The organism is Streptomyces sp. NPDC018026 (assembly GCF_044327745.1).
GTDB classification, from domain to species: Bacteria; Actinomycetota; Actinomycetes; order Streptomycetales; family Streptomycetaceae; genus Streptomyces; species Streptomyces rubrogriseus.
Map to the genome: position 1 here is coordinate 280,049 of NZ_JBIRFY010000002.1, position 55,910 is coordinate 335,958.

Here is a 55,910-nt window from a genome sequence, read left to right on the forward strand (position 1 = left end):
CGGTACCGCAACTCGCCGTCGGCTGGCGCTCGGCACGGCCGTGCTGAGCGCCGCCGCGCTGCTCGCCGTCGCGATGCCGCAGGACGCACAGGCCGCCACGGGGTGCCCGGGCCGCAAGGTGCGCACCCTGTCCTTCGCCACCGGGTCCGTCCTCGTGTACAAACGCGGCGGCTACGTCTGTGCCGTCACGGTCCCCAAGAAGCCGGGCACCAAGCGGCAGATGGCCGTGAGCGTGCAGGCACGGGGCGGCCGGGCGGTCGTGGACTCGGGCCGCTTCGCCTACCGGGCCGGGCCGGTGACCGCGCACGCCGGGAAGCGCTGCGTGCGGGTGACCGGCAAGGTGTCCAAGAGCTCGGTCGGCTCCGGCTGGATCCTCTGCTGACCCTGGTGCCGCGGGAGTTGCTCCGATAGCTTCCGGCGGACATCAGTTTCACAGGGAGGGTGCATGCGCAAGGCGCTCAGATGGCTGCTGGCGTTCGTGGTGCTCATAGGCACCGTCAGCACGGCGGGCGCGGCCACCGCCGCCGAGCCGAAGGCCGTCGACATCAAGGACCGGCTGCTGTCCATACCGGGCATGAGCCTGATCGAGGAGAAGCCGTACACCGGCTACCGCTTCTTCGTCCTCAACTACACCCAGCCGGTGGACCACCGGCGCCCGTCCAAGGGCACGTTCCAGCAGCGGATCACCGTGCTGCACAAGGACGTGAACCGCCCGACGGTCTTCTACACCGGCGGCTACAACGTCTCCACGAACCCCAGCCGGCGCGAGCCGACCCAGATCGTGGACGGCAACCAGATCTCCATGGAGTACCGCTACTTCACGCCGTCCCGGCCCGCCCCGGCCGACTGGTCCAAGCTGGACATCTGGCAGGCCGCCAGCGACCAGCACCGCATCTTCGAGGCCCTGAAGCCGCTCTACTCCAAGAACTGGATCTCCACCGGCGGCTCCAAGGGCGGCATGACCGCCACCTACTACGAGCGCTTCTACCCGCGCGACATGGACGGCGTCGTCGCCTACGTCGCCCCCAACGACGTGGTGAACCGCGAGGACTCGGCCTACGACCGCTTCTTCGCCCGCGTCGGCACCGAGGAGTGCCGCGACAAGCTCAACGGCGTGCAGCGCGAGGCGCTGGTGCGCCGGGCGCCGCTGGAGAAGAAGTACGCGGCGTACGCGGCCGAGAGCGGCTACACCTTCGACACCATCGGCAGCCTCGACCGCGCCTACGAGGCCGTCGTCCTCGACTACGTGTGGGGCTTCTGGCAGTACAGCACCCTCGCCGACTGCGCGGGCATCCCGGCCGACGCCAAGAACGCCACCGACGAGGCGATCTGGGACTCCGTCGACACGATCTCCGGCTTCTCCGCCTACACGGACCAGGGCCTTGAGACGTACACGCCGTACTACTACCAGGCGGGCACCCAGCTGGGCGCGCCGACGATCCACTTCCCGCACATCGAGAAGAAGTACATCCGCTACGGCTACCAGCCGCCGCGCAACTTCGTGCCCCGCTCGATCCCGATGAAGTTCGAGCCGTGGGCGATGCGGGACGTCGACACCTGGGTGCGGCACAACGCCCGGCACATGCTGTTCGTGTACGGCGAGAACGACCCGTGGGGCGCCGAGCGCTTCCGCCTCGGCCACGGCGCGCGTGACTCCTACGTCCTCACCGCGCCCGGCATGAACCACGGTGCGAACGTGGCCGGTCTGGTGCCCGACGAGAAGGCGCGGGCCACCGCCCGCATCCTGGACTGGGCGGGCGTCGCCCCGGCCAAGGTCCAGGAGAACCCGTCGGCGGCCAGGCCGCTGGCGGCGTTCGACGCCAGGCTGGACCAGCGGGACGTCGAGCGCGAGCCGGCGCTGCGCCCGTAGTACCCGCTCCTCCGGCACGGTGACCGTGCCCGGCCGCTCACAGCGGCCGGGCACAGCCCACCGGGTGCTCGCCGCCGCCGAGCCGGACGTACAGACCGGTCGAGGCCGGGCACTCGGCCCGGGTGTCGACCGCCTCGACCACCTTGAACTGCGGGGCGTACTCGCCTCCCCCGTCGCAGGCCGCCTCGCGGACCTTGCCGCCGCCGATGTCGTGGACGCAGTCGCCGACGACGGTGCGCGGGCCGCCCCCGCCGCCCGGATCGCCGGGATGCGGCGGCCGCAGCTTGCGCATGCAGGCGTACCCACGGGGCACGGCCCCGTCGCCGTCCTCGTCGGCGGACGGCCGCCGCTCGCTGATGTGCAGGACGAAGTCGGTGGTGGCGGGGCACGGCGGGCCGTTGCTCGCGCGGCCGTCCTCCCGGGCCACCACCCGGGCCGCCGCCCGCTCGCCGGCGCAGGGCACCTCGGTGGGTGCGACCGCGCCGAACGAACTGCACTCGCCCACCGCCAGGAACACCGCCCCGTACCCGGACGCCCGCACCCCGGCCGCCGCGCCGTCCGCCGCCGTGCCCCGCTCCGCCGGGCCCCGGCAGCCCGTCAGCAGCAGGACGCACAGCACGGCACACACCACGGCACACAGCAAGGCATGCACCCCCGCGGCCCGTCGCTCACGCATCGCCGTCCCCCCGGATCCCCCGATCCCCCGGTCCCCGGTCCCCGGTCCAGCGTGGCCCGCCGGAGCGGGCGCACGCCAGACGCGCGGGAGGCTTTGGGTACGGGTGAGGGGGGCGCCCCCCGGCGCGTGCCGCAGGCCGCGCTACGACGGACCGGGACCGGCCACGGCCGGGCTGCGACCGGGCTACGACCGGTAGGTCAACCCGTGCCCGAGCGGGAGGAGCACCGTGTCCGGGTCGTCCGCGCGCACCACCGGCACCGGCAGCTTCCCGCGCGGCCGTACCCGCCCGGCGATCACGCGAGCCGCCGCGCGCACCTCCACGTCGGTCCAGGAGTACGCGGCGAGGAAGGCGGGGACGCCGGGGAGCTGGGCGACGTCGTACGGGTTGCGGACGGCGACCGCGACGACCGGCCTCCCGGTCTCCAGCAGCCGCGTGACCAGGGTGCGCTGGCTGCTGCCCGCGGCCACGTTGTACGTGGCCACGACCACCGCGTCGGCGTCCCCGGCCGCCGCGACGGCGCGGTCGATGACGGCGGCGGAGGGCGCGGTGCCGGTGGACAGGGCGGTGGCCGTGAAGCCCTGCTCGGTCAGCGCGCCCGCGAGTACGCCGGTGGGCGGCCCGGTCGTGCCCGACGGCGAGGCCGGATCGGCGCCCACCACCAGCAGCCTGCGGTGTTCGCGGCGCGAAAGCGGCAGCAGCGCCCCTTCGTTGACCAGCAGCGTGGTGCTGCGCTCCGCGATCCGGTCGGCCGCGGCCAGGTGCGCCCGGGTGCCGACGGTCCGGTCGACGTCCCGGCGGCTGGTGTACGCGTCCCGGAACAGCCCCAGCTTGGCCTTCAGCCGCAGCACGCGCAGGATCGATTCGTCGAGCCGCGCCTCGGTCAGTTCACCGTCTTTCACGGCCGTCAGGACGGCGTTCCAGGCGAGCGGCAGGTCCGGCGGGTTGAGCAGCTGGTCGACACCGGCCTTCAGCGCCAGCACCGGCACCCGCGCGTCGCCGTACTTGGTGCGTACGCCCTGCATGCCGAGGGAGTCGGTGACCACGACCCCGTCGTAGCCCAGCTCCTCGCGCAGGATGCCGGTGAGGATGGGGCGGGAGAGGGTGGCCGGGTCGCCGGAGTCGTCGAGCGCGGGGACCATCAGGTGGGCGGTCATGATGGCGTCGATGCCGGCCTCGACCGCCGCGCGGAAGGGCGGCGCGTCCAGCTCCTCCCACTGCTCGCGGCTGTGCGTGATGACCGGGAAGCCGGTGTGGCTGTCGGTGGCGGTGTCGCCGTGCCCGGGGAAGTGCTTGGCGCACGCGGCGACGCCCGACCGCTGGTACCCCGTCACTTCCGCGGCCACCAGCTCCGCCACCGCCTCCGGATCGGCGCCGAAGGACCGTACGCCGATCACCGGGTTGGCCGGGTTGACGTTCACGTCGGCGACGGGGGAGTAGTCCTGGCGGATGCCCAGGGCGTGCAGCTCGGCACCCGCGATCCGGCCGAGCGTACGGGCGTCGGACCGCGACCCGCCCGCCCCGACGGCCATCGCCCCGGGGAAGAGGGTGGCGGGCTCGCCCACGCGGGCCACTATGCCGTGCTCCTGGTCGGTCGAGATGAGCACGGGCAGGCCGCGCGGCTGCTCCAGGGAGGCCTTCTGGATGCCGTTGGACAGGTCGGCGATCTGGTGCGGGTCGCGGGTGTTGTGCGCCCAGGCGAAGTAGATGATGCCGCCGACCCGGTACCTGGCGACCAGCTCGGCGGCGGTGCGGACGCCGATCTCCTCCAGGTTGGCGTCGATGTCGGCCTGGTCGGGGTCGGTGGCGGAGTGGCCGTAGACCCGCATGACGAAGAGCTGCCCGACCTTCTCCTCCAGCGTCATGCGGGAGATCAGGCCGCGGAGCTTGTCGTCGTCGGGCCCGCGGGCGTCGGCGTGGGCCGTACCGCCCCCGGCCGCGAGGGCCGCGGTGACGACCGCGGTGGCGGTGAGGACGGTACGTCTGGAGGGCTGTGCGGTGCTTCCCGTGCCGGCCGTGCTGCTGTGGTGCACGTGCGCTCCTTCCGGAGAGCTGGTGAAGGAAACTGCCAAGGAGTCACCAATATCCGGGAAGTTTCTGCCAGTCAAGGGACCGCACACGAGTCGCCCGAGCGGCGGAGGGCGCCGAGAAGAGGCCTGCCGGGTCCGGCCCGCTCGGGCGGGCGGGACGTCGGTCAGGCGGAGCCCACGGACACGGGCACGGGCGTCGGGCTGCCGTGGGCCGACGCGCCCGGCCAGTGGGACCGGAGTGTGCGGACCGTTTCCGCGATGGCCGGGCGGCGGGCCGCGCCCGTGCGCCACAGGGCGTACAGGCGCCGTACCGGCATCGGGTCGAGCGGGACCTCCACCACTCCCGCCGGGAGCGGGCCGCGGCCCAGCCGGGGGATGAGGGCGACGCCGAGCCCGGCCGCGACCAGCGCGACGAGGGTCGGGTTCTCGTCCGCCTGGTGGACGATGTCCGGCTCGTGCCCGGCGCCCCGCAGCGTGCGCATCAGCCAGTCGTGGCAGACCCGCCCGGGCGGCTGGCAGATCCACCGCTCCCCGCCCAGCTCGTCCCGCCGCACGGCCGTCCGGCCCGCGAACCGGTGCCCCTCGGGCACCAGCAGGTCGCACAGGTCCTCGCCGACCGGCGCCTGCTCCACCCCGGCCGGGGCCGGCAGCGGGGCGATGTCCCAGTCGTGGGCCACCACCAGGTCCACGGCGCCCTTGGCCACCAGGTCCACGGACAGGTGCGGGTCCACCTCGGTGAGCCGCGCGTCCAGCCCGGGATGCCGTACCGCCAGGTCGGCGAGGACGGACGGCAGCAGTCCGCGCGCCGCCGACGCGAACGCGGCGATGGTCAGCCGTCCCGACGGCACCCCGCGCCGCTCCTCCAGCCGGGTCTCGGCCCGCTCCACGATGGCCAGCAACTGCGCCGCCGCCTCCACCAGTTGCCAGGCCTCGTCGGTGAGCCTGACCCCGCGCCCCTCCCGTTCGAGGAGCACCGTCCTGGTCTCGCGCTCCAGCTTGGCGATCTGCTGCGACACGGCGGACGGCGTGAACCCGAGCGCGGCGGCGGCCGCACCGACCGTCCCGTGCACGGACACGGCGTGCAGGGCGCGCAGGCGCTGGAGGTCGAGCATGAACGGCTCCCGGATCGAGACGGGCGGGGGACACAGGGGCGGCAGGGGCGGCACATTCAGGAAGCATTAGCAGTGCTTCATCCAACCATGCATCAATCATCGCTGGTGCTGCACGGTCATCTCACCCGATCCTCGACGCATGCGACCTTCCCACCTCCTCCTCGCCGTGCTCGTCGCCGCCGTCTGGGGCGTGAACTTCACGGTCATCGAGATCGGCCTCGACCACTTCCCACCGCTCCTCTTCTCCGCCCTGCGCTTCCTGGCGGCCGCGCTGCCCGCCGTCTTCCTGGTGGGCCGCCCCAAGGTCGCCTGGAAGTGGATCGTGGCGGTGGGACTGGTGCTGGGCGTGGCCAAGTTCGGCCTGGTCTTCGTGGGCATGGACGCGGGCATGCCCGCCGGACTGTCGTCCCTCGTCCTTCAGATCCAGGCGGTGTTCACCGCGGTGATCGCCGCGGCGGTCCTCGGCGAACGCCCCTCCCGCGTCCAGGCCCTGGGCATGCTGGTCGCCCTGGGCGGCATCGGCGTGGCCGCGGTCGACGAAGGCACCTCGGGCCCGCTGGGCGCGTTCCTGATGGTGATCGGCGCCGCGGCGGCATGGGGCGTGTCCAACGTCCTGACCCGCAAGGCGTCCCCGCCCGACGCGCTGAACTTCATGGTGTGGGTCTCCACCGTCCCCGTGCTGCCCCTGCTGGCCCTCTCCCTGCTCACCGAGGGCCCCGCCGAGGACCTCGCGGCCCTGCGCGCCCTGGACTGGCAGGGGACGGGCACCATCCTCTTCGTCGCCTGGGTCTCGACCGTCTTCGGCTTCGGCGCCTGGGGCTGGCTGCTGCGCCGTCACCCCGCCTCGACGGTCGCGCCGTTCTCCCTCCTGGTGCCGGTCTTCGGCATGTCCTCGGCGGCCCTCTTCCTCGGCGAGTCGGTGACGCCCCTGCGCTGGTGCGCGGCGGCCCTGCTGGTGGGCGGGGTGGCGCTGACGACGCTGACTCCCGCCCGCAGGCGCGTGCCGGGGCGACCGTCCGCACCTCCCCCGGAATTCGCTGGACGGGCCCCCGCCCCGGCTGAAGAATCCGTAGCGTGACATTCACGCTGAAGGCCCCGGTCCTCGAAGGCACGCTGGTACGACTGGAGCCGCTGGGTCATCGGCACGCGGCCGACCTGGCGAGGGCGGCGGAGGAGGACCGGGCCACCTACGCGTTCACGTGGGTCCCCGGGCCCGACGAGGTCGGCGCCTACATCGACTTCCAGCTGGCCAGGGCGGCCACCGGACGGCTGGCGCCCTACGCGCAGGTCTCCCGTGCCACCGGCCGCGCGGTCGGCACCACCGCATACTGGGAACCCCGCTCCTGGCTCACCGACGACGTGCTCGACGCCGTCGAGGTCGGCTTCACCTGGCTGGCCCGTTCCGCCCAGGGCACGGGCGTCAACGCCGAGGCCAAGCTGCTGCTGTTCCGCCACGCCTTCGAGGTCTGGGCCGTGTCCCGCGTCGACCTCAAGACCGACGCCCGCAACCGGCGCTCCCGCGCCGCCATCGAGAGGACCGGCGCCCGCTTCGAGGGCGTCCTGCGCAACTGGTCCCGCTCCTCGGTGCCGGGCGAGGAGGGCCGGCTGCGCGACTCCGCGATCTACTCGATCACGGCGGCGGAGTGGCCGGAGTGCCGGGAGCGGCTGGAGCACCGGGTCCGGTCGGCGGCGCCGGCCCTCACGCCGCGTCCGTGAGCAGCCGGGCGAGGTGCTCGCGGCCCGGGCCCAGCAGCTCGGGCAAGGGGGCGGCCGACTCGTACCACCGCTTCTCGTACTCCCAGCACAGCCAGCCGTCCCAGCCGTGCCGGGACAGCACGTCCACCACCTCGGTGAGCGGCAGCACCCCGGCGCCCAGCGCCAGCGGCGTGGTGTCCTCGGCGGAGGCGATGTCCTTGACCTGGACGTAGCCGAGGTGCGGGGAGAGCGCCGCGTAGGTCTCGGAGGGCTGCTCGCCGCCCAGCCAGGTGTGCATCACGTCCCACAGGGCGCCGACCTGCCGGTGTCCGACCAGCCCGAGGACGCGCATCGCGTCGGCGCCGGTGCGGTGCGAGTCGTGGGTCTCCAGCAGGATGCGCACGCCCAGCTCGGCGGCGTACTCGGCGGCCGTCCCCAGCCGCCGCGCCGCCACCGCGTCGGCCTCCTCGGCGCTCTGCTCGGTGCCGCCGCCGGGGAAGACCCGGACGTACGGTGCGCCCAGGTCGCGGGCCAGGTCGAGCAGGCCGCGGATCTCGGCGATCACCGCCTCGTCGTCGCCGGGCGCGGCGACCCGCGCGTACCCCGCGAGCCCCAGCGGCTCGACACCGGCCGCCCCGAACTCCGCTGCCACCGCGGCCCGTTCGTCCGGACCCAGGCCCGGATGGACCGGTTCCTCGGGGTGGGCGCGCAGCTCGACACCGTGGTAGCCGTGCGCAGTCGCGAGCCCCAGCACATCGGCCAGGGGCAGTCCGGGAACACCGAGAGTGGAGAACGCCAGCTTCATGCCCACGGAGCGTACCCGCGATCACCGGCCCACATGTCGACGCAGGCCGGGACGCTTAGCCCGTCCGGCGATTGAGGACGAGGCCGTCCAGGCCGAAGCGGGGGTCTGGGGGCGGCAGCCCCCAGCAGCGCCCACACCAACGCGGGCCACCGCGAAACCAACGGTCCGTTCAAGACCGCGGCCCCCCGGAGGACCCCCGTACCATCAACTCCCCCCGCACCGTCGCGATCCCGCCCACCGGCGCGTCCTCCCGCCCCATCGCGACCCGCCCCGCCCGCGCCCCCGCCTCCGCCAGCGGCAGCCGGACCGTCGTCAGCGCGGGCACCGCGTCGATGCTGAACGGCAGGTCGTCGAAGCCGGCCACGGACACGTCGTCCGGGATCCGCAGCCCCGAGTCGCGCAGCGCCGCGCAGGCGCCCAGCGCGACGGTGTCGTTCGCGGCGACGACCGCGGTCAGCGTCGGGTCCCGGCGCAGCAGTTCCAGCGTCGCCTCGTAACCGGCCTGCCGGTCGTAGCGGCCGTGGACGGTCCAGCGGGGGTCCTCCTCGATGCCGTGCGCGGCGAGCGCGGTGCGGTGGCCCTCCAGCCGGTGCCGGGTCGTGGTGCGTTCCTCCGGACCGGCGATGTAGCCGAGCCGCCGGTGCCCGAGCCCGATCAGGTGCTCGGTCAGCTCCCGGCCGCCCCCGCGGTTGTCGAAGGTGAGCGCGATCGCCCCGGTGTCCGGCGCCGGCGGCCGCCCGCACAGCACCACCCGCGTCCCCGCCTCCGTGAGCTTGCGCAGCTTCGCCGCGACGGCCGCCTGATGGACCCCGTCCTCCATCGCGCCGCCGGTCAGCACGACCGCCGCCGCGCGCTGGCGCTGGAGCAGCGTGAGGTAGGTCAGCTCGCGCTCAGGGGTGCCGCCGGTGTTGCAGACCACGGCGAGCCGCTCGCCGCCCGCTCTGCCGCCGGGCCCGCCGATCTCGGACTGGACGGCGCCGGCCATGATGCCGAAGAAGGGGTCGGCGATGTCGTTGACGAGGATGCCGACCAGGTCGGACGTGGCCGCCGCCAGTGCGCTCGCGGGGCCGTTGAGCACGTAGTCCAGCTCGTCGACGGCCTTGAGCACCCGCTCCCGGGTGGAGGCGGCCACCGGGTAGTTGCCGTTCAGTACGCGCGAGACCGTCGCGGGGGAGACCTGGGCGCGGGCCGCCACGTCCGCCAGTGTCACCGTCATGTCCTCGTCCTCCGCATCGCGCGTGTGAGCCGAACGCCGTACCGGCTGACCTTACGGCCCCCGCCCGCCGCCGTTCGCCCCCTCGAACAACTCGCCCCGGTCGCGGTCTTGTCCAGACCACCGTTCACAGGCTAGCTTCGTCCTACATAGAAAGCGCTTGCTGTACGGCTCGAAACTGATCCGGGGCTCGCGGCACGGCTCGTACGAAGGGAATGACGTGACACGCAAGACGGTGCGTATCGCCATGAACGGTGTGACCGGGCGCATGGGCTACCGCCAGCACCTCGTCCGCTCCATCCTGGCCCTGCGCGAACAGGGCGGGCTCGACCTCGGCGACGGCACCGTGCTGTGGCCGGAGCCGGTCCTGGTCGGCCGCCGCGAGGAAGCGCTCAGGGCGCTGGCCGAACGCCACGGACTCGACCACGTCTCCACGGACCTCGACGCGGTCCTGGCCGACGACGGCATCGACATCTACTTCGACGCCCAGGTGACCTCGGCCCGCGAGGAGGCGATCAGGAAGGCGATCGCCGCGGGCAAGCACATCTACACCGAGAAGCCCACCGCCACCGGCCTGGACGGCGCCCTGGAACTCGCCCGCCTCGCCCGGGCCAGGGGCATCAAGCACGGCGTAGTCCAGGACAAGCTCTTCCTCCCCGGCCTGCTCAAGCTCAAGCGCCTCATCGACGGCGGCTTCTTCGGCCGGATCCTGTCCGTGCGCGGCGAGTTCGGCTACTGGGTCTTCGAGGGCGACTGGCAGGAGGCCCAGCGCCCGTCCTGGAACTACCGCGCCGAGGACGGCGGCGGCATCGTCGTCGACATGTTCCCGCACTGGGAGTACGTGCTGCACGAGCTGTTCGGCCGGGTGAGGTCCGTCCAGGCCCTCACCGCCACCCACATCCCCGAGCGCCGGGACGAGCGGGGCAAGCCCTACGACGCCACCGCCGACGACGCCGCCTACGGCGTCTTCGAGCTGGACGGCGGCGTGATCGCGCAGATCAACTCCTCCTGGGCGGTCCGCGTCAACCGCGACGAACTGGTCGAGTTCCAGGTCGACGGCACCGAGGGCTCCGCCGTCGCGGGGCTGCGGGGCTGCCGCGTCCAGCACCGCTCCGCCACCCCCAAGCCGGTGTGGAACCCGGACATCCCCGCCACCGAGGCCTTCCGCGACCAGTGGCAGACGGTCCCCGACAACCAGGACTTCGACAACGGCTTCAAGGCCCAGTGGGAGCTGTTCCTCAAGCACGTCTACGCCGACGCCCCCTACCAGTGGGACCTGCTGGCCGGCGCCCGCGGCGTGCAGCTCGCCGAGCTGGGCCTGAGGTCCTCCGCCGAGGGCCGCCGCCTCGACGTACCGGAGATCGCGCTGTGACCCTCCACCTGCCGAGCGCCGACGGCACCCTGCGCGCCTACGAGCCCCGCCCGGAGCCGGCGCACCGCATCCCGCCGAGTGGGGGAAGCGCTTTCACCTCCCGTACGGTCTTCTCGGCCGCGCACGTCGTCGCCGACCCGTACGCGGACACCACCCCCGACGGGCCCGCCGCCGTCGACTGGGACGCGACCCTCGCCTTCCGCCGCCACCTGTGGTCCCACGGGCTCGGCGTCGCCGAGGCGATGGACACCGCCCAGCGCGGCATGGGCCTGGACTGGCCCACTGCGGCGGAGCTGATCCGCCGCTCCGCCGCCGAGGCGAGGGCGACCGGCGGCCGCATCGCCTGCGGCGTGGGCACGGACCAGCTGACCGCCACGGCCACCACCACCCTCGCCGAGGTCCGGTCGGCCTACGAGGAACAGCTCGCCGTCGTCGAGGAGTCGGGCGCCCGGGCCATCCTCATGGCCTCCCGCGCCCTCGCCGCGACCGCGCAGGGCCCGGACGACTACCTGGAGGTCTACGGCCACCTCCTGCGCCAGGCCGCCGAACCCGTGATCCTGCACTGGCTGGGCCCGATGTTCGACCCGGCGCTGGAGGGCTACTGGGGCTCGTCCGACCTGGACGCGGCGACCGACACCTTCCTGGAGGTCATCGCCGCCCACCCCGACAAGGTCGACGGCATCAAGGTCTCCCTGCTGGACGCCCAGCGCGAGATCGACCTGCGCCGCCGTCTGCCGCGGGGCGTGCGCTGCTACACCGGCGACGACTTCAACTACCCGGAGCTGATCGCGGGCGACGAGCAGGGCTTCAGCCACGCCCTGCTCGGCATCTTCGACCCGCTGGGCCCGCTGGCGGCACAGGCGGTCCGCGTGCTGGACACCGGGGACACGGAGGGCTTCCGCGCCGTCCTCGACCCCACCGTCGAACTCTCCCGCCACCTCTTCCGGGCGCCCACCCGCTACTACAAGACGGGCGTGGTCTTCCTGGCCTGGCTGGCGGGCCACCAGAGCCACTTCACGATGGTCGGCGGCCTCCAGTCGGCCCGTTCCCTGCCGCACCTCGCCCACGCCTACGAACTCGCCGACGGTCTCGGCCTGTTCCCGGACCCGAAGCTCGCGCAGGAGCGCATGCGCAACCTGCTGGGCCTGTACGGAGTGAACCAGTGAGCGATCCCGACCTGACCCGCTTCAGCATCAACCAGATGACGGTCAAGCAGCTCTCGCTGCCCGAACTGACCACCGCCTGCCGCGACCTGGGCATCGGCAACGTAGGCCTGTGGCGCGAGCCGGTCCAGGCCTACGGCGTCGAGGCGGCCGCCAAGCTGGTCCGTGACGCGGGCCTGCGAGTCACCACCCTGTGCCGCGGCGGCTTCCTCACCGCGATCGACCCGGAGGAGCGTGCGACGGCCCTGGCCGACAACCGCCGCGCCGTCGACGAGGCCGCCACCCTCGGCACCGACACCCTGGTCCTGGTCTCGGGCGGCCTCCCCACCGGCGACAAGGACCTGCGCGCCGCCCGCGAGCGCATCGCGGAGGCCCTGTCCGACCTGGGTCCGTACGCCGAACGGCACGGCGTACGCCTCGCCATCGAGCCGCTCCACCCCATGTACGCCGCCGACCGCTGCGTGGTCTCCACCCTCACCCAGGCTCTGGACCTCGCCGAACGCTTCCCGGCCCAGCAGGTCGGCGTCACCGTCGACACGTACCACATCTGGTGGGACGACCAGGCTCCGGCGCAGATCGCCCGGGCCGGTGCGGGCAACCGCATCCACACCTTCCAGCTCGCCGACTGGACCACCCCTCTCCCCGAGGGCGTCCTCAACGGCCGCGGCCAGATCGGCGACGGCGCGATCGACATGCGGGAGTGGAAGGGGTACGTCGAGGCGGCCGGATACACCGGCGCCATCGAGGTCGAGCTGTTCAACGAGGGGCTGTGGGCACGGGACGGACGGGAAGTGCTCGCCGAGACGGCGGCCCGGTTCGCCGCGCACGCGGGAGACGCCGCGGACACACCGCCCGGAAAATAATCCCGGCGGCCCGTGCAACCCTTCCGCCCTCCGGCGGGTCGTACCTGGCATCGGAACTCCCGTGGGGGTACCCGGGGGGGAAAATCCACGGAGTTCTGATGGGGAGGGGAAACCCGAGGGGGCCCGGTCGACGACCGGGCCCCCTCAAACTTCTCCCGCACTCACGAGCGGGGTCTCAGAAGAAGACCCCGCACCGCAGCAGCACATTGGCGTACGGCCGTGCCTCCCCGGTGCGCACGATCAGCCGCGCGCCCGCCGACAGCTCCTTGAGCCGCTCGTGCGGGACCAGGCCGAGCGCGGGGAAGAGCCCGTCGAGCAGTGCGGCGCACCCGGCGTTCGCCTCCCGGACCTCCGTCGCCGCCGTCGCGCCCTCGACGACCAGCTCGGCGAGCAGGCCGTCCAGCACCTCCGCGAAGGACGGCACCCCGGCCCGGAAGGCCAGGTCGACGACGCGCGGCCCGTCGGGAATGGGCATGCCCGCGTCGCACACCAGGACGCCGTCCCCGTGGCCGAGTTCGGCGAGGGCACCCGCGAGGTGCCGGTTGAGTATCCCCGCCCTCTTCACAGTGCCTCGGCCTCCGCCGCCGTCGGGTACGACTCCTGCGCCCCCGCCTTCGTGACCGCCGCCGCGCCGACCCGGGCCGCGTACGCCGCCGCGTCGGCGAGCGACTCGCCGACGCCCAGCCGCCAGGCCAGCGCCGCGGTGAACGCGTCGCCCGCGCCCGTCGTGTCCACGGCGTCGACCTTCACGGACGGCACCCGGACCACGCCCTGGGCCGCCGACGCGACCAGCGCGCCCTCGGCGCCCAGCGTCACGACCACCGAGCGCGGACCCTTGGCCAGCAGGACGCGGGCCCAGTCCTCGGGGCGCTCGCCGGCCAGGGAGTCGCCGAGGATCACCTTCGCCTCGTGCTCGTTGACGATCAGCGGGTCGCAGGCGGCCAGCACCTCCGGCGGAAGCGGCCGCGGCGGCGACGGGTTCAGCACCAGACGGCTGTCCGGCGCGAGCGAGCGGACCACCTCCACGACCGTCTCCAGCGGGATCTCCAACTGCGTGGAGACCACCCGGGAGGCGTGGAAGAGGCTGGCCGCGGCCCGGACGTCGCCCGGCGCCAGCCGGCCGTTGGCGCCCGGCGAGACCACGATGCTGTTGTCCCCGGACGGGTCGACGGTGATCAGCGCGACGCCGGTCGGGGCGCCGCCCACCAGCACGCCGACCGTGTCGACACCGGCCGCCCGCTGCGAGTCCAGCAGCAGCCGTCCGTAGTCGTCGTCGCCCACCCGGGCCAGCAGCGCCGTACGGGCGCCGAGCCGGGCGGCGGCGACGGCCTGGTTGCCGCCCTTGCCGCCCGGGTGGACGGCCAGGTCGGAGCCGAGCACCGTCTCGCCCGCCGCCGGCCGCCGCTCGACACCGATCACCAGGTCGGCGTTGGCCGACCCGACGACCAGCAGGTCGTAGTCGTACATCAGTCGTTCTCCGATTCGCGTGATTCCCGCCGGCTGCCGGGCCGGTCTCAGCCCTCGAAGCCCGCCACGTTCTCCTTGGTGACGACCTTCACGGGCACCTTCACCGTCTGCTCCACCTTCTTGTCCTCGGCCGCCCGCAGCGCGTTCTGTACGGCGATCCTGCCCAGTTCCCTCGGCTGCTGCGCCACCGACGCGTACAACGTGCCGTCCTGGACCGCCTTCAGCCCGTCCGGGGTGCCGTCGAAGCCGACGACCTGGACCGACTTGCCGGCCTTGGAACCCAGCGCCTTGATCGCGCCCAGCGCCATCTCGTCGTTCTCCGCGAAGACGCCGTCGACGTCCGGGTGCGCCTGGAGCAGGTTGGTCATCACGTCCAGGCCCTTGGTGCGGTCGAAGTCCGCGGGCTGCTTGGCGACGACCTTGATGCCCGGGTACGCCTTGAGCCCGGCCGCGAAGCCCGCCCCGCGCTCCCGGCTGGCCGAGGTGCCGGCCTGGCCCTGGAGGATGACGATGGTGCCCTTGCCGCCGAGCTTCTCGGCGAGCGCCTTGGCGCCCAGCTCACCGCCCTCGACGTTGTCGGAGGCGACCAGCGCGGACGTCTCCGCCTTGTTGACGCCGCGGTCCACGGCGACGACGGGGATGTCGTCCTTGTTGGCCGAGCGCACCGAGGGACCGGCCGCGTCGGAGTCCACCGGGTTGACGATGACCGCGGACAGGCTGCCGCTGACGAAGTTCTGCAGCTGGTTGGCCTGCTGCGAGGCGTCGTTCTGGGCGTCCGTGACCGTCAGGTCCACGCCCAGCTTCTTCGCCTCCTCCTCCGCGCCGTTCCTGATCTGCACGAAGAACGGGTTGTTCAGCGTGGACAGCGACAGCCCTATCCGCTGGTCCTTGCCGCCGGAGGAGCCGTTGTGCAGCAGCGAGGTCGCGCCGACCACGGCCACCGCGACGACGGCCGCGATCACGTACGTGAGTGCCTGCTTGCCCCGGTTGCCGCCGCCCGACGCCCCGGCCGCCGGAGTGACCGCGCCCGCCTTGCGGCGCAGCGTGTCGAAGAGCACCGCGAGCGCGATGACGACACCGATGACGACCTGCTGCCAGAACGCGGAGACGGACAGCAGGTTGAGGCCGTTGCGCAGCACCGCGAGGATCAGCGCGCCGATCAGCGTGCCCGAGGCCTTGCCGGTGCCGCCCGCCAGCGACGCACCGCCGATGACGACGGCGGCGATGGCGTCCAGCTCGTAGCCCTGCGCGGCCTGCGGCTGCGCGGAGGAGAGCCGGGAGGCGAGCACGATGCCCGCGGCGGCGGCGAACAGGCCGGAGAAGGCGTAGATGGCGAGCTTCTGCCGCTTCACCCGCAGCCCGGACAGCCGCGCCGCCTCCTCGTTGCCGCCGATGGCGTACATGGACCGGCCGATGTAGGTCCGGCCGAGCACGAAGGCGGTGATCAGGCCCATCACGATCATCACGAGCACCGGCACCGGCAGCCACCCGCCGAGCGTGTCGCCGAGGTGCGAGACCGAGTCCGGGAAGGCGATCGGCGAACCCTGGGAGATGACCAGCGACAGACCGCGGCCCACCGACAGCATGGCCAGCGTCGCGATGAACGGCGGCAGCTTCCCGTACGAGATGAGGAAACCGTTCACCAGACCGCAGGCGATGCCGGTCAGGACGGACAGCAGCACCGCGAGCGCGACCGGCATCCCGGCCTCGGTGGCGCTCCAGGCCAGCACGGTGGCCGACAGCGCGGCGACCGAACCGACCGACAGGTCGATGCCCGCCGAGACGATGACGAAGGTGACGCCGAAGGCGAGGATCGCGGTGACGGCGGCCTGGACGCCGACGTTGAGGAGGTTGTCGGCGGTCAGGAAGTCCCCGGACAGCGCCGACATCACGATGACGAGGACGATCAGCGCGGTCAGCGCGCCGTTTTCGAGCAGCAGGCGGCGCAGGCCGCTCGTGGCGCCCTGCGCGCCCGGCTTGCTCTTGAGCGTGTCAGTGGCCACGGGAGGCCTCCGTTCCATCCGTTCCGTCGCTGTGCGGGGAGTTGCCGGTGTGCGGGGAGTCGCCGGTGTGGGTGCTGACGGCGAGTGCCATCACGGCGTCCTGGGTGGCCTGTTCGGCGGTGAGTTCACCCGCGACGCGCCCCTGCGCCATGACGACCACGCGGTCGCTCATCCCGAGCACCTCCGGCAGATCGCTGGAGATCATGAGCACGGCGGCACCGGCGGCCGTCAGTTCGTTGATGAGCTGGTAGATCTCGACCTTGGCGCCGACGTCGATGCCGCGCGTCGGCTCGTCGAGGATCAGCACCTTGGTGTTGGCCAGCAGCCACTTGCCGATGACGACCTTCTGCTGGTTGCCGCCGGACAGCGTGCGCACGTGCTGGCCGAGCCCGGCCATCCGCACGCCGAGCTGCCCGGCGATCCGCTCGGCCGCCGTGTGCTGCCCCTTGAGGTCGACGAGCCCGGCGCGGGCACTGGACCGGAGCGTGACGAGCCCGAGGTTCTCCTCCACGGAGGCGTCGAGGACCAGCCCCTGCCCCTTGCGGTCCTCGGGCACGAGCCCGATCCCGGCGGCCATGGCGGCGTTCACGTCGTGCCGCCGCAGCGGCGCACCCGCGACCCGCACGCTCCCGGCGTCGTACGGATCGGCGCCGAACACCGCCCGCACCACCTCCGTACGCCCGGCCCCGACCAGCCCCGCGATGCCGACGACCTCACCGGCCCGCACCTCGAAGCCGACGTCGTGGAAGACGCCGTCCCGCGTCAGCCCCTCCACCTTGAGCAGCGCCTCACCGGTGTCGGTGCGCTCGCGCGGGTACTGCTGCTCGATCGACCGCCCCACCATGAGCCGGACCAGCTCGTCCTCCGGGGTGGAGGCGGGCACCTGCCCGACGCTCCTGCCGTCCCGTATGACGGTGACGCGGTCCCCGAGGGCGGCGATCTCCTCCAGGTGGTGGGTGATGAAGACGATGCCGACGCCGTCCTCGCGCAGCCGCCGCACGATGGCGAACAGCTTCTCGACCTCCTCGGAGGTCAGTACGGCGGTCGGCTCGTCCATGATGAGCACGCGCGCGTCGAGGCTGAGCGCCTTGGCGATCTCGACCATCTGGAGCCGCGCGATGCCGAGTTCACGCACCCGCGCGCGGGGAGAGACGTTGACCCCCACCCGCTTCAGCAGCACCTCGGCGTCGGCGTCCATCCGCTTGCGGTCGATCATGCCGAACCGGCGGGGCTGGCGCCCCAGGAAGATGTTCTCGGCCACCGTCAGGTCGGGGACCAGGTTGAACTCCTGGTAGATGGTGGCGATCCCGAGGCGCTCGGAGTCCTGCGCACCGTGGATGCGCACCTCCTCACCACCGGCCAGGATCCGCCCGGTGTCGGGCGTGTAGGCGCCGGAGAGCATCTTGATCAGCGTGCTCTTGCCCGCGCCGTTCTCACCGAGGAGCACGTGCACCTCGCCCCGGCGCAGGTCGAAGTCGACGCTGTCGAGCGCGACCACGCCGGGGAAGGTCTTGCGGATGCCCTCGATGCGCAGCAACTCGTCCGGACTGCGGCTGCTCACGGCGTACTCCTTCGTACGGGGGAGGGGGACGGGGGATGTTCACTGGGTTGTTCGGAGCCGACGGGGGGCGGCTCGCCGCACGAGCGGCGCACGACGAGCCGGGCCGGAAGGGTGACGGACTCGCCGGTCCGTCCCGCGATCCGCTCGACGAGGGCGCGTACGGCCGCCCGCCCCAGCTCGCGGGTGGGCTGGGCGATCGCGGTGACCGGGGGATCGGTGTGCACGAACCACGGGATGTCGTCGAACGCGGCGAGCCCGACGTCCTCGGGGACCCGCAGCCCGCGTGCCCGTACGGCGTCCAGCGCGCCGAGCGCCATCAGGTTGTCGGCGGCGAAGACGACCTCGGGCGGCTCGGGCAGGTCGAGGAATCCTTCGGTGACCCGGCGCCCGCTGCCGGCCTGGAAGTCGCCCTGGCCGATGTAGGCCTCGGGCAGCGCGAGCCCGTACGCGCCGAGCGCCTCGCGGAAGGCGTCGACGCGCTCGCGTCCGGTGGTGGTGGCGGCGGGCCCCGCGATGATCGCGAGCCGCCGGTGCCCGAGCCCGTGCAGATGCGCGACGAGGTCCCTTACGGCCGTCCGCCCGTCCGACCTGACGACGGGCACGTCCACGCCGGGGATCCACCGGTCGACGAAGACCATCGGCGTCCCGGCCAGCGCGGCGTCCAGCATGCGCGGGGAGCCCCCGTCGGTGGGGGAGACGAGGAGCCCGTCGATCCGCCGGTCCAGGAGGGTGGTGACGTGGTGGTCCTGGAGGTCGGGCCGCTCGTCGGCGTTGCCGATGATGACGCTGTAGCCGAGCGCGCGGGCCTCCTCCTCGACGGAGCGGGCCAGCTCGGTGAAGTACGGGTTCATCACGTCGCTGATGACCAGGCCGAGGGTGCGGGTCTGGTCCGTGCGCAGCGACCTGGCGAGGGCGTTCGGGCGGTAGCTCAGCGTCTCGACGGCGGCCAGCACGCGGGCGCGTGCGGCGACGCTGACCGACGGGTGGCCGTTGAGCGCCCGCGAGACCGTCGCGACGGACACGCCCGCCTCGGCGGCGACGTCCTTGATGCTCGCCATCGTCGTTCCACCTCCTCGTGGAATCGATTACACAGAGGATTGGAAACGATTACACGGGCGAGAATCAAGACCTGGGGCCGGGCCGAGACCCAATCGTGACCGGAAAGGGGGCGGCACCCGCGGCGATGTCGCCCGGGTGCCGCCCCGACCACTTCCGGAAACCGGAAATCAGCCCACTCCGCTTCCGGGAGTCAGCCCACCGCCGCCTTGAACATGCCCGCCTCGTACGAGCCGCCCTTCTGGTGCGTGATCACGGCGAGCCGGTTGGCCGCGTTGATCATCGCGACCAGGCAGATCAGCGCGGCGACCTGGTCGTCGTCGTAGTGCTTGCGCACCAGCGCCCACGTCTCGTCGGACACGCCCTCGTGCGCGTCGGCGAGCCGGGTGCCCTCCTCGGCCAGGGCCAGCGCCGCCTGCTCGGCCTCGGTGAACACCGTGGACTCGCGCCAGGCGGCGACCAGGTGCAGCCGGACCGCGCTCTCCCCGGCGGCCGCGGCCTCCTTGACGTGCATGTCGATGCAGTGGCCGCAGCCGTTGATCTGGCTGGCCCGCAGGGACACCAGTTCCTGCGTGGCCTTCGGCAGCGGCGACTCGTGCATCAGCATGCCTATGCCGGCGAACCGCTTGGTGAACCGACCGGCGAACTCGTTCTCGAACAGATTGAATCGGGTGTCCATGATCTCGTCCTCGTCCTCGTTCTCGGTGCCTCGGTGACGAACACAAGACGCCGCCGCCCCGCACCCTGTGACAGGACGCCGACGTGACCCAGGACACCGCCGACGGGTGTCACAGAACCCCGGCGGCCGGTGTCCCGTGCACGAGACACCGCCGGAACCGAACGAACGGGAGAAGCTGGTGACCAGCGAGAACAGTGGCCGCGAACAGGACGGCGCGACCGGCGGGGGCGCGGCCGCGGACGCGGCCACCGAGGCCTTCGTGGCCCACCGCAACCTGCTCTTCACCGTCGCCTACGAGATGCTCGGCTCCGCCGCCGACGCGGAGGACGTCCTCCAGGAGACCTGGCTGAAGTGGGCGGGAGTCGACCTCGGCACGGTGCGCGACCGGCGCGCGTACCTGGTCCGCATCACCACCCGCCAGGCCCTGAACCGGCTGCGTACGCTCGGCCGCCGCAAGGAGTCCTACGTCGGCTCCTGGCTGCCCGAGCCGCTGCTCACCACTCCCGACGTGGCCGAGGACGTCGAGCTGGCCGACAGCGTGTCGATGGCGATGATGCTGGTCATGGAGACACTCGCGCCGACCGAGCGGGCGGTGTTCGTGCTGCGCGAGGTGTTCGACCTGGGCTACGACGAGATCGCCGAGGCCGTCGAGAAGAGCCCGGCGGCCGTCCGGCAGATCGCGCACCGGGCCCGCGCGCACGTCGCGGCCCGCCGCCCGCGCGGGGAGGTCTCGGCGACCGAGTCCCGGGAAGCGCTCTCGGCCTTCCAGCGGGCGGTCGAGACGGGCGACCTCCAGGGCCTGCTCGACGTCCTCTCCCCGGACGTCGTCCTGCTCGGCGACGGCGGCGGCATCAAGCAGGCCGTCCTGCGGCCCGTCATCGGCGCCGACAAGGTGGCCCGCCTCATGCTCGGCGGCCTGAGCAAGCTGCCGGTCGTGATGACGATGGACCCGGCCCAGGTCAACGGACACCCGGCCCTGGTCGTCCGGCTCGACGGCGAACTCGACACCGTGGTCGCGGTGCGCTTCGACGAGGGCCGCATCACGGGCCTCTACGCCGTGCGCAACCCGGAGAAGCTTTCCTACATGGGCGGGGAGACCACCCTGCACCGCTGAGTCACTCGTGACCCGGACATCCGCCGCTGACCGGAACCTTCCCCGACCGAAGGGCGGTTCAGCCGGGCTGCCGCGGCGCTGCGACCGCCTGCCGCCCGCCGCGGCTCGTCACGCCGGCTCGGACAGCCGCCCCGCGAGCAGTTCCTCGGAGCGCTCCCACAGGCCCCGGGCGAGATCCGGGTCGGCCGCCTGCGGATTGCGCGGCGGCACGTCCTTGCGCTTGAAGTAGTAGGCCCCCGACCGCCAGTCCGTGCCGGGGGTGCCGTCGGCGAGCCATACGAGCTGGTCCGCGCCCTGCTCGGGCGTGTTGAGCAGGGCGCGGCCGATCAGCGGTTTCGTGCCCACGAAGCGGACGAGGCGCATGACCGGACTGGTGGTGTCGGACGCGAAGTTCGTGGAGATGTTGCCCGGATAGAAGGAGGCCGCCGAAAGGCCCTCCGCGTGGTGGCGCCGGTGGAGCTCCGTCGTGAACAGGATGTTCTCCAGCTTGGACGCGCCGTAGGCGTGCACCGGATCGTAGTGACGGTCGTGGTCGAGGTCGTCCAGGTGGATCTCCTTGGCGAACCGCACCGTGCTGGAGGTCTGCAGCACCGACGCGCGCGAGGCGATGAGCGTGTCCAGCAGCCGCCGCGTGAGCAGGAACGGTGCGAGGTGGTTGACCTGGAAGGTCTTCTCGAAGCCGTCCACGGTCTTGCGGCGCGTGCCGAAGACCCCGCCGGCGTTGTTGGCGAGTACGTCGATGCGGGGGTACGTGTCCCGCAGCCGGCCGGCGAGCCGCTCGACGTCGTCGAGGCGGGTGAAGTCCGCGACGTAGCCGTCGACCGAGAGCTCCTCGGCGACCGCGCGGGTCTTCTCGGCCGAGCGGCCCACGACGACGACGGTGTGCCCAGCCGCGTGCAGCCCTCGCGCCGCCGCCGCCCCGATGCCGTCGCTCGCGCCCGTGATGACGACCACCTTCTTGCCGCTCATCGCTCACCAGCTCCTTCTCATAGGATGCAATCCCGTACATGAGACACAGTACCAGCTTTGGAATGTAGTACCGTGTGCTCATGAGTCCTCACCAGACCACGCGCGGCGCACGGGAGCGGGCGCGCCGGGCCATGCGTGCCGAAGTGGCCAGGACGGTTCAGGATCTGGTCCTCGAGCACGGCTACGAGGGGACGACCGTGGATGACGTCTGCACGGCCGCCGAGATCTCCCGCAGCACGTTCTTCCGGTACTTCTCCTCCAAGGAGGAGGCGCTCTTCGGAGTCACGGCCGATGCCGGCGAGTATCTGCGCGACGCGCTCGCCGCCCGCCCGCCCGACGAGACGCCCTGGGTCGCCATGCGGCGCGCGCTCACTCCGCTGATGGAGGAGTACGGCGCGGGCGACGAGCGCACCCGACGCCTCACCCGGCTGATCGTGAACACGCCGCCGCTGGCCGCCTGGCACCGGGAGAAGAACGCCCGGTGGCACGAACTGCTCCGGCCCGAGATCGCCCGACGCCTCGGAGCCGACCCGGCCGACGTCTCCGACCCGCGTGCCGACGCCGTGATCGCCGCGGCCCTGGGGTGCGTGGAGGCGACTCTGTACGCGTGGACCTCGGGCGCCCGGCCGCAACCGCTCCAGGAGATCCTGGACCGCGCCATGGGAGCCGTCCGCCACGTGGAGTGAGTCCCCGCGGCCGCTACGAGTCCCCCGCACCCGCCGTGAGCGGCCACGGCCGGTTGCCCCCACGCGCCCAGTCCCACAGCGCGTTGGCCCGGTGGTCGTGCTCGAACCCGACGCCGAGCGGCCCGACCCGCTCGATCGCCTCGCCGGTGCGCGGATCGTCGCGCAGGGCGAGGCCGTAGGCGGCCTCCAGGCGGACGATCCGGTCGCCGTCGGCGAGCAGTGCGGCCAGGGCGTCGGCGACGGCGGGCGTACGGTCCCGCGAGGAGGCCAGCGCCTCCGCCACCCCGCCCCGCAGATCCTCGTACGGTCCCTCGGCCAGCCGGACCAGTTCCTCGGCGGCGGGGGCGAGGAGGGCGTCGTCCTTCAGGCCCGCCCGGCACGCCTCCAGCCGTACGCGGGCGTCCGGGTCGCCGAGGAGGGTGAGCAGAACCGCGTCGGCCTCGGGTGACCGAGCCTCCTCCGATGCGTCGATGACGGTGGTCGCGCGCAGTCGCACGCGGGGATCCGGGTGCGCGGCGTGGCGCAGCCCTGTCGCCTCCATGCCGGGATGCTCGTACTCCGCGAGGGCCTCCAGCACCTTCGCGAGCACCGCACCGTCCGACTCCCGCGTGGCCCAGGCGGCCAGGATCCCGCTCTCCCGCTCCGCGGAGGGGGAGTCGCACGCGATGATCCCGCGCGCACGCAGATAGTCCGCGACGAAGCGGCGGTGCCTCGGGTCGGGGTGGTCGCGGTGTGCCAGCGTGGCCGACAGGACGTTTTCGCCGTGCCGCCGCACGAGCGTGAGCCACACCGCCGACCAGTCCACATGATCCTCGTCGGGTATGCGGACGGCGCGGTCGATCAGTTCGCCGACCGGGGTCGGGATGCGGAACGACCACTCCAGCACCGTCAGGATGGCGCCGTACCCGGCCCGTACGACGAGGCCGCCGAGCGTGTACTGGTCGACCCAGTCGTAGTCGCCGTCCCTCACCCGCACCGGCACCGCGGGACCTCGTGCCCCCGTCCTGCGCCGCAGTTCCTCGACCGGGCCCGTCTCGTAGCAGCTCCGGGCGCGGGCGAGCAGCCGTTCCCGCTCCTGCTCGGGCAGCCGCAGCCGGGGTTCCCTGCCGAGTGCCGACTCGAAGACGGCCGGGGATCCGCTGTCCAGGGCCCGCCACAAGGGCGTACTCCCGTCCGGGAGTTGCCGGTCCGGATCGGCCCCGCCGTCCACCAGCGCTTCGGCGACGGGGGCGTCGTAGGCGGCGACGGCCGCGCACAGCACCGGCAGTCCCCCTTCGGGGTCCGGCGTGTCCGGGTCCGCCCCCTCGTACAGCAGGTCCCGCACCGCGTCGGCGTCACCCGACAGGACCGCCGAGACCAGCCGGCGATCGAGTTGGCTTCCCGTCATGCGCCGAGCGTCCGGAAGATCCCCGGGCTGGGCAAGCGAATTACCCGGCGGGGCCTTTCAGGCCGCCGCCAGCTCGCACCATACGTACTTGCCCCGGTTGCCGTGCCTGGCCAGCGGATGCCACCCCCACACGTCCGCGCAGGCCCGTACGAGCGCCAGGCCCCGACCCTCCTCCAGCTCCGTCACCCTCTCGAACCGGGCGGGTGGCTCGGGCGGTTCGGGGTCCGCGTCCCACGCCCCGATCCGCAGTGTGCCCGGCGGCGACCAGCGGATGCGGAGGGCGGCGGGGCCCTTGGTGTGCCGTACGGCGTTGGAGACCAGCTCCGTGGCGAGCAGTTCGGCGACGTCGACGAGGCGGATCAGGCCGTGCATGGTGAGGACCAGACGGAGGGTGCGGCGGCTGACGGTGACGGCCCGGAGGTCGTTGGGGATGTAGAGGGAGTACTCCCAGGCTTCGTTTTCGGGCATGCGGGACTCCTCGCGGAGGGCGGTGGGGTGAGGGCGGGCTCGGTGTCATTGCCGCAGCCGTCATGGCAGGACGGGGCGGTGCGCTTCCGGTGGCCCGGTGTCGCACGGTGTGCGTCGCGTCACTGACGGTAGGACTAACTAGTAATCCCGAGCAAGCCGATCGCGTAATCTGACCCCGAACGAGCGCACCTTGCAGCTGGGTTGAAAGAGGAACCATGGTTCTCAGGCGTGAGCCGACCGCACGTCAGAGGCGTCTCGGTCTCGAACTTCGCCGACTCCGCGAAGCGGCCGGTCTCACCGCCACGGAGGCGGCGGCGTTGCTCGGTGCGAACAGGGTCCAGATCACCCACATCGAATCCGGACTGACGGGTGTGAGCGAGCAGCGGTTGCGCCGACTGAAGTCGCACTACGCGTGCACGGACGAGGATCTCATCGCAGCGCTGGCCTTCATGGCGACCGACCGGACACGCGGTTGGTGGGACGAGTATCGCGGGCTGTTGCCGACGCCGTTCCTCGATCTGTCGGAACTGGAGCACCATGCGACCTTCCTGCACGATGTCGCGATCCTCTACGTCCCGGGCCGCTTGCAGACTGCGGACTACGCACGTGCCGTCTTCTCCTCGCGCATGCCCAGCCTGACCGAGGAGGAGATCGATCTACGCGTACAACACCGCATGACTCGCCAGGAATTCGCCGTTCCACACGATGTCGTGATCCACGAAGCGGCGCTGCGAATCAGAGTGGGCGACCGTAAGGTCGCCCGCGACCAGCTCGAGAAGCTTCTCGAACGTTCCGAAGCGGACCATGTCACCTTGCGGGTCGTCCCGTTCGATGTGGACGGCTTCGGCAAGGCGTCGAGCACCATGACCTACGCGGGTGGTCCGCTCCCCAGGCTGGACACGGTGGTGCGTGATGCGCCTCATGGCGTGGTCTTCATGGATGCCGAAGCCCAACTGGACACGTATCGCACGAATTTCCGTATGGTGACTGCTGCATCGCTCGAACCCGCACGGTCACGCACCTTCATCCACGAACTCGCGAGAGAGCTGTGAGACTCATGACCACGTTCACCAACTGGCGGAAGTCTTCCTACTCCGGAGAGGGCGACGGCAACAGCTGCGTGGAGGTCGCGAACTCGACCACGCACGTCGCCGTGCGCGACTCCAAAGTTCCTTCATACGGAACGTTTACTGTCTCGACCGAGGTCTTCGCGGAATTCGTCGGCGGCGTCAAGAGGGCGGACGGGGGGAGCTGAGCCTCCATGGACAACTGGCGGAAGTCGTCGTACTCGGGCCCCGGCGACGGCAACGAGTGCGTGGAGATAGCCACCTCGACCACCCACGTGGCCGTCCGCGACAGCAAGGCCCCCGCCCGAGCCGCCCTCACCTTTCCCCGCGCCGCCTTCACCCGCTTTCTCACGGGGATGACGGGGCCGGAGGGGAGTCCGTCTCCCCGCTGACCCAGCACACCTCCCCGGGGCTGCCGTCGCCCCGGTCGAACTGGCAGCACGCGCCACCGAATGTTCCCTCCGCCGGAATGACCTTCGTCTCCTCGGTGACCATCACGGCCACCGATGCCATGTCGATGAAGCGTGCTTCGTCGGGGTTGACCAGCGTCCGGTAGTTCTCGGAGGCGAAGAAGGCGTCGTGGTCCTCCCAGTTCTCGAACCAGATTTCCGTCATGCCGTCGTAGGCCCGGGGCGGATACTTCCCGGCGGGGACCGGGTGGGACACGGTGTACCCGCGCACGTAGCGATCCGCCTCCGGGATGGAGGTGAACAGCGGCGCGTGCCGGTTGCGGTGGTGGTCGACGAAACGCTCGTACGACATTCCCTCGGCGCGGTTGATCATGAAGATGAGCTTCAGCATGGAGTTAACCTAAAAGCTCACATCAGTGTGAGGGGCAAGTGGTCATCGGCATGAGAGGAGTCCGGTATGCGGATCGGTGAACTGTCCGCCCGGACGGGAGCCAGCCGCCGGTCGCTGCGCTACTACGAGGAGCAGGGCCTGCTCGTCAGCTCCCGCTCGCCCACCGGACAGCGCCACTACGAGGACGAGCACGTGCAGCGGGTGCGCCTCATACAGGCGTTCCTGGCGGCGGGCGTGCCCAGCAGCACCATCGCCGAGATGGCGCCCTGCATGTCCGAGCCGACCGAGGACAGGGCGCGGCAGGCACTGAAGATCATGGGGCGCGAGCGGGACCGGCTGTCCGAGGCCATCGACGGCCTCGCCGCCGCCAGGGCCGCGCTGGACCACCTCATCGAGGACAACCACGCGTACCTGACACGGTCGGCGGACGACGGTCCGTGCACCGGAGTGTCGCCCGAGTAGCCGGTCACGGTCATCCCTGTCAGTCCCCACCGGTACCGTCGGATCATGCCCACCCAGCCCCCCGCGGCCCCCGGCGAACGGCGGCTCGCCACCCTCGAAGGCGTTCTGGAGCGCGTCACGTACGCCAACGAGGAGAACGGCTACACCGTCGCCCGCGTCGACACCGGCAGAGGCGCCGGCGATCTGCTGACCGTTGTCGGCGCGCTGCTCGGCGCGCAGGTGGGGGAGTCGCTGCGGATGGAGGGGCGCTGGGGGTCGCACCCCCAGTACGGCAAGCAGTTCCACGTGGAGAACTACACGACGCTGCTGCCCGCCACCGTGCAGGGCATCCGGCGCTATCTGGGGTCCGGGCTGGTCAAGGGGATCGGGCCGATCTTCGCCGACCGGATCACGCAGCACTTCGGTCTTGACACGCTCACGATCATCGAGGAGGAGCCCAAGCGGCTCATCGAGGTGCCCGGCCTCGGGCCCAAGCGGACCAAGAAGATCGCCGACGCCTGGGAGGAGCAGAAGGCGATCAAGGAGGTCATGCTCTTCCTCCAGACCGTCGAGGTGTCCACGTCCATCGCGGTGCGCATCTACAAGAAGTACGGGGACGCCTCCATCTCCGTGGTGAAGAACCAGCCCTACCGGCTCGCCGCCGACGTCTGGGGCATCGGCTTCCTCACCGCCGACAAGATCGCCCAGTCCGTCGGCATCCCGCACGACAGCCCGGAGCGGGTCAAGGCCGGGATGCAGTACGCGCTGTCGCAGGCCACCGACCAGGGGCACTGCTACCTCCCCGAGGAGAAGCTGATCGCCGACGCGGTGAAGCTGCTGCAGGTGGACACCGGGCTCGTCATCGAGTGCCTGGGCGAGCTGGCCGCCGAGCCGGAGGATCCCGACGGCGACCCCGGTGTCGTACGGGAGAAGGTGCCCGACCCGGAGGGCGGCGACCCCGTCACGGCCGTCTACCTCGTGCCCTTCCACCGCGCCGAGCTGGCCCTGGCGGGGCAGTTGCGGCGTCTGCTGCGCACCGACGAGGACCGGATGCCCGGCTTCCACGACGTGGCCTGGGACAAGGCGCTCGGGTGGCTGAAGCAGCGCACGGGCGCCGAGCTCGCGCCCGAGCAGGAGGAGGCCGTCAAGCTCGCGCTCAGCGAGAAGGTCGCCGTGCTCACCGGCGGGCCCGGCTGCGGCAAGTCCTTCACCGTGCGGTCCATCGTGGAGCTGGCGCGGGCCAAGAAGGCCAAGGTCGTGCTGGCCGCGCCGACCGGGCGGGCCGCCAAGCGGCTCTCCGAGCTGACCGGCGCCGAGGCGTCCACCGTGCACCGGCTGCTGGAGCTGAAGCCGGGCGGCGACGCGGCCTACGACCGGGAGCGGCCGCTCGACGCCGACCTGGTGGTGGTGGACGAGGCGTCGATGCTGGACCTGCTCCTCGCCAACAAGCTCGCGAAAGCCGTGGCGCCGGGCGCCCATCTGCTCCTCGTCGGGGACGTCGACCAGTTGCCCAGCGTGGGGGCGGGGGAGGTGCTGAGGGACCTGCTGGCGCCCGGCAGCCCCGTGCCCGCCGTCCGGCTGACCCGCGTCTTCCGGCAGGCCCAGCAGTCCGGCGTCGTCACCAACGCGCACCGGATCAACGGCGGGCAGCACCCGCTCACCGACGGGATGAAGGACTTCTTCCTCTTCGTCGAGGACGACACCGAGGAGGCGGGGCGGCTCACCGTCGACGTCGCCGCGCGGCGCATCCCCGCGAAGTTCGGGCTCGACCCGCGCCGGGACGTGCAGGTGCTGGCGCCCATGCACCGGGGACCCGCCGGGGCCGGGACGCTGAACGGGCTGCTCCAGCAGGCCGTCACCCCGGGACGCCCGGACCTGCCCGAGAAGCGGTTCGGCGGCCGGGTCTTCCGGGTCGGCGACAAGGTCACCCAGATCCGCAACAATTACGAGAAGGGCGAGAACGGCGTCTTCAACGGCACCGTCGGCGTCGTCACCTCGCTCGACCCGGTCGACCAGCGCCTCACCGTGCTGACGGACGAGGACGAGGAGGTGCCGTACGACTTCGACGAACTGGACGAACTGGCCCACGCGTACGCGGTCACCATCCACCGGTCCCAGGGGAGCGAGTATCCGGCCGTCGTGATCCCCGTGACGACCGGGGCCTGGATGATGCTCCAGCGCAATCTGCTGTACACGGCGGTCACCCGGGCGAAGAAGCTGGTCGTCCTCGTCGGGTCGCGCAAGGCGATCGGGCAGGCGGTGCGGACGGTGTCGGCCGGGAGACGGTGCACGGCGCTCGACTTCCGGCTGGCGGGGCCCCGAACCTGAAACCTTCCGGTAAACCTCCCGGACCATGTGAAAAAAATGATCGATCAAACGAGTCGGAAAGGTCACACGGCCCTTCCGGATGGGCCCCGGAGGGGGCAGGATGAGCAAGTTGGCGGCACTGAGTGCCGCCAATAGGCCCGATGGTCGACCCCGAGTGCACTCTCCTGAGCCAAGTGGGGGATGGTAGAGACAGTCAGGGCACCTCGAAGATGAGGCACTACGTCGGTGAGGGAAAGACGTGAGCGACAACTCTGTAGTACTGCGGTACGGCGATGGCGAGTACACCTACCCGGTGATCGACAGCACCGTCGGTGACAAGGGCTTCGACATCGGGAAGCTCCGCGCCCAGACCGGTCTGGTGACGCTGGACAGCGGTTACGGCAACACCGCCGCCTACAAATCCGCCATTACCTACCTGGACGGCGAAGCCGGCATCCTCCGGTACCGCGGCTACCCGATCGAGCAGCTGGCCGAGCGCTCCTCCTTCGTGGAGGTGGCCTACCTGCTGATCAACGGCGAGCTGCCGACGGTCGACGAGCTGTCCGCGTTCAAGGGCGAGATCACGCAGCACACCCTGCTGCACGAGGACGTCAAGAACTTCTACAAGGGCTTCCCGCGCGACGCCCACCCGATGGCCATGCTGTCGTCGGTGGTCTCGGCGCTGTCCACCTTCTACCAGGACAGCCACAACCCGTTCGACGAGCGTCAGCGCAACCTCTCCACGATCCGGCTGCTCGCGAAGCTTCCGACGATCGCGGCGTACGCGTACAAGAAGTCGATCGGTCACCCGTTCGTCTACCCGGCCAACAACCTGGGCTACGTCGAGAACTTCCTGCGCATGACCTTCTCGGTCCCGGCGCAGGAGTACGAGCTGGACCCGACGGTCGTCGCGGCGCTCGACAAGCTGCTGATCCTGCACGCGGACCACGAGCAGAACTGCTCGACCTCCACGGTCCGCCTGGTCGGCTCCTCGCAGGCGAACATGTTCGCCTCGATCTCCGCCGGCATCAACGCCCTGTGGGGCCCGCTGCACGGCGGCGCCAACCAGTCGGTGCTGGAGATGCTGGAGGGCATCCGCGACGCGGGCGGCGACGTCGACTCCTTCATCCGCAAGGTGAAGAACAAGGAGGACGGCGTCCGCCTGATGGGCTTCGGCCACCGGGTCTACAAGAACTTCGACCCGCGCGCCAAGATCATCAAGGCCGCCGCGCACGATGTCCTCTCCGCGCTCGGCAAGTCCGACGAGCTGCTGGACATCGCCCTGAAGCTGGAGGAGCACGCGCTCTCCGACGACTACTTCGTCTCGCGCAGCCTCTACCCGAACGTCGACTTCTACACCGGTCTGATCTACCGGGCCATGGGCTTCCCGACCGAGATGTTCACGGTCCTGTTCGCCCTCGGCCGGCTGCCGGGCTGGATCGCCCAGTGGCACGAGATGATCAAGGAGCCGGGTTCCCGCATCGGCCGCCCGCGCCAGATCTACACGGGCGTCGTCGAGCGCGACTTCATCCCCGTCGAGGAGCGCTGAGCCGCAAGGCACCCCCGCAGCGCATCCGGTGAGTCCCGTACCGCTCCGAGTGGTACGGGACTTTTCCGTGCCCCGGGAGGACCCGGACGGACAGCGGAACCGGACGGACAGTAGAACCGGACGGACAGCAGAAGGCGCCCTGGCGCCGGTCCCCCCACGGGCCGACGATCCAGGGCGCCTTCCCATGTCCCGGTGCGGATTCCCCCCACGGGATCCGGCCGGGCGTCTGTGAGGACAGCGCCTGAATTCGCTGTGTCGTGCTGGTGGTGCTCGTCGTGCTGGTGCTGCGTGCCGTGCGGTCTGCCGGGACAGCGCACGCCCGGGAGGGCCGCTCAAAGCTTCCCGGTGTACGTGTCCCGGCAACGCAGCTCTGGGAAAGTCCCCCAAGACATCCCCAGATGCCAGGTGGCGCCCCCCAAGACGCTGCCTGACATCGCCAACTTAGACCTTCGAACCCCTTCGATGGTTACGTTCGCATCACTGTGATCTGCGTCTCTTGCATATGTCCGTTAGGTGCGCAAGAGCCCCGTACGTCGCACGGGGCTCAAGCGTAAGGAAGATGCGCGAGCCTTGTGAAGAGCTTATGTGAGGTACGTGCCGGACTCCAGAGGCGCAGCCCCACGACCTGCATGAAATGCGGACCGGTCCGAAGCTAGCGAAAGGCGCGCAGCCGGAGGCTGTTGGTGACCACGAAGACGGAGGAGAAGGCCATCGCCGCCCCCGCGATCATCGGGTTCAGCAGCCCGGCGGCGGCCAGCGGCAGCGCGGCCACGTTGTAGCCGAAGGCCCACACGAGATTGCCCTTGATCGTGGCCAGGGTGCGCCGGGAGAGCCGGATCGCGTCCGCCGCCACCCGCAGGTCCCCGCGCACCAGCGTCAGGTCGCCCGCCTCGATCGCCGCGTCCGTCCCCGTGCCCATCGCCAGGCCCAGATCGGCGGTGGCGAGCGCGGCCGCGTCGTTGACGCCGTCGCCGACCATGGCGACCGTACGGCCCTCGGCCCGCAGCCGCTCCACCACCGCGACCTTGTCCTCGGGCAGCACCTCGGCGATCACCTCGTCGATGCCGACGGCCGCCGCGACCGACTCGGCCACCCGGCGGTTGTCGCCGGTCAGCAGGACCGGGGTCAGGCCCAGCCGGCGCAGCCCGGCCACCGCCTCGGCGCTGGTCTCCTTGACCGCGTCCGCCACGGCGAGGACCCCGCGCGCCGAGCCGTCCCAGCCGACGACGACGGCCGTACGGCCCCGCTGCTCGGCCTCGTCCCTGGCCCGGGACACCTCGGGCGGCAGAGTGTCGTGGAGGCGCCCCACGGCCACCTCGTGGCCCGCCACGCGGGCGCGTGCGCCGCGCCCGGGGACGTTCTCGAAGTCCTCGACGCCCGGCAGCGTGCCGAGCCGTTCCTCGGCGCCGGCGGCGATCGCGCGGGCCACCGGGTGCTCGGAGGCGTGCTCCACGGCGCCCGCGAGCCGCAGCAGCTCCTCCTCGTCGGTGCCCTCGGCGGCGTACACCTCGTGCAGGGTCATGCGACCGGTGGTGACGGTGCCGGTCTTGTCCAGGACGACCGTGTCGACGCGCCGCGTGGACTCCAGCACCTCCGGGCCCTTGATGAGGATGCCGAGCTGGGCGCCGCGACCGGTGCCGACCAGCAGCGCCGTCGGGGTGGCCAGGCCCAGCGCGCACGGGCAGGCGATGATCAGGACGGCGACGGCCGCGGTGAACGCCGCGACCGTGTCGCCGGTGGCACCGAGCCAGCCGCCGAAGGTGGCGAACGCGATCAGCAGTACGACGGGGACGAAGATCCCCGAGATCCGGTCGGCGAGCCGCTGCACCCGCGCCTTGCCGCTCTGCGCGTCCTCCACCAGCTTCGCCATCCGCGCCAGCTGCGTGTCCGCGCCCACCCGGGTCGCCTCGACCACCAGCCGGCCCCCGGCGTTGACCGTGGCGCCGGTGACGGTGTCGCCGACGGTGACGTCCACCGGCACGGACTCGCCGGTCAGCAGCGAGGCGTCCACGGCCGAGGCGCCCTCGGCCACCGTGCCGTCGGTGGCGATCTTCTCGCCGGGGCGTACGACGAACCGGTCGCCCACCGCCAGGCGGGACACGGGTATCCGCACCTCGCGGCCCTCGCGCAGTACGGCCACGTCCTTGGCGCCCAGCTCCATCAGCGCCCGCAGGGCAGCCCCCGCGCGGCGCTTGGAACGGGCCTCCAGCCAGCGGCCCAGGAGCAGGAAGGCGGTGACTCCGGCGGCGGCCTCCAGGTAGATCGCGGAGGCGCCGTCGGTGCGGGAGACGGTGAGGTCGAAGCCGTGCCGCATGCCCGGCATGCCCGCGTCCCCGAAGAACAGCGCCCACAGGGACCAGCCGAACGCCGCCAGCGTGCCGAGCGAGACCAGCGTGTCCATGGTGGCCGCGCCGTGCCGCAGGCCCGTCCAGGCGGCGCGGTGGAAGGGCAGCCCGCCCCAGACCACGACGGGCGCGGCCAGGGTGAGCGAGAGCCACTGCCAGTTGTCGAACTGGAGCGCCGGGACCATCGCCAGCAGGACCACGGGGGCGGCGAGGAGGACGGAGACCAGCAGGCGCCGGCGCAGGGCCGACAGCTCCGGGTCGGCGTCGCCGTCGCCGGTGCCGTGCTCTTTGGTGCCGACCCGGTCGGCGGGCTCCGGTGGCGGCGCGGGCTCCTCGGCCGTGTACCCGGTCTTCACGACGGTGGCGATCAGGTCGGCGACCCCGGTGGCCGGCGGATAGCTGACCCGGGCCTTCTCCGTCGCGTAGTTCACCGTGGCGGTGACACCGTCCATGCGGTTGAGCTTCTTCTCGACGCGGGCCGCGCAGGAGGCGCAGGTCATCCCGCCGATGAGCAGCTCGACTTCGGCGAGGCCCGGATCGGGTCCGGCGGCCGTCGTGGAGGTGTGCGTGTCCGCGGTGGTGCTGGTCATGGTCCGGACTCCAGAACGGGGTGGGGGCGCCGGGCTCAGACCCGGCCGACGAGCTCGAAGCCCGCCTCGTCCACGGCGGCGCGTACGGCGGCGTCGTCCAGGGGCGCCCCGGAGACGACGGTGACCTCGCCGGTGGCGGCGACGGCCTGTACGGAGGCGACGCCCGCGATCTCGGAGATCTCGCCGGAGACGGCGCCCTCGCAGTGGCCGCAGCTCATTCCGCTCACCTTGTAGACGGTGGTGACGGAGTCCTGGGTGGTGTCGGTCTGGGCGGTCATGTCGTTACTCCTCGTCGGGGGTGTACACAGGGCGGGTACCCGTGGCCCGGTCCCGGACCACTCACCCCCACCCTACCCCTAGGGGGTATAAAGGCGAGGCTCGCCCGTCACCTGCGTCGCATCCGTGCCCGCCCGCGCCTTCCACTCGTGGTCGAGGACCGCCATCAGTACGTCGTCCACCCATACACCGCCCCGCAGGGCGGCCTCCCGGCGCACCCCCTCCACCACGAAGCCGGCCTTCTCGTACACCCGCCGGGCCCGCGGGTTGTCGGCGTAGACCTCCAGCTGGACGCGGTGCAGGCCGACCCGTTCGAAGGCGTGCCCGACGATGAGCCGCGTCGCCTCGCTGCCCAGCCCGCGGCCGCGTCCCCGGGGCCCCACGAGGGTCCGGAAGGTGCAGCCGCGGGCCGCGGGGTCCCACTCGTACAGGACGACCTCGCCGACGAGTTCGCCGGTGGCGCGGTCGGTGACGGCGAGGTCGAGCCGGTCCGGATCGGCGGTGCGCACGCCGTACCAGGAGCGCAGTTTGTCGAGGGTGAGTTCGGTGGTGGGCTCGAAGGTGAAGCGGACCACCTCGGGGTCGTTGACGATCTCCCACATCACGTCGGCGTCCTCGGCGGTGAACGGCCGCAGGACGGTCTTGTCGCCGGTGAGCACGGGTTTCTCGGAGAAGTCCATGCACGGCACTGTGCCCCACCGGGCGGTGGGGCACAGAACGGTTTTCGCGCCGTCGTGCCGCTACCGGTTGCGGTTGCGGGGGCGGGACGCCACCCAGGCCCGGACCGTCTCCGCGTACCAGTACGGCTTTCCGCCCTCCACGTGGTCGGGCGGGGGCAGCAGCCCGTGCTTGCGGTACGACCGAACGGTGTCCGGCTGGACCTTGATGTGGGCCGCGATGTCCTTGTAGGACCAGAGCCTTCGGTCGGTCACTAGTCGCACCTCCCTGCGCGCGCCGCGGCGGCGACCGGGGACGGCCGCCGGGGGGAGCCGGGCGCAGCGCTGGCGATCACCAAGCCTGTTCCGGGTGAACGACGCGGGGTGACGGGCGGTCAGGGCCCGTTCCCGGGTGTGACGGAAGACCCGCGTGCGCGTGACATGTGTGACGCGGAGGGAGCTTTTGTGACACGAGTGGCACACAGGTGTACGTCGTCGTTCAGGCGCGGCGCGTTGACTGCGGCGGAGGGAGCTGTTCCGTCGTACGTCGCCCGGCCGCCACTCGGACTACGCCGTCCGACTACGTCGTCCGAATGTCCGGACAAAACATTGACAGGCCGCACGCGCGGGGCTAGAAACCGGGGTGACGCAAGGGCGCGGGCAAGGAGGGAACGCGATGGCGCACGACCCGACGGCACACGGCCGGGGCGCCGGTTCCCCCACCGAACGCCTCCGGCGCGGGAAGGCGGCCTCGCCCTGGCAGGAGCGAGGCACGAGCGCCAACTCCCCGCTCGCACCGGCTCCGCGCCGGAGGTTCCCGCGTCGCGCCCCGACGCGGGCCGCCCACACTGCCCCACGTGTCTACGCGGACACCCAAACCGCAGACACAGTGTCGGGCGCGCCCGCGGCGCCCGGCTGCTGGGATGGAGCCATGGCCGAGACCGCGACCCGACCGTCCCCGGTCCCGGCCCGCGAGCAGCGCGAACAGCGTCAGCCGAACGAACGGCGTCGGCTGCACCTACGGCACGTCTCGACCCGTCGCCGCCATCTGTGAAGGAGTTCTCGGTCATGACGAACATCGTCAACCACTGGATCGGCGGCAAGACCGCCGAAGGCGCCTCGGGCACGTACGGGCCGGTGACGAACCCGGCGACCGGCGAGGTCACCACCAAGGTCGCCTTCGCCTCCGTCGACGAGGTGGACGCCGCGGTCGCCGCCGCCAAGGACGCGTACCTGACCTGGGGCCAGTCCTCGCTGGCCCAGCGGACCTCGATCCTCTTCCGCTTCCGGGCGCTGCTGGACGCGCACCGCGACGAGATCGCCGAGCTGATCACTGCCGAGCACGGCAAGGTGCACTCCGACGCGCTCGGCGAGGTCGCGCGCGGCCTGGAGATCGTGGACCTGGCCTGCGGCATCAACGTGCAGCTCAAGGGCGAGCTGTCGACGCAGGTCGCGACCCGCGTCGACGTGTCGTCGATCCGGCAGCCGCTCGGTGTGGTCGCGGGCATCACGCCGTTCAACTTCCCGGCGATGGTGCCGCTGTGGATGTTCCCGATCGCCATCGCCTGCGGCAACACCTTCGTGCTCAAGCCGAGCGAGAAGGACCCGTCGGCCGCCGTGAAGGTCGCCGAGCTGCTCTGTGAGGCGGGTCTGCCGGACGGCGTCTTCAACGTCGTGCACGGCGACAAGGTGGCCGTGGACCGCCTCCTGGAGCACCCGGACGTCAAGGCCGTCTCCTTCGTCGGCTCGACCCCGATCGCCCGCTACATCCACACCACCGCCTCCGCCCACGGCAAGCGCGTACAGGCGCTCGGCGGCGCCAAGAACCACATGCTGGTGCTGCCCGACGCCGACCTCGACGCGGCGGCCGACGCGGCGGTCAGCGCGGCCTACGGCTCGGCCGGCGAGCGCTGCATGGCGATCTCCGCGGTCGTCGCGGTCGGCGCCGTCGGCGACGAACTGGTGGAGAAGATCCGCGAGCGCGCCGAGAAGATCAAGATCGGCCCCGGCACCGACCCGTCCTCCGAGATGGGCCCGCTGATCACCAAGGCGCACCGGGACAAGGTCGCCTCCTACGTCGAGGGCGCGGCGGCCGAGGGCTGCGAGGTCGTCCTGGACGGCACCGGCCACACGGTCGACGGCCACGAGGACGGCCACTGGATCGGCATCTCCCTGCTCGACCGGGTGCCGACCACCGCGAAGGCGTACCAGGACGAGATCTTCGGCCCGGTGCTGTGCGTGCTGCGCGCCGAGACGTACGAGGAGGGCGTGGCCCTCATCAACGCCTCGCCGTACGGCAACGGCACCGCCATCTTCACCCGGGACGGCGGCGCGGCCCGCCGCTTCCAGCTGGAGATCGAGGCCGGCATGGTCGGCGTGAACGTGCCGATCCCGGTCCCGGTGGGCTACCACTCCTTCGGCGGCTGGAAGGACTCGCTCTTCGGCGACCACCACATCTACGGCAACGACGGCACGCACTTCTACACCCGCGGCAAGGTCGTCACCACCCGCTGGCCCGACCCGGCCGACGCCCCGGCGGGCGTGGACCTGGGCTTCCCGCGCAACCACTGAGGCACGCGGTGCCGCCGTCCCGCTCCCGGCGGGACGGCGGCACCTCCGCGTCTTCTCAGCCCTGCTCCAGACCGGCGTCCTTCACTTCCTGCGTGAGGTCACCGACCTGGTCGGCGGGCGGGGCGACGATGTCCTTCGTGGCGCCCCACTTGTCGAAGTCCATGGTGACCGTCATGGCGCCGAAGTCCTGCTTCAGGCGCACCGGCAGGTCCTTGGCGCCCACCCAGATCTCCATGGTGATCGAGCCTTCGCCGGCGGCGGAGTTGAGCATGCTGTCGTCGCCCTTGAAGACCTCCTTGAACTTGCCGAGGTCCTGCTCGTCCAGCACCGCGCGGTAGTGGGTCGCCGGCTTGCCGTTGACGGTCTCCTTGCCGAGATCGTCGACGTCACTGGCGTACTTGAGGCCCTTCATGGAGTTCGCCGGGCTGCCCTCGCCGCCGCCACCGGCCATCGTGGCGGCGCCCGACTCGCCGAACACGGCCGACCCGTCGATCTTCATCCACTCCTTGCCCGCGAGGGGGCCGGCGGGCTGCGGGTCGATGTCGTAGTAGTAGGCGCCGTCCACGAAGAGGGTGCGCACGGTCGGCGAGTCCGTGAGCTCCTGCAGCTGCGCGGCCTCGGTGTCCATCTCCACGTCGAGTGCGTAGCCGTCGCCCCAGGAGTACGTGCCGTCCGCGGTGACCGGCGCGCCGGTGCCCAGCTCGGTCGTCGTCCTGACCTCGGCGGAGCCCAGCTCCTCGGTCCGGTCGGTGGCCCGGCTGAGGGCCGCCATGATCGTGTCCGCCTTGTCCACGGCCTTGTCGGCCGTCTCCGCCGCCGTCTTCGCGCCCTCCGAGCCGCACGCGGTGGCCGTGACCATCGCGGCCGCCGTGAGCCCCACCCAGGCCGCGGTGTACTTCAGCTTCATGAGTCCCCGCCCATTGCTGCGTTCCTGTGGTTCATCTGTGCGACGGACTGTACCGGGGCCCACCGACATGCCCGTATGCCGGACGTCGGCAGTCTTTTCGCCCTCCACGTTGCGGTTCCCGTACCGCCGCGAGAAGCGGAACCGGACTGCCTCTCCTGCCGTTTCGGCGATCAAGGAGGCCGTTCGGCCGTGACCGGCCGCGGGGCGCGACCGCCCGCCGGACCCCACCGGCCTACCGCGCCCGTGGTACGCGGGAGCGGCCCCGTACTTCCGTGGGAGGGCCGCCGGTTCAGCCCCGGGGCGGCCCCCGTTGTCGGCGGCGGCCCGTACCGTTGACACATGGATCTTCGACTGCCCCGCGTGCGAGGGCTGCTACGGGGGCCGCGGCGGATGCTCTCCGCCGCGGCCGCCGTCGTCGTGCTCGCCGGCGCCGGGACGTGGACGGCCGTCGCCGGTGACGACCCGGCCCCGGTGCGCCGTGCCGACCGGGTCATGGCGGTGGGCGACGGCGTGCGCCTGGACACCTCGTACTTCACGGCGGGCTCCGGCGGCCGCCGCCCGGCCGTCCTGCTCGCGCACGGCTTCGGCGGCAGCAAGGACGACGTACGGGAGCAGGCCGAGGACCTCGCCCGGGACGGGTACGCGGTCCTCACCTGGTCGGCCCGCGGCTTCGGGAAGTCCACCGGGAAGATCGGGCTGAACGCGCCGGACGGCGAGGTCGCCGACGTGTCCCGGCTGATCGACTGGCTCGCGGAGCAGCCCCAGGTCGAGCTGGACGAGGACGGCGACCCCCGGGTGGGCGTCGCGGGCGGCTCCTACGGCGGTGCGGTCGCGATGCTCGCCGCCGGGCACGACACCCGGGTGGACGCCGTCGCCCCCGCCATCACGTACTGGAACCTGGCGGACGCGCTGTTCCCGAACGGCGTCTTCAAGAAGCTGTGGGCCGGCATCTTCGTCAACTCCGGCGGCGGCTGCGACCGGTTCGAGGCGGACCTGTGCCGCATGTACCAGCGGGTCGCCGAGTCCGGCAGGCCCGACGCCGAGGCGGTGAAGCTCCTCGAAGCACGCAGTCCGCAGGCGGTGGGGGAGCGCATCGAGGTGCCCACCCTGCTGATGCAGGGCCAGACCGACTCGCTCTTCCCGCTCGGCCAGGCCGACGCCGCGGCGAAGGCGATCCGGGCCAACGGCGCCCCCGTGGACGTCGACTGGATCGCGGGCGGCCACGACGGCGGCGACCTGGAGACCGACCGCGTCCAGGCCCGCATCGACGACTGGTTCGACCGCTACCTCAAGGACGACGAGGGCGCCGGCACCGGCCCGGCCTTCCGCGTCACCCGCACCGGAGGCGTCGACTCCACCGACGGACAGGCCCAGTTGCGCGGCGCGAGCGCCGACCGCTACCCGGGTCTGGCGAACGGACAGCGCTCCGTGCCCCTGCGCGGCCGCGAGCAGAGCGTCGACAACCCCGCCGGCGCCAACCCGCCCGCCGTCTCCGCCCTGCCCGGCATCGGCGGCGCCGGCGGGCTCTCCCAGCTCTCCTCGCTCGGCGTCGGCGTCTCCCTGGACTTCCCCGGCCAGTACGCCGCGTTCGAGTCCGCCCCGGTCGGCGACGACCTGCGGATCACCGGCTCCCCGACGGCCACCGTCCACGTCCGCTCCACCACCGAGGACGCCGTCCTCTTCGCCAAGGTGTACGACGTCGGCCCCGGCGGCACGACGCCCGTACTGCCCTCGCAGTTGGTGACCCCCGTGCGCGTCGAGAACGCCAGGGCGGGCAAGGACGTCACGCTCACCCTCCCGGCGATCGACCACGAGGTGGAGAAGGGCCACCGGCTGCGCCTGGTCCTGGCCTCCACCGACCTCGGCTACGCCTCCCCGGCCGCCCCGGCGACGTACACCGTCTCCCTCGAGGGCGACCTGAAGGTGCCCACCGCCCCCGGCGTGACCACCGCCGCCGCACCGCTGCCCGCCTGGGTGTGGTGGCTGCCCCTGGCCGGTGCCGCCCTCGCCCTGGCCCTGCTGTGGACGGGCCGCCGCCGCACCGCCGCACCGGCACCCGACCCCGCGCAGGCCGACGTACCCCTGCAGATCACCGGCCTGAGCAAGCGCTACGCCGGGTCCGCCGAGCGGTACGCGGTGCGGGAGCTGTCCTTCCGGGTGGAGAAGGGGCAGGTGCTCGGCCTGCTCGGGCCCAACGGCGCGGGCAAGACGACCACCCTGCGGATGCTGATGGGCCTGATCAAGCCGGACGAGGGCGAGATCAGGGTCTTCGGGCACGCCATCCGGCCCGGCGCCCCGGTGCTGTCCCGGGTCGGCGCCTTCGTCGAGGGCGCGGGCTTCCTGCCGCACCTGTCCGGCCGGGAGAACCTGGAGCTGTACTGGCGGGCGACCGGCCGCCCGCCCGAGGACGCCCACCTGGACGAGGCCCTGGAGATCGCCGGGCTCGGCGACGCGCTCGCCCGCGCGGTGCGCACCTACTCCCAGGGCATGCGCCAGCGCCTCGCCATCGCCCAGGCCATGCTCGGCCTGCCCGACCTGCTCATCCTCGACGAGCCGACCAACGGCCTGGACCCGCCGCAGATCCGCGAGATGCGCGAGGTGATGATCCGCTACGCGGCCGCCGGGCGCACCGTGATCGTCTCCAGCCACCTGCTGGCCGAGGTCGAGCAGTCCTGCACCCACCTCGTGGTCATGGACCGGGGCCGGCTGGTCCAGGCGGGCCCGGTCGCCGAGATCATCGGCTCCGGCGACACCCTCCTGGTCGGCACCGGCCTGCCCGTGGACGAACCGCTCGTGGACAAGGTCGCCGCCCTGCCCGGCGTGGCCTCGGTCGTGCACACCGACGACGGGCTCCTGGTCCGCCTCGACCCCGGCGGTACCGCGCCCGGCCTGGTCGCCGAACTGGTCCGGCTGGAGATCCCCGTGGCGTCGGTCGGCCCGCACCGCCGCCTGGAGGACGCCTTCCTCACCCTGATCGGAGGTTCCGCATGAGCACGCCCACCAAGCCGGCCACCACCGGGCCCGCGCCCGGACCGGCGTCGGCGTCCGACTCCGCGTACGGCTACCGGGCGGGCCGCACGCTGCCCCTGCGGGTGGAGCTGGCGCGCCAGCTCAAGCGGCGCCGCACCCTGGTCATGGGCGCGATCCTCGCCGTGCTGCCGTTCGTGCTCGTCGTCGCCTTCGCGATCGGCGGCGAGCCGGAGGGCCCCGGCGACCGCATCACCCTGATGGACACCGCCACCGCCTCCGGCGCCAACTTCGCCGCCGTCAACCTCTTCGTGTCGGCGGGCTTCCTGCTGGTCGTCCCGGTCGCCCTGTTCTGCGGGGACACCGTGGCCTCCGAGGCGAGCTGGTCCTCCCTGCGCTACCTGCTCGCCGCGCCGGTGCCGCGGGCCCGGCTGCTCGCCTCCAAGCTGGCCGTCGGGCTGGGGCTGAGCCTGGCCGCGATGGTGCTGCTGCCGCTGGTGGCGCTGGCCGTGGGCACCGTCGCCTACGGCTGGGGGCCGCTGGCCATCCCCACGGGCGGTTCGCTCGCCCCGGGCACGGCCGCCCAGCGCCTGGTGGTGGTCGTGGCGTACATCTTCGTGTCCCAACTGGTCACCGCCGCGCTCGCGTTCTGGCTGTCGACCAGGACCGACGCACCGCTGGGCGCGGTCGGCGGCGCCGTCGGCCTCACCATCGTCGGCAACGTCCTGGACGCGGTGACCGCGCTCGGCGACTGGCGCGACTTCCTGCCCGCGCACTGGCAGTTCGCCTGGGCGGACGCCGTACAGCCGAACCCGGAGTGGTCGGGCATGATCCAGGGCACGGCCGTCTCGGTAACGTACGCGCTGGTGCTGTTCGCCCTGGCCTTCCGGGGTTTCGCCCGCAAGGACATCGTGTCGTAGGTCAACGGAGGATCACCCACCGGTCTCGGCGGGCCGCCCCCGTGCCCGCTTCGAGACACAGCCGTAACACCCCGTGCCGCACGTTTCGCCCCGCCGCCCCGTCACAGTCACGTACACCGGCGCCGAACAAGCACAGGGGGACGGACGATGAACCGGTACGGGACCGACGGGAAGCGGGGGCGGCGCGGCGCGACCGCGCTGCTCGCGCTCACCCTGGCGGGCGGGCTGCTGCTCACCGGCTGCGGGGGAGACGACGACGCGTCGAGCGGGGCGAAGGACACCACGTCCGACTCGCGGGGCGGCTCGGCCCCGATGCCCGCGCCCGACCGCCCGCGCGGCGAGGGCGAGCAGCGCCACGACGGCGGGACGAGCAGCGGCGAGGACGAGAAGAACGGCGACTCCCGCGAGATCGCCCCCGACCCGGACTACCTGTCCACCTTCGCCCTCGACGTCGACACCGCCTCCTACGGCTACGCCCGCCGCACCCTGTCCGAGGGCCGGCTGCCCGACCCGTCCACGGTCCGCCCCGAGGAGTTCGTCAACAGCTTCCGCCAGGACTACGACCGCCCGGACGGCGACGGCTTCTCGGTGACCGTGGACGGCGCCCGCACCGACGACGAGGACTGGTCGCTGGTCCGCGTCGGCCTGGCCACCCGCCCCGCCGGGCGGCAGAGCGAACGCCCGCCGGCCGCCCTGACCTTCGTCATCGACATCTCCGGTTCCATGGGCGAACCCGGCCGCCTGGACCTCGCCCAGGAGGCGCTCGGCACCATGACCGACCGGCTGCGCGACGACGACTCCGTCGCGATCGTCACCTTCAGCGACGAGGCCGAGACCGTCCTGCCCATGACCCGGCTCGACGACCACCGCGACCGCGTGCACGACGCGATCGACGGCCTGGAGCCGACCGACTCCACCAACCTCGGCGCGGGCATGGAGACCGGTTACGAGACCGCCGTCGAGGGCCGCCGCGAGGGCGCCACCAACCGCGTCGTCCTCGTCTCCGACGCCCTCGCCAACACCGGCGACACCGACGCGGACACCATCCTCGAACGCATCGCCACCGAGCGCCGCGAACACGGCATCACCCTCTTCGGCGTCGGCGTCGGCAGCGACTACGGCGACGCCCTGATGGAACGCCTCGCCGACCAGGGCGACGGCCACACCACCTACGTCTCCACCAGCGAGGACGCCCGCGAGGTCTTCTCCGAGCAGCTCCCGCGCAACATCGAGCTGACCGCGCGCGACGCCAAGGCCCAGGTGGCCTTCGACCCGGAGACCGTCGCCGAGTTCCGCCTCGTCGGCTACGACAACCGCCAGGTCGCCGACGAGGACTTCCGCGACGACCGCGTCGACGGCGGCGAGGTCGGCCCCGGCCACACGGTCACAGCGCTCTACGCCGTCCGCACCAGGCCCGGCGCCGACGGCCACCTCGCCACGGCCACGGTCCGCTGGCTCGACCCCGACAGCCGCACCCCGCACGAGGAGTCCGGCGACGTGGAGAGCGACGCCCTCGACGAGTCCGTCTGGGAGTCGGGCCGCGGGCTGCGGGTCACGGCGACCGCGGCCTACTTCGCCGACGCGCTCCGGTCCTCGGGCGGCGACGGCGGCTCCCTGCCGGGCGCACCGGGCCTGTCCGAACTCGCCGAGCGGGCCGACGGCCTGGCGGACCGCACGGAGGACGGGGACGTGCGGGAACTGGCCGAGGCGATCGAGGAGGCGAACCGGCTGGCCTGACCCGGCGGGGCGGGGGCGGCGGTGCGCCCATTGACGTTTCCTTACGCGCGAGTAAGTTTACTGCGAAGTAAGTTCGTAGCTGGGTTCGCAGCCGAGCACACGCGACAGCGCAGCAGTCCGACCGCGACCGGGAGCCGTCATGGGCGTACGCAGGGACCTGAAACGGGCGAGAGAGAGCGGCGGCCTGGCCTCCCGCACCAGGACCGAGACCGTCCGGGACGCGGACGGCACCGTCCGCGAGGCCCGCACCACCGCCCTCGCGTCCCGCCCCGCCACGGGCAGCACCGCCGACATCCCGTTCACCAACGCCGCCGAGGCCCCCGGCGCCGTCGTCCTGCGCCGCGAGGTGGACGGCGCCTGGCGGCCCGTCACCGCCGAGGCGTTCGCCCGCGAGGTCACCGCCGTGGCCAAGGGGCTGATCGCCGCCGGCCTGGAACCCGGCGGCCGGGTCGCCGTCATGTCCCGCACCCGCTACGAGTGGACGGTCCTGGACTTCGCGATCTGGGCGGCCGGCGGCCAGAGCGTCCCGGTGTACGCCACCTCCTCGGCCGACCAGGTCGAGTGGATCGTCCGCGACTCCGGCGCCCGGTACGCCGTCACCGAGACCGCCGCCAACACCGCCACCGTCCGGGCCGGCACCGCCGACCACCCCGAGCGCCCGCATGTGTGGGAACTGGACGCCGGCGCGCTCGCCGACCTCACCGCCCTCGGCCGGGGCGTGAGCGACGAGGAGGTCGCCAAGCGCCGCACCGCCCTCACCCCGGACACGGTCGCCACCGTCTGCTACACCTCCGGCACCACCGGCCGCCCCAAGGGCTGCGTCCTCACCCACGCCAACCTGCACGCCGAGGCCGCCAACACGGTCGAGCTGCTGCACCCGATCTTCAAGGAGGTCACCGGCCAGACCGCCTCGACCCTCCTCTTCCTGCCGCTGGCCCACATCCTGGGCCGCACCATCCAGATCTCCTGCCTGCTGGCCCGCATCGAGATCGGCCACTTCCCGAGCATCAGACCCGACGAACTGCGCCCCGTGCTCAAGTCGTTCCGCCCGACCTTCCTGGTCGGCGTCCCGTACCTGTTCGAGAAGATCCACGACACCGGCCGGGCGACCGCCGAGAAGATCGGCCGCGGCGCCTCCTTCGAACGCGCCCACCGCCTCGCCGTCCGCTTCGGCGGAGCGCACCTGGACCGCTTCCTGGGCCGCGGCAAGGGCCCCGCCCCCGGCCTGTGGGCCGGCTGGGCCCTGTACGACCTGCTGGTCTACCGGCGGGTGCGCAGGGAACTGGGCGGCCGGATGCGCTACGCCATCAGCGGCGGCTCCCCGCTGGAGAGCGAACTCAACCTGTTCTTCTACGCCGCCGGAATCATGATCTACGAGGGCTACGGCCTGACCGAGACCACCGCGGCCGCCACCATCGTCCCGCCGCTCGGCCCCCGCCCCGGCACCGTCGGCCCGCCGGTCCCCGGCACCGCCGTGCGCATCGCGGACGACGGCGAGGTGCTCGTCAAGGGCGGCATCGTCTTCGGCGCCTACCGGGGCAACCCCGAGGCCACCGACGCGGCCCTCACCGACGGCTGGTTCGCCACCGGCGACCTCGGCTCCCTCGACGCCGACGGCTACCTCGCCATCACCGGCCGCAAGAAGGACCTCCTGGTCACCTCCGGCGGCAAGAACGTCTCCCCGGCCGTCCTGGAGGACCGCCTGCGCAGCCGCCCACCCGTCGCCCAGTGCCTGGTCGTCGGCGACAACCGGCCCTTCGTCGCCGCCCTGATCACCCTCGACCCGGACGCCGTCGCCCACTGGCTGGCGGTGCGCGGGCTGCCCGCCCGGACGCCGATGTCCGAGGTCGTACGGGACGAAAGGATGCGCGCGGACGTCCAGAAGGCGGTGGACCACGCCAACGCGGCCGTCTCCCGGGCCGAGTCGATCCGCGCCTTCCGGCTGGTCGAGGGCGAGTTCACCGAGGAGAACGGCCTGCTGACCCCGTCCCTGAAGGTGAAGCGGCACGCGGCCGTCGCGGCGTACGCGGACGACATCGAGGCGCTGTACGCGACACCGGGCCGCTGACCCGGGCCCCGGCGCCCGGGCATGCGAAAGGGCGGGCCACCGATGTGCTCGGCGGCCCGCCCCGGGGCGATGTCAGCGCTCGCCGTTGGAGGACAGGATCGAGACGTCCTCCAGGAGGTGGGCCAGCGCACCGTCGCGCTTGGCCTGCGTCGAGTTCTCGGCGCACTGCTGGTTCATGTCGTCGCCCAGGACGTTGAGGTCCTGGATCGGCACGAGACCGATGACACTGACCGGGATGTCGCTGACCGCGATGCACGGCTTGTTGAACGAGCCCTGGATGAGCGCCATCTGCGGGCTCATGTTGCCCGTGGTCATCGAGTTGCCGAAGTACTGCGAGGCGCCGTTCCCGTTGGCCGAGACGGGCCCGCTGTCGTCGCCGATCGCCATCGCCTGCGGGGCCGCGGCAGCGGAGGCGCCCATGACGGAGGCGGCGATCGCCGCGTAGGCAACTACCTTCTTGATCACTGGCCAGTCCTTTCTGAGGAAACCCCGTCCACCGGAGCTCACTGGTCAACTCCGTGGGTCCGGCCGGGTTTCTCCCGTTCACTCCGTCGGCGGACAACGGGAAATGTGTACGGGTCCGCGTTTGCCCCCGGAATTCCGGGGATTTTTGCGGTGATTTTGAGATCCCGTGCGGGCCAACCGGGTGAACGCCCGCAACCAATCATCGCGCATCGGGTTGATGAGGCCGTAGGACAGTGCGTCGCTACGACGAAAGGAACGCGAAGTGCTCAAGAAGGCAATGGTCGCCGCGGCGGCTGCCGCTTCTGTGATCGGCATGTCGGCTGCCGCCGCTCCCCAGGCCCTGGCCATCGGGGACGACAACGGGCCGGCCGTGGCCAACGGCAACGGCGCCACCTCGGCGTTCGGCAACTCCGCCACCGAGGGCGACATGAGCCCCCAGCTGTCGCTGGTCGAGGGCACGCTGAACAAGCCGTGCCTCGGTGTCGAGGACGTCAATGTCGCCGTCCTCAACCTCGTGCCGATCCAGGACATCAACGTCCTGGCGGACGACCTGAACCAGCAGTGCGCGGACAACTCCACGCAGGCCAAGCGTGACGGCGCCCTGTCGCACGTCCTCGAGGACCTGTCGGTGCTGTCGGCGAACGGCGAGGGCCGCTGAGCCCAGCCCCGCCCGGTACGGGCGGCCCACTGACTTCCGCGTGGGCCGCCCGGCCGTGAACGGGACGGGATTTCGCCGGGGAGCGGAACGACGTCGTCGCTCTCCTGGGGGAACGGCCGGACCGGATCGTGAGGCATTCGAGTGAATTTCGGGGTGTCCCACGTTCGTCGGTTTCCCCGGCCGTCAATTCCTCGTTTGCAGGCTGCAGGTCATGGTGCGAGCCGTCAATGCTGTGCTCGCGCGGTTTCGGCCGTCATTCAGGCATGACCGCAGAGAAGGGAAAGTTCATGAAGAAGAGCGCTGCTGTCGTCGCGGGCGCGATCATGGCCCTCGGCATGGCCGCCCCGGCCTTCGCCGACGCCGGCGCCGAGGGTGCCGCCGTAGGCTCCCCGGGCGTCCTGTCCGGCAACGTCATCCAGGTTCCCGTGCACGTTCCCGTCAACGTGTGCGGCAACAGCATCAACGTCGTTGGTCTGCTGAACCCGGCGTTCGGCAACGAGTGCGAGAACGACTGACGTCGTTCCGCACCGACCGGCTGCGTCACGGCCGGCCTTGGCCAACTCGTTTGGTTCGGGGCCGGCTTTTCCCCTTTCTGCAGCCCGTCCCCCCGGAGTGCGCTCCGGCGATCTCTCATCTCTCATCTCTCCAAGCAGGAAGACAACCAGAGTGCGACAGACCCTGAGCAGGGGGATGGTCGCGGCTGCTGCCGCGACGGGCATCCTTTCCCTGTGCGGCAGCCCCGCCCTTGCCGACTCGCATGCGGACGGGGCCGCCACGAACTCGCCGGGCGCCGTGTCCGGCAACGCCCTTCAGGTCCCCGTCGACGTGCCCGTGAACGCCTGCGGCAACACCGTCGACGTGATCGCCGCCCTGAACCCGGCCTTCGGCAACGAGTGCGAGAACACCTCGGACGAGAAGACCGACGGCAACGGCGGCGGATACGGCGAAGACGCGTCGGACGCCTCGTCCTCGTCGGCGTCCTCGTCGTCGGGCTCGTCCTCGTCGTCCGGTTCCCACGCGGACGGCGCGACCGAGGGCTCGCCCGGCGTCGAGTCCGGCAACACCACGCAGATCCCGGTCGACGTGCCGGTCAACCTCTGCGGCAACACCGTCGACGTGATCGCCGCGCTGAACCCGGTCTTCGGCAACCAGTGCGAGAACGACGCGGAGGAGCCCCCCGGCTACGGCGAGGAGGAGCCGCCGCCCCCCACCACGCCGCCCGGCTACGGCGAGGAGGAGCCCCCGCCGCCCACCCACGAGGAGCCGCCGCCGTCCTACGGCGAGGAGGAGCCCCCGCCGCCGTCCGAGGAGGAGCACACCCCGCCGGCTCCCCCGACGGAGCAGCCGCCCGTCCTGGCCGAGACCGGCAGCGAGGGCACGCTGGGCGCCGCGGCCGCCGGTGCCGTGCTGATCGCGGGCGGAGCGATCCTGTACCGCAGGGGCCGCGCCCTCACCGGCCGCTGACCCCACCCGCCACCCCGACGCCCCCGGCGGCCCGCACGGGCCGCCGGGGGCGTCGTCGTCGCCTCCGCCCCGGGTGCGCGCGGCTCAGTGGCTGCGCGCCCGGTCCCCGTCTGGGCGGTCGGCGTGGTCCGCCGGTGGAGCGGAGGCCTGGCGTACGACGCGGGCGCCGGACGGGGCCGAGGCGGCCGGCCGGGTGCCGCCCCGGCGCACGCGGTCCCGCAGCCGGGCGCCCACGTGGCGGCCCCACAGGGCCCACAGTGCCCGGCCCGGCGCCCGGTCGTCCCGGGCGTGCCAGGCCAGCTCGCGCCCCCCGTGCCCCTCGCGGGCCGGACGCAGTGCGCTCAGCGGCGCGTAGTTCTCCACCACGAACGCCCGCCCCGGCCGCGGCGCCCCCTGCGGCAGCGGGCGGTGGGTCAGGTCCAGGTGCAGGGCCCGTACGACGTCCAGTCCGGCGGTGTCGGCGAAGAGCCGGAACTGGGCGCCGGGGCGCGGATTGAAGTCGAGCAGGTGATAGCGGCCCGTCGTGCCGCAGCGACGGAAGTCGAGGTCGAAGACGCCCCGGTAGCCCAGCTCCGCGGTGACCCGCTCGGCGAGCGCCCGCACCTGCGGGTTCGGTGTCCAGCGGCCCACCGCCGTCAGACCGGCGCCGCGCGGCCTGGCCCGCGTCTTGCGGCCGGGACCGCCCGCCCGGACCGCGCCGAAGCGGTCGGCGTACCCGTGGAAGAACCAGTCCCGGTCGGCTCCCGGCGGCAGGAACGCCTGGAGCAGCAGCCGGCTGCCCGCCTCCTCGGCCCGCAGGTACAGCTCCCCGGCCTCCCGCGTCGAGCGCACCAGCACCGTGCTGCGCAGCCCGCCGCCCGGGGGCACCAGCCAGGGGCGGCTCCACTTCGCCACCACCGGCAGGCCCAGCCGCCACGCCGCACGCGCCGCCTCCGCCGCGCCGTCCGGGACCAGCGTCTCGGGGTGCGGGACGTCGAGGGACGCGCACACGGCGGCCAGCTCCGCCTTGTCGGCCACGCGTGCGGGCAGTTCGCCCGGCTGGTCGGGCAGCAGATACCAGGGGGCCAGCTCCGCCCGCGCCCGGCCCACCGCCACGGCACACGCGTCGTCCATCGGAATCAGCACGGCGGGCCGCGTGATCCGTGCGGCGACCCGGCGCAGCGCCGCCGCGATCTCGGCGGGCGGCGCGCCGGGCGGCGGCGGGGTGTGCAGCCCGCTCAGGTAACGGGAGGCGCGGACCGGGCTGTCCGCGCAGTCGGCGACCACGTGCACGTCCACCCCCGCGCGGCCGAGCGAGCGCACGGCACCCAGCGTTCCGTGGTGAAAGGGGTTCCGGTCGATCCGCAGCAGAACGGCGGGGACACGGGTGTCGAACAGCGACACGGGAGACTTCCTCACTCGAAAGCCGTACCAGCGATGGCGTGACGGCATCTCATATGACTGGGTGTCAATAACGGGGAGCGATTCACGGCGAGAACCAGTGAGACCGAAGGAGGCCGGTATGGCCGCACGGCAGTCACGGACCCGGTCCGGGCGGCGTCCGGCGCGCGCCGCGGCGGCGGCGATCGCGGCGGCGGCGTTCCTGGCCGCGGGCCCCGGTGCCGCGGCCGGCGAACCGGCCGCGCCCGACCCGGGACCCAGAACCGGTACCGGCCCCAAGTCCGCCCCCGCCTTCGGCGCGTACCTGGACTACGGCCCGCGCGGCGTGGCCCGGATGGCCGCGCTGAGCCACTGGCTGGGCGGCGCCGAACTCCGCGTCGGCCACACCTACCTGCCCGGCGACCGCTGGAGCAACATCGAGGGCGCCCCCGGCTTCCTCGACGTGTGGGCCGACTGGCGCACCCGCAAGGCCGACCGGATGCTCGTCCTCAACGTGCCCATGATGGAGCGCAACGAGGAGCACGTCGACGACGACGAGGTGCGCGACCTGCTGCGCCAGGGCGCCGCCGGACGCTTCGACCACCACTTCCGCGCCCTCGCCGAACGCCTGGTCGCCCTCAAGGTGCCGGACACGGTCCTGGTGCTCGGCTGGGAGATGAACGGCACCACCTACACCCACCGCTGCGGACCGGACCCCGAGGCGTGGAAGACGTACTGGAACCGGATCGTCACCACCATGCGCGCGGTGCCCGGCCAGAAGTTCCGGTTCGACTTCGCGCCGAGCCGCGGCCGGGACGCCGTGCCCTGGACGCAGTGCTACCCCGGCGACGCCACCGTCGACATCATCGGCATGGACTCCTACGACCAGCCGCGCGGCATGTCCTTCGACGAACAGGTGAAGGAGCCGTACGGGCTCCAGGCGCACGTGGACTTCGCCAAGGCGCACGGCAAGCCGGTCTCCTACCCGGAATGGGGACTGTTCCGCAACGGCGACAACGCCGCCTACATGCGGCGCATGCTCGCCTGGATGGACGAGCACAAGCCCGTGTACAACACGGTCACCGACTACTGCCCGCACGGCGTGTGGCAGTGCGACGACAATCCCCGCTCCACGGCCGTCTACCGGTCCGTGCTCTTCGGCCGCACCGAGGAGCCCGAACCGACGGCCCCGACACCCCCGGAGCCCACCACGCCCACCACTCCCACCCCGCCCGCGACTCCCACCGCGCCGCCGGTGCCCCCGGTGCCCTCCACCGTGCCCGAGCCCCCGGCCGGCTGCTCGCCGCTGGAGCTGGGCGACTGGGTCGAGTACTGGCTCGGCGGGAAGCTGTGCATGCGCCTGGACTGGTACGCGCGGGACGAGTAGCGGCGGGCGGAGGGTGCCGCGAGGGCGGCCGGCCCGGTCAGCCGCCGCCACCGTCGCGCTCCCTCCGCTCGGCCCGCCGCCGCAGCAGCTCCTTGCCCCGCCGTCGGGCGGCGGCGTCGGCCAGCGCCGCCGCCAGCAGCGGGGCGGTGCGGCGGCGGGCCAGCAGCAGCCGCTGGTTCGGCACCGGCTCGGGGCGCCAGTGGTGCTTGTACGGCTCGTCGCCGCGCAGCAGGCTGAGCGTGCCGCGCCCCGGGGCACGGGCGTACTCGGCGCACGTGTCCAGCAGCATCACCGCCACGTCCGCCCTCCGCTCCCGCAGCCGGGGATGCGCGCCGTACAGATAGCCCCCGGCCAGCCGGCGGGCCAGCAGCGTCACGTCCACCGCCACCACCTCGTCGGCCATCCGGAACTCGGTGACCACCGCGTCCCCGGACCGCACCATCGGCCCCACCGCCCGCACCAGGTGCTCGCGGAAGCGGGTCCGCAGGTGCTCGCCGGTCACCTTGCGCCCCCGCCACTGCAACCGGTGCAGGTCGAGGAGCCGGCGCACGGCCGCCTCCGTCTCGTCGGGCAGCACGGGACGGCCCTTGACGCCGAGCGCGTCCAGGCGGCGCAGCTGGGCGCGGACCCGCTGCCTGGACTTGGCCGAGGGCAGCCGGGCGACCAGCTCGTCCATGGGGAGGGCGGGCAGTTCCAGGCAGAGCGAGTCCGCGAGCCGGTGCCGGGGTCCGTGCCAGTGCGCGTAGAGCCGTTCGGCGGCGGCGCCCGGCCGTACCTCGCGCAGGTCGACCAGCGCGGAGCGGGCCGCCGCCGCGAGGCCCACGGCGAGCGCGGCCGTCGCGTCCGGGCCGCGCTCGTCGTCCAGCAGGACGTCCCCGTAGTCCGAGATCGCCCCGCCCAGCGGCACCAGCGCCGGAACCGGGCGCCGTACGAGCGTCAGCGGCGCCGCGCCGACCAGTTCGCCGCCCGCGCGGGCCAGCACCAGTCGCAGCCGTCCGGCCGCGCCGTACGAACGCCACCAGGAGTGCAGCCAGGCGTGGCTCTGGAACGGGGTCGCGGCGGCGCACCGGCCGTACAGCCGCCGCCACTGCGGGGCCAGCGCGGCGAAGGCGCCCTCGTCGGTGACCAGTTCGACGGTGTGGCCGGGCGGCAGCGTGCCCGGGTGCGGCGGCCTGCGGTGCGTCACAGCTGTCCGCGGACGTCGGCCGCCGGCGCCGGTCCGGGTACCGGCGCCGCCGCGCGGCCGGGCCCGCGTGCGGCGCGGCGCGGCCGGACCAGCAGGGCCAGCCCGCCGAGGAGTCCGCCCGCGCTCGCGCCCACCAGGCCCGTCACGGCGGCGGACGGCGAGGACGGCTCGGTGGGCTCGGTGGCCCGGGCGAACTGCCGCAGCTCCACGTGGGTGTCGTCGGCGGAGTCCGCCGCGTGCCGGGTCAGGGCGCGGGCGACGGCGTTGGCCATGTCGGCGGCCTCCTCCGGGTCGGCGGAGGTGGCCGTCACCGAGACCATCGGCGCGTCCGGCGAGGTCGCGGTGCGGACACTCCGCTCCAGGGTCGCCACCGGCACGTGGGCCCACATCTGGGCGTCCCCGAGCACCGCGAGCTGCGTGGCGACCCGGCCGTAGGCCTGCGCGAAGCCCAGCGCGGACGCCGGGTCGGACCGGTCGGCGGGGACGGCGACGACGTAACCGGTCGCCGTGTACTGCGGGGTGGTGAGCAGTCCGTACCCCGCGCCGAGCAGCCCGCCGGCGAGGACGCCGGCCGCGAGCGGGGACCACGGCGGCAGGGAGCGCAGCCGCCGCGGGAGGTGGCGCAGGGCGGCCCGGGCGCGGCGCGGGCGCGCGGGGGGTGCGGGCCCGTCGTCCGTCGCGGGTGCGGCCGGGGACTGGGTGAGGGGCTCGGTCATGCGGGGGTGACTCCCTGGGATGCCGGGGACGGTGACGGGGGCGGGGGAGGGGGCAGCGGGCGGGTGAGGGCGGTCGCGTACACGTCCATCAGCCGGGCGGCGCTGCGCGTGACGCAGTAGTGGCGGGCCGCCTCGGGCGCGGTGCGCATGCCGGGGACCGGGCCGTGGGCCGCGCGGGTCTCGGCCAGGGCCCGCGCGAACTCCGCGGCGCCGCCGACGACCCGCCGTGCCGTGGGCGCGGACCCCGGGGGCAGGTCCTCGATCGCCGGGCAGGAGGCGTACAGCACCGGCAGCCCCGAGGCGAGCCCCTCCACCGCGGCCAGACCGAAGGCCTCCTCCGGTGACGGCGACGCGAGGACGTCCATCGCGGCGGCGAGGGCGGGCAGGTCGGGGCCGGGGGAGCCGTCGGGGAGGCCGGGGCGTTCACCGGTGAGCAGGACACGGTCGGCGACCCCGGCCTCGCGCGCGGTGCGGCGCAGCAGGTGCTCCTGGGGGCCGCCGCCGACCAGCAGCAGCCAGCAGTCGGACGGGAGCAGGGCCAGCGCGCGGACCAGGACGTCGAAGCGTTTGGCCGCCGCCAGCCGGCCGACGCCGCCGACGACGTACGCGCCCTCGGGCAGTCCGAGGCGGCGCCGGGTGCGCAGCCGCCGGACCGGGTCGAAGCGGAAGCGGGCCAGGTCGACGCCGTTGGGCACCACCTCGATGCGGGGCGCGGGCACGCCCCAGCGGCGCAGCCGGTCGGCGACGGTGGGGGAGACGGCGACCGTGGCGCTGCCCAGACGCTCCCCGGCCAGGTACAGGGCGCGGACGCCCGGGGTGAGCGGGCGGCCCTCCATCTGGGAGTCGCCCAGGGAGTGTTCGGTGGCCACGACCGCGCGCACCCCGGCCAGCCGGGCGGCGATCCGGCCGTAGAGGCAGGCGCGGTAGAGGTGGGTGTGCACCAGGTCGTAGCCGCCGGTGCGGATCAGGCGGGCCAGGCGGGGCAGCGCGGCCAGGTCGCGGTTGCCGGTCATGCCGAGGTGGACGACGTGCACGCCGTCGGCCAGCAGCCCCTCGGCGACCGGGCCGGGGTTGGTGAGCGTCACGACGTCGCAGTCGACGGGCAGGTGCCGCAGGAGCAGCCGCAGCTGCTGCTCGGCGCCGCCGACGCCGAGACCCGTGATGATGTGCAGGGCCTTCACGTCCGTCACCTCACACCCCCGCCGCGGCCCGGCGGCGCAGGCGGTGCAGCCGGGTCTTCAGCAACAGCCGTACGGGTGTGTCGTGCTGGCCCACGTGCACGCGCGGCAGGGCGTACCGGCCGGTCAGCGGGCCGGGATCGATGGCGCAGGCGTAGGCGTAACCGGCGGCGCGCACGGCGTCGGCGGCGCGGGCGTCGACCGTGCCGTACGGATAGCAGAAGCCGGTGACCGGAGCGCCGACCAGCTCCGAGAGCAGTGCTCCGCTCCCGGCGGTCTCGGCGCTCAGCACGGCGTCGTCCGCCGTGGTGAGGTCGACGTGGGTGAGGCCGTGCGAGCCGATCTCGACGCCCTCGGCGGCGGCCCGCCGGATGCCGTCGGCGGTCAGCAGCGGCTTGCGCGGGCCCAGCGGGTCCCAGGAGTTGACGCCGCCGAGCCGCCCCGGCAGCACGAAGAGGGTCGCCCCGCAGCCGTGGCGCCGCAGGCACGGCAGCGCGTGCTCGACGAAGTCGGCGTACCCGTCGTCGAAGGTCAGCCCCACCAGGTCCCGGCCGCCGCCCCGGGCGCGGGCGGCCAGCAGCTCGCCGACCGGCACGCCGCGCAGCCCGCGCCGCCGCAGCCAGCCCAGCTGCGCGTCCAGCCGGTCGGGCGTGACCGTGATGCGGTACGGGTCGTCCGAGCGGTCGCCGACGGAGTGGTACATCGCCACCCAGGGGGCGTTGCCGGGGACGGCGCCGGGGCGGGCGTCAGCGGTCGGTGCCGCGGAAGGGGAACCGGAAGCGGAAACGGCCATGAGGGAGCCTTCGGGTAGGGAGCCTTCGTGTGACGGGGTGCGGGAAGCGGACGGGGCCCGGGCGCCGTCCGCCCAGGGCCAGGCAGAGGACGAGGAAGACACCGCCGACGGTGGCGGCGCCGACGGCCGTCGGGAGGGCGGTCCGCGAAACGGCGGCACCGGCGTCGGCGACCCGGTCCGCGGCCAGCGCGCCCGCGCCGGTCGCCGCGGCCGCCGCCAGCAGGGGCCCACCCAGGTCGCCCAGGACCCGCCGGACCCGCACCGGCACGCTGCGCGGGCCCATCCCGGCGAGCAGCAGGGCGGCGGTGACGGTGATGCCGACGGCGTTGGCGGCGGCGATGCCGGTCACGCCCCACGGGCCGACCGCGGCGGCACCGGCGACGGCGGTGGCGGTGACACCGACGGCCATCGCGCCGAACGGGTACCAGGAGGCGCGGCCCGCGGAGAAGTAGGACCGGGCCAGCGCGCCCACCACGGTCTGGCCGAGCAGCCCGAGGGCGTACACGCGCATGACGCCCGCGGTCGCCGCCGTGTCCGCCGCCGTGAACGCGCCGCGCTGGAAGAGCAGGTGGACGATCTGCGGCGCGCAGGCCACGACGGCGGCGGCGCCGAGCAGGACCAGGCGGGCCGCCAGCGCCACGTCCCGCTCGACCCGGTCGCGGGCCCGTTCCGTGTCGCCGTCGGCCAGCGCGCGGGCGACCACCGGGAAGGTGACCGTGCACAGCATCAGCGACAGCGTCATGGGGATCTGGGCGACCTTCTGCGCGTAGTTCAGGTGCGAGATGGCACCGGAGGGGAGCCCGGAGGCGAGGAAGCGCTCGATGAGGACCTGGGACTGGCGGCACAGGGCGAACAGCAGGACGGTGGCGAACAGGGCGAGGGCGAGGGGACGCGCGTCGTCCCCGCTGCCCGGCAGGTGCTCGCCGCCGCCCCGGCGCCGCAGTTGCCCGAGCAGCGACGGCAGTTGCGCCACCACCATCAGGACACCGCCCACCGCGACCCCGACCGCCGCCGAGCGCACCCCCCACCGCCCGCCGAGCACGAACATCGCCGTGATGATGCCGGTGTTGTAGGCGACGTAGATCGCCGCCGGTGCCAGGAAACGGCGGTGCGCCCGCAGCGCGGCGCTGCAGTACCCGGCGAGCCCGAAGCTGACGACGCAGGTGGCGGTGAGCCGGGTGCAGTCCACCGCGAGGGCGTGGTCGGGCAGCCCCGGTGCCAGGGCCCGCACCAGCACCGGGGCTGCGGCGGCGACCAGCGCACCGGCCGCGGCGAAGGCCAGGGCCAGCCGGGGCAGCGTCGCGGCGACCAGCGC

52 protein-coding genes (2 of these 52 running past the window's edge) are annotated in these 55,910 nt (G+C 72.8%); 25 read left to right on the forward strand and 27 right to left on the reverse strand.

What is annotated here, in order from left to right; genetic code table 11:
• A protein-coding gene (locus ACH4D3_RS06915) for a hypothetical protein (RefSeq protein WP_398317293.1) crosses the window boundary here: on the forward strand, nt 1-382 show its 3' portion. It extends 11 nt beyond the left edge of the window; 382 of the gene's 393 nt are visible here — the last part of the coding sequence; its start codon lies beyond the left edge, outside the window; it ends in the stop codon at nt 380-382.
• Between the two features lie 63 nt (nt 383-445).
• Nucleotides 446-1,870, forward strand: a complete 1,425-nt coding sequence (locus ACH4D3_RS06920; protein ID WP_398317296.1) for a S28 family serine protease — start codon at nt 446-448, stop codon at nt 1,868-1,870.
• Between the two features lie 37 nt (nt 1,871-1,907).
• Here the strand turns inward: ACH4D3_RS06920 and ACH4D3_RS06925 are convergent, their stop codons facing one another.
• The 3 genes from ACH4D3_RS06925 to ACH4D3_RS06935 form a co-directional block, all read right to left on the reverse strand.
• On the reverse strand, nt 1,908-2,546 hold the full coding sequence (locus ACH4D3_RS06925; RefSeq protein WP_398317299.1) for a hypothetical protein: 639 nt from the start codon (nt 2,544-2,546) through the stop codon (nt 1,908-1,910).
• 183 nt (nt 2,547-2,729) lie between these two features.
• Nucleotides 2,730-4,577, reverse strand: coding sequence for a glycoside hydrolase family 3 protein (locus tag ACH4D3_RS06930; protein WP_398317302.1), 1,848 nt, complete (start codon nt 4,575-4,577; stop codon nt 2,730-2,732).
• Between the two features lie 161 nt (nt 4,578-4,738).
• Nucleotides 4,739-5,686, reverse strand: a complete 948-nt coding sequence (locus ACH4D3_RS06935; RefSeq protein WP_398317305.1) for a LysR family transcriptional regulator — start codon at nt 5,684-5,686, stop codon at nt 4,739-4,741.
• Nucleotides 5,687-5,825: 139 nt separating this feature from the next.
• Between ACH4D3_RS06935 and ACH4D3_RS06940 the strand changes: the two genes are divergently transcribed.
• Both ACH4D3_RS06940 and ACH4D3_RS06945 read left to right on the forward strand, forming a co-directional pair.
• Nucleotides 5,826-6,764, forward strand: a complete 939-nt coding sequence (locus ACH4D3_RS06940) for an EamA family transporter (protein ID WP_398317308.1) — start codon at nt 5,826-5,828, stop codon at nt 6,762-6,764.
• Nucleotides 6,761-7,402 (forward strand): GNAT family N-acetyltransferase, encoded by a 642-nt coding sequence (locus ACH4D3_RS06945; RefSeq protein ID WP_398317311.1) that lies wholly within the window; start codon nt 6,761-6,763, stop codon nt 7,400-7,402. The genes ACH4D3_RS06940 and ACH4D3_RS06945 overlap by 4 nt, the downstream gene beginning before the upstream one ends.
• On the opposite strand, the gene ACH4D3_RS06950 is transcribed toward ACH4D3_RS06945, so the two are convergent.
• Entirely contained in the window at nt 7,386-8,186 is an 801-nt protein-coding gene (locus ACH4D3_RS06950; protein ID WP_398317314.1) for a sugar phosphate isomerase/epimerase family protein, read from the reverse strand. The genes ACH4D3_RS06945 and ACH4D3_RS06950 overlap by 17 nt on opposite strands.
• Nucleotides 8,187-8,355: 169 nt before the next feature.
• Nucleotides 8,356-9,402 carry a LacI family DNA-binding transcriptional regulator gene (locus ACH4D3_RS06955; protein WP_398317317.1) on the reverse strand — a complete coding sequence of 349 codons (1,047 nt, stop codon included), beginning with the start codon at nt 9,400-9,402 and terminating at the stop codon, nt 8,356-8,358.
• 217 nt (nt 9,403-9,619) lie between these two features.
• Between ACH4D3_RS06955 and ACH4D3_RS06960 the strand changes: the two genes are divergently transcribed.
• Genes ACH4D3_RS06960 through ACH4D3_RS06970 form a run of 3 tightly spaced genes read left to right on the forward strand, consistent with a single transcriptional unit; the run spans nt 9,620 to nt 12,797 of the window.
• A complete protein-coding gene (locus tag ACH4D3_RS06960; RefSeq protein ID WP_398317319.1) occupies nt 9,620-10,771 on the forward strand; it encodes a Gfo/Idh/MocA family protein in 1,152 nt (383 codons plus the stop codon).
• On the forward strand, nt 10,768-11,937 hold the full coding sequence (locus ACH4D3_RS06965) for a dihydrodipicolinate synthase family protein (RefSeq protein ID WP_398317322.1): 1,170 nt from the start codon (nt 10,768-10,770) through the stop codon (nt 11,935-11,937). Before ACH4D3_RS06960 ends, ACH4D3_RS06965 begins: the two co-directional genes overlap by 4 nt.
• A complete protein-coding gene (locus tag ACH4D3_RS06970; protein WP_398317325.1) occupies nt 11,934-12,797 on the forward strand; it encodes a sugar phosphate isomerase/epimerase family protein in 864 nt (287 codons plus the stop codon). The genes ACH4D3_RS06965 and ACH4D3_RS06970 overlap by 4 nt, the downstream gene beginning before the upstream one ends.
• 175 nt (nt 12,798-12,972) lie before the next feature.
• Here ACH4D3_RS06970 and rbsD read toward each other — a convergent pair whose 3' ends face one another.
• From rbsD to ACH4D3_RS07000, 6 genes are all read right to left on the reverse strand, one after another.
• The gene (gene rbsD, locus ACH4D3_RS06975) at nt 12,973-13,362 is read right to left on the reverse strand and encodes a D-ribose pyranase (RefSeq protein WP_398317327.1); all 390 of its coding nucleotides are present in this window, start codon (nt 13,360-13,362) and stop codon (nt 12,973-12,975) included.
• Nucleotides 13,359-14,264 (reverse strand): ribokinase, encoded by a 906-nt coding sequence (locus ACH4D3_RS06980; RefSeq protein WP_398317330.1) that lies wholly within the window; start codon nt 14,262-14,264, stop codon nt 13,359-13,361. Before ACH4D3_RS06980 ends, rbsD begins: the two co-directional genes overlap by 4 nt.
• Nucleotides 14,265-14,311: 47 nt before the next feature.
• Nucleotides 14,312-16,267: a substrate-binding domain-containing protein gene (locus ACH4D3_RS06985; RefSeq protein ID WP_398317333.1), complete on the reverse strand. Its 1,956-nt coding sequence runs from the start codon at nt 16,265-16,267 to the stop codon at nt 14,312-14,314.
• Nucleotides 16,257-17,828, reverse strand: coding sequence for a sugar ABC transporter ATP-binding protein (locus ACH4D3_RS06990; RefSeq protein ID WP_398317336.1), 1,572 nt, complete (start codon nt 17,826-17,828; stop codon nt 16,257-16,259). The genes ACH4D3_RS06985 and ACH4D3_RS06990 overlap by 11 nt, the downstream gene beginning before the upstream one ends.
• The gene (locus tag ACH4D3_RS06995; protein WP_398317339.1) at nt 17,825-18,886 is read right to left on the reverse strand and encodes a LacI family DNA-binding transcriptional regulator; all 1,062 of its coding nucleotides are present in this window, start codon (nt 18,884-18,886) and stop codon (nt 17,825-17,827) included. Before ACH4D3_RS06995 ends, ACH4D3_RS06990 begins: the two co-directional genes overlap by 4 nt.
• Before the next feature lie 191 nt (nt 18,887-19,077).
• A complete protein-coding gene (locus ACH4D3_RS07000; protein WP_398317342.1) occupies nt 19,078-19,563 on the reverse strand; it encodes a carboxymuconolactone decarboxylase family protein in 486 nt (161 codons plus the stop codon).
• Nucleotides 19,564-19,741: 178 nt separating this feature from the next.
• Between ACH4D3_RS07000 and ACH4D3_RS07005 the strand changes: the two genes are divergently transcribed.
• A complete protein-coding gene (locus ACH4D3_RS07005; protein ID WP_398317345.1) occupies nt 19,742-20,677 on the forward strand; it encodes an RNA polymerase sigma-70 factor in 936 nt (311 codons plus the stop codon).
• A 108-nt stretch (nt 20,678-20,785) separates the two neighbouring features.
• Here the strand turns inward: ACH4D3_RS07005 and ACH4D3_RS07010 are convergent, their stop codons facing one another.
• Nucleotides 20,786-21,646: an SDR family NAD(P)-dependent oxidoreductase gene (locus ACH4D3_RS07010; protein WP_398317348.1), complete on the reverse strand. Its 861-nt coding sequence runs from the start codon at nt 21,644-21,646 to the stop codon at nt 20,786-20,788.
• Between the two features lie 80 nt (nt 21,647-21,726).
• On the opposite strand from ACH4D3_RS07010, the gene ACH4D3_RS07015 reads away from it, so the two are divergent.
• A complete protein-coding gene (locus tag ACH4D3_RS07015; protein ID WP_398317351.1) occupies nt 21,727-22,332 on the forward strand; it encodes a TetR family transcriptional regulator in 606 nt (201 codons plus the stop codon).
• A 13-nt stretch (nt 22,333-22,345) separates the two neighbouring features.
• Here ACH4D3_RS07015 and ACH4D3_RS07020 read toward each other — a convergent pair whose 3' ends face one another.
• Nucleotides 22,346-23,719, reverse strand: coding sequence for an ankyrin repeat domain-containing protein (locus ACH4D3_RS07020; RefSeq protein ID WP_398317354.1), 1,374 nt, complete (start codon nt 23,717-23,719; stop codon nt 22,346-22,348).
• Between the two features lie 57 nt (nt 23,720-23,776).
• Nucleotides 23,777-24,187: an ATP-binding protein gene (locus ACH4D3_RS07025; RefSeq protein ID WP_398317357.1), complete on the reverse strand. Its 411-nt coding sequence runs from the start codon at nt 24,185-24,187 to the stop codon at nt 23,777-23,779.
• A 215-nt stretch (nt 24,188-24,402) separates the two neighbouring features.
• Here ACH4D3_RS07025 and ACH4D3_RS07030 point away from each other — a divergent pair, with 215 nt between their 5' ends.
• Genes ACH4D3_RS07030 through ACH4D3_RS07040 form a run of 3 tightly spaced genes read left to right on the forward strand, consistent with a single transcriptional unit; the run spans nt 24,403 to nt 25,646 of the window.
• The gene (locus ACH4D3_RS07030; RefSeq protein ID WP_398317360.1) at nt 24,403-25,239 is read left to right on the forward strand and encodes a helix-turn-helix domain-containing protein; all 837 of its coding nucleotides are present in this window, start codon (nt 24,403-24,405) and stop codon (nt 25,237-25,239) included.
• Nucleotides 25,240-25,244: 5 nt separating this feature from the next.
• Nucleotides 25,245-25,442, forward strand: a complete 198-nt coding sequence (locus ACH4D3_RS07035) for a DUF397 domain-containing protein (RefSeq protein WP_398317363.1) — start codon at nt 25,245-25,247, stop codon at nt 25,440-25,442.
• A 6-nt stretch (nt 25,443-25,448) separates the two neighbouring features.
• Nucleotides 25,449-25,646 (forward strand): DUF397 domain-containing protein, encoded by a 198-nt coding sequence (locus ACH4D3_RS07040; protein ID WP_398317366.1) that lies wholly within the window; start codon nt 25,449-25,451, stop codon nt 25,644-25,646.
• Here ACH4D3_RS07040 and ACH4D3_RS07045 read toward each other — a convergent pair.
• Entirely contained in the window at nt 25,603-26,055 is a 453-nt protein-coding gene (locus ACH4D3_RS07045) for an EthD domain-containing protein (RefSeq protein WP_398317368.1), read from the reverse strand. The two genes, ACH4D3_RS07040 and ACH4D3_RS07045, sit on opposite strands and share 44 nt — an antisense overlap.
• A gap of 66 nt (nt 26,056-26,121) precedes the next feature.
• Here ACH4D3_RS07045 and ACH4D3_RS07050 point away from each other — a divergent pair, with 66 nt between their 5' ends.
• The 3 genes from ACH4D3_RS07050 to ACH4D3_RS07060 all read left to right on the forward strand — a co-directional run bounded on the left by ACH4D3_RS07050 (nt 26,122) and on the right by ACH4D3_RS07060 (nt 30,352).
• Complete coding sequence (locus ACH4D3_RS07050) at nt 26,122-26,517, forward strand: MerR family transcriptional regulator (protein WP_398317371.1); 396 nt, start codon at nt 26,122-26,124, stop codon at nt 26,515-26,517.
• A 45-nt stretch (nt 26,518-26,562) separates the two neighbouring features.
• Nucleotides 26,563-28,824, forward strand: coding sequence for an ATP-dependent RecD-like DNA helicase (locus tag ACH4D3_RS07055; RefSeq protein ID WP_398317374.1), 2,262 nt, complete (start codon nt 26,563-26,565; stop codon nt 28,822-28,824).
• A 238-nt stretch (nt 28,825-29,062) separates the two neighbouring features.
• On the forward strand, nt 29,063-30,352 hold the full coding sequence (locus tag ACH4D3_RS07060) for a citrate synthase (protein ID WP_398317377.1): 1,290 nt from the start codon (nt 29,063-29,065) through the stop codon (nt 30,350-30,352).
• 652 nt (nt 30,353-31,004) lie between these two features.
• Here ACH4D3_RS07060 and ACH4D3_RS07065 read toward each other — a convergent pair.
• The 4 genes from ACH4D3_RS07065 to ACH4D3_RS07080 all read right to left on the reverse strand — a co-directional run bounded on the left by ACH4D3_RS07065 (nt 31,005) and on the right by ACH4D3_RS07080 (nt 34,495).
• The gene (locus tag ACH4D3_RS07065) at nt 31,005-33,287 is read right to left on the reverse strand and encodes a heavy metal translocating P-type ATPase (protein ID WP_398317380.1); all 2,283 of its coding nucleotides are present in this window, start codon (nt 33,285-33,287) and stop codon (nt 31,005-31,007) included.
• Between the two features lie 35 nt (nt 33,288-33,322).
• Entirely contained in the window at nt 33,323-33,565 is a 243-nt protein-coding gene (locus tag ACH4D3_RS07070; RefSeq protein ID WP_109032835.1) for a heavy-metal-associated domain-containing protein, read from the reverse strand.
• Nucleotides 33,566-33,643: 78 nt separating this feature from the next.
• Nucleotides 33,644-34,243: a GNAT family N-acetyltransferase gene (locus ACH4D3_RS07075; RefSeq protein WP_398317384.1), complete on the reverse strand. Its 600-nt coding sequence runs from the start codon at nt 34,241-34,243 to the stop codon at nt 33,644-33,646.
• A gap of 60 nt (nt 34,244-34,303) precedes the next feature.
• Nucleotides 34,304-34,495 (reverse strand): AlpA family transcriptional regulator, encoded by a 192-nt coding sequence (locus ACH4D3_RS07080; protein ID WP_016326277.1) that lies wholly within the window; start codon nt 34,493-34,495, stop codon nt 34,304-34,306.
• Between the two features lie 655 nt (nt 34,496-35,150).
• On the opposite strand from ACH4D3_RS07080, the gene ACH4D3_RS07085 reads away from it, so the two are divergent.
• Together ACH4D3_RS07085 and mmsA are read left to right on the forward strand one after the other, a co-directional pair.
• On the forward strand, nt 35,151-35,273 hold the full coding sequence (locus tag ACH4D3_RS07085) for a hypothetical protein (protein WP_398317387.1): 123 nt from the start codon (nt 35,151-35,153) through the stop codon (nt 35,271-35,273).
• 14 nt (nt 35,274-35,287) lie between these two features.
• Nucleotides 35,288-36,790 (forward strand): CoA-acylating methylmalonate-semialdehyde dehydrogenase, encoded by a 1,503-nt coding sequence (gene mmsA / locus ACH4D3_RS07090; RefSeq protein WP_398317390.1) that lies wholly within the window; start codon nt 35,288-35,290, stop codon nt 36,788-36,790.
• Nucleotides 36,791-36,845: 55 nt separating this feature from the next.
• On the opposite strand, the gene ACH4D3_RS07095 is transcribed toward mmsA, so the two are convergent.
• The gene (locus ACH4D3_RS07095; protein ID WP_398317393.1) at nt 36,846-37,697 is read right to left on the reverse strand and encodes a hypothetical protein; all 852 of its coding nucleotides are present in this window, start codon (nt 37,695-37,697) and stop codon (nt 36,846-36,848) included.
• A gap of 339 nt (nt 37,698-38,036) precedes the next feature.
• On the opposite strand from ACH4D3_RS07095, the gene ACH4D3_RS07100 reads away from it, so the two are divergent.
• The 4 genes from ACH4D3_RS07100 to ACH4D3_RS07115 all read left to right on the forward strand — a co-directional run bounded on the left by ACH4D3_RS07100 (nt 38,037) and on the right by ACH4D3_RS07115 (nt 45,389).
• The gene (locus ACH4D3_RS07100) at nt 38,037-40,688 is read left to right on the forward strand and encodes a CocE/NonD family hydrolase (protein ID WP_398317396.1); all 2,652 of its coding nucleotides are present in this window, start codon (nt 38,037-38,039) and stop codon (nt 40,686-40,688) included.
• Nucleotides 40,685-41,584 carry an ABC transporter permease gene (locus ACH4D3_RS07105; RefSeq protein WP_398317399.1) on the forward strand — a complete coding sequence of 300 codons (900 nt, stop codon included), beginning with the start codon at nt 40,685-40,687 and terminating at the stop codon, nt 41,582-41,584. The genes ACH4D3_RS07100 and ACH4D3_RS07105 overlap by 4 nt, the downstream gene beginning before the upstream one ends.
• 147 nt (nt 41,585-41,731) lie before the next feature.
• A complete protein-coding gene (locus ACH4D3_RS07110) occupies nt 41,732-43,321 on the forward strand; it encodes a von Willebrand factor type A domain-containing protein (protein ID WP_398317401.1) in 1,590 nt (529 codons plus the stop codon).
• Nucleotides 43,322-43,460: 139 nt separating this feature from the next.
• The gene (locus tag ACH4D3_RS07115) at nt 43,461-45,389 is read left to right on the forward strand and encodes an AMP-dependent synthetase/ligase (RefSeq protein WP_398317404.1); all 1,929 of its coding nucleotides are present in this window, start codon (nt 43,461-43,463) and stop codon (nt 45,387-45,389) included.
• A 72-nt stretch (nt 45,390-45,461) separates the two neighbouring features.
• Here the strand turns inward: ACH4D3_RS07115 and rdlB are convergent, their stop codons facing one another.
• Nucleotides 45,462-45,854, reverse strand: coding sequence for a rodlin RdlB (gene rdlB, locus ACH4D3_RS07120; protein ID WP_398317407.1), 393 nt, complete (start codon nt 45,852-45,854; stop codon nt 45,462-45,464).
• Nucleotides 45,855-46,116: 262 nt separating this feature from the next.
• On the opposite strand from rdlB, the gene rdlA reads away from it, so the two are divergent.
• From rdlA to chpA, 3 genes are all read left to right on the forward strand, one after another.
• Nucleotides 46,117-46,512, forward strand: coding sequence for a rodlin RdlA (gene rdlA / locus ACH4D3_RS07125; protein WP_398317409.1), 396 nt, complete (start codon nt 46,117-46,119; stop codon nt 46,510-46,512).
• Nucleotides 46,513-46,799: 287 nt separating this feature from the next.
• Nucleotides 46,800-47,027 carry a chaplin ChpD gene (gene chpD / locus ACH4D3_RS07130; RefSeq protein WP_064727947.1) on the forward strand — a complete coding sequence of 76 codons (228 nt, stop codon included), beginning with the start codon at nt 46,800-46,802 and terminating at the stop codon, nt 47,025-47,027.
• A 151-nt stretch (nt 47,028-47,178) separates the two neighbouring features.
• Nucleotides 47,179-47,976, forward strand: coding sequence for an LAXTG-anchored chaplin ChpA (chpA, locus tag ACH4D3_RS07135; protein WP_398317412.1), 798 nt, complete (start codon nt 47,179-47,181; stop codon nt 47,974-47,976).
• An 84-nt stretch (nt 47,977-48,060) separates the two neighbouring features.
• Here the strand turns inward: chpA and ACH4D3_RS07140 are convergent, their stop codons facing one another.
• Nucleotides 48,061-49,359 carry an ATP-grasp domain-containing protein gene (locus ACH4D3_RS07140; protein WP_398317415.1) on the reverse strand — a complete coding sequence of 433 codons (1,299 nt, stop codon included), beginning with the start codon at nt 49,357-49,359 and terminating at the stop codon, nt 48,061-48,063.
• Between the two features lie 118 nt (nt 49,360-49,477).
• Between ACH4D3_RS07140 and ACH4D3_RS07145 the strand changes: the two genes are divergently transcribed.
• Nucleotides 49,478-50,722, forward strand: coding sequence for a glycoside hydrolase family 26 protein (locus tag ACH4D3_RS07145; RefSeq protein ID WP_398317418.1), 1,245 nt, complete (start codon nt 49,478-49,480; stop codon nt 50,720-50,722).
• Between the two features lie 37 nt (nt 50,723-50,759).
• On the opposite strand, the gene ACH4D3_RS07150 is transcribed toward ACH4D3_RS07145, so the two are convergent.
• The 5 genes in view from ACH4D3_RS07150 to murJ are tightly spaced (at most 43 nt apart) and all read right to left on the reverse strand, a layout consistent with a single transcriptional unit that may run on beyond the window.
• Nucleotides 50,760-51,908, reverse strand: coding sequence for a GNAT family N-acetyltransferase (locus tag ACH4D3_RS07150; RefSeq protein WP_398317421.1), 1,149 nt, complete (start codon nt 51,906-51,908; stop codon nt 50,760-50,762).
• Nucleotides 51,905-52,624: a lipopolysaccharide biosynthesis protein gene (locus ACH4D3_RS07155; RefSeq protein WP_398317423.1), complete on the reverse strand. Its 720-nt coding sequence runs from the start codon at nt 52,622-52,624 to the stop codon at nt 51,905-51,907. The genes ACH4D3_RS07150 and ACH4D3_RS07155 overlap by 4 nt, the downstream gene beginning before the upstream one ends.
• Nucleotides 52,621-53,805, reverse strand: a complete 1,185-nt coding sequence (locus ACH4D3_RS07160) for a glycosyltransferase (protein WP_398318899.1) — start codon at nt 53,803-53,805, stop codon at nt 52,621-52,623. The genes ACH4D3_RS07155 and ACH4D3_RS07160 overlap by 4 nt, the downstream gene beginning before the upstream one ends.
• Before the next feature lie 10 nt (nt 53,806-53,815).
• Nucleotides 53,816-54,505, reverse strand: coding sequence for a polysaccharide deacetylase family protein (locus ACH4D3_RS07165; protein ID WP_398318902.1), 690 nt, complete (start codon nt 54,503-54,505; stop codon nt 53,816-53,818).
• Between the two features lie 43 nt (nt 54,506-54,548).
• Nucleotides 54,549-55,910 carry the 3' portion of a murein biosynthesis integral membrane protein MurJ gene (murJ, locus tag ACH4D3_RS07170; protein ID WP_398317426.1) on the reverse strand. It continues 438 nt past the right edge of the window, so the window shows 1,362 of its 1,800 coding nt (coding positions 439-1,800); its start codon lies off the right edge, out of view; the stop codon is at nt 54,549-54,551.

Coding starts and splice junctions, on each gene's coding strand:
- ACH4D3_RS07015 (WP_398317351.1), top strand. CDS start 21,727: ATGAGTCCTCACCAGACCACGCGCGGCGCACGGGAGCGGGCGCGCCGG.
- ACH4D3_RS07065 (WP_398317380.1), bottom strand. CDS start 33,287: ATGACCAGCACCACCGCGGACACGCACACCTCCACGACGGCCGCCGGA.
- ACH4D3_RS06925 (WP_398317299.1), bottom strand. CDS start 2,546: ATGCGTGAGCGACGGGCCGCGGGGGTGCATGCCTTGCTGTGTGCCGTG.
- ACH4D3_RS06950 (WP_398317314.1), bottom strand. CDS start 8,186: ATGAAGCTGGCGTTCTCCACTCTCGGTGTTCCCGGACTGCCCCTGGCC.
- ACH4D3_RS07055 (WP_398317374.1), top strand. CDS start 26,563: ATGCCCACCCAGCCCCCCGCGGCCCCCGGCGAACGGCGGCTCGCCACC.
- ACH4D3_RS06920 (WP_398317296.1), top strand. CDS start 446: ATGCGCAAGGCGCTCAGATGGCTGCTGGCGTTCGTGGTGCTCATAGGC.
- ACH4D3_RS07100 (WP_398317396.1), top strand. CDS start 38,037: ATGGATCTTCGACTGCCCCGCGTGCGAGGGCTGCTACGGGGGCCGCGG.
- ACH4D3_RS06935 (WP_398317305.1), bottom strand. CDS start 5,686: ATGCTCGACCTCCAGCGCCTGCGCGCCCTGCACGCCGTGTCCGTGCAC.
- ACH4D3_RS07025 (WP_398317357.1), bottom strand. CDS start 24,187: ATGCCCGAAAACGAAGCCTGGGAGTACTCCCTCTACATCCCCAACGAC.
- ACH4D3_RS07010 (WP_398317348.1), bottom strand. CDS start 21,646: ATGAGCGGCAAGAAGGTGGTCGTCATCACGGGCGCGAGCGACGGCATC.
- ACH4D3_RS07000 (WP_398317342.1), bottom strand. CDS start 19,563: ATGGACACCCGATTCAATCTGTTCGAGAACGAGTTCGCCGGTCGGTTC.
- ACH4D3_RS07165 (WP_398318902.1), bottom strand. CDS start 54,505: ATGTACCACTCCGTCGGCGACCGCTCGGACGACCCGTACCGCATCACG.
- ACH4D3_RS07085 (WP_398317387.1), top strand. CDS start 35,151: ATGGCCGAGACCGCGACCCGACCGTCCCCGGTCCCGGCCCGCGAGCAG.
- ACH4D3_RS06940 (WP_398317308.1), top strand. CDS start 5,826: ATGCGACCTTCCCACCTCCTCCTCGCCGTGCTCGTCGCCGCCGTCTGG.
- ACH4D3_RS06955 (WP_398317317.1), bottom strand. CDS start 9,402: ATGACGGTGACACTGGCGGACGTGGCGGCCCGCGCCCAGGTCTCCCCC.
- mmsA (WP_398317390.1), top strand. CDS start 35,288: ATGACGAACATCGTCAACCACTGGATCGGCGGCAAGACCGCCGAAGGC.
- ACH4D3_RS07075 (WP_398317384.1), bottom strand. CDS start 34,243: ATGGACTTCTCCGAGAAACCCGTGCTCACCGGCGACAAGACCGTCCTG.
- ACH4D3_RS07030 (WP_398317360.1), top strand. CDS start 24,403: ATGGTTCTCAGGCGTGAGCCGACCGCACGTCAGAGGCGTCTCGGTCTC.
- ACH4D3_RS07145 (WP_398317418.1), top strand. CDS start 49,478: ATGGCCGCACGGCAGTCACGGACCCGGTCCGGGCGGCGTCCGGCGCGC.
- ACH4D3_RS07040 (WP_398317366.1), top strand. CDS start 25,449: ATGGACAACTGGCGGAAGTCGTCGTACTCGGGCCCCGGCGACGGCAAC.
- ACH4D3_RS07035 (WP_398317363.1), top strand. CDS start 25,245: ATGACCACGTTCACCAACTGGCGGAAGTCTTCCTACTCCGGAGAGGGC.
- ACH4D3_RS07105 (WP_398317399.1), top strand. CDS start 40,685: ATGAGCACGCCCACCAAGCCGGCCACCACCGGGCCCGCGCCCGGACCG.
- ACH4D3_RS06980 (WP_398317330.1), bottom strand. CDS start 14,264: ATGTACGACTACGACCTGCTGGTCGTCGGGTCGGCCAACGCCGACCTG.
- ACH4D3_RS07045 (WP_398317368.1), bottom strand. CDS start 26,055: ATGCTGAAGCTCATCTTCATGATCAACCGCGCCGAGGGAATGTCGTAC.
- ACH4D3_RS07115 (WP_398317404.1), top strand. CDS start 43,461: ATGGGCGTACGCAGGGACCTGAAACGGGCGAGAGAGAGCGGCGGCCTG.
- ACH4D3_RS07110 (WP_398317401.1), top strand. CDS start 41,732: ATGAACCGGTACGGGACCGACGGGAAGCGGGGGCGGCGCGGCGCGACC.
- chpD (WP_064727947.1), top strand. CDS start 46,800: ATGAAGAAGAGCGCTGCTGTCGTCGCGGGCGCGATCATGGCCCTCGGC.
- ACH4D3_RS07095 (WP_398317393.1), bottom strand. CDS start 37,697: ATGAAGCTGAAGTACACCGCGGCCTGGGTGGGGCTCACGGCGGCCGCG.
- ACH4D3_RS07050 (WP_398317371.1), top strand. CDS start 26,122: ATGCGGATCGGTGAACTGTCCGCCCGGACGGGAGCCAGCCGCCGGTCG.
- ACH4D3_RS07020 (WP_398317354.1), bottom strand. CDS start 23,719: ATGACGGGAAGCCAACTCGATCGCCGGCTGGTCTCGGCGGTCCTGTCG.
- ACH4D3_RS07070 (WP_109032835.1), bottom strand. CDS start 33,565: ATGACCGCCCAGACCGACACCACCCAGGACTCCGTCACCACCGTCTAC.
- ACH4D3_RS07155 (WP_398317423.1), bottom strand. CDS start 52,624: ATGACCGAGCCCCTCACCCAGTCCCCGGCCGCACCCGCGACGGACGAC.
- ACH4D3_RS06995 (WP_398317339.1), bottom strand. CDS start 18,886: ATGGCGAGCATCAAGGACGTCGCCGCCGAGGCGGGCGTGTCCGTCGCG.